Source organism: Amycolatopsis sp. NPDC089917 (genome assembly GCF_040684635.1).
Classification (GTDB): Bacteria; Actinomycetota; Actinomycetes; order Mycobacteriales; family Pseudonocardiaceae; genus Amycolatopsis.
The window spans coordinates 112331-165611 of the sequence record NZ_JBFBGL010000009.1 but is presented as its reverse complement, the minus strand read 5'-3'; the positions used below and the strand labels follow the sequence as shown (position 1 = coordinate 165611).

Annotated in this window: 53 protein-coding genes and 2 riboswitches; of the genes, 28 read left to right on the top strand and 25 right to left on the bottom strand. The window is 69.3% G+C overall.

The features are described from left to right. Positions 1-94 precede the first annotated feature (94 nt). The gene (locus AB0N89_RS09815) at positions 95-1033 is read right to left on the bottom strand and encodes a threonine/serine dehydratase (protein WP_364202407.1); all 939 of its coding nucleotides are present in this window, start codon (positions 1031-1033) and stop codon (positions 95-97) included. A 151-nt stretch (positions 1034-1184) separates the two neighbouring features. On the opposite strand from AB0N89_RS09815, the gene AB0N89_RS09810 reads away from it, so the two are divergent. Beyond that, positions 1185-1907 (top strand): hypothetical protein, encoded by a 723-nt coding sequence (locus tag AB0N89_RS09810; protein WP_364202420.1) that lies wholly within the window; start codon positions 1185-1187, stop codon positions 1905-1907. A gap of 11 nt (positions 1908-1918) precedes the next feature. On the opposite strand, the gene thiE is transcribed toward AB0N89_RS09810, so the two are convergent. Beyond that, a complete protein-coding gene (gene thiE, locus AB0N89_RS09805) occupies positions 1919-2584 on the bottom strand; it encodes a thiamine phosphate synthase (protein WP_364202404.1) in 666 nt (221 codons plus the stop codon). A gap of 30 nt (positions 2585-2614) precedes the next feature. After that, positions 2615-2722, top strand: a riboswitch (TPP riboswitch). Here thiE and thiO point away from each other — a divergent pair. The 4 genes from thiO to AB0N89_RS09785 all read left to right on the top strand — a co-directional run bounded on the left by thiO (position 2717) and on the right by AB0N89_RS09785 (position 5291). Next, a complete protein-coding gene (gene thiO / locus AB0N89_RS09800; RefSeq protein ID WP_364202401.1) occupies positions 2717-3787 on the top strand; it encodes a glycine oxidase ThiO in 1071 nt (356 codons plus the stop codon). Its footprint overlaps the riboswitch before it by 6 nt. Next, positions 3787-3987, top strand: a complete 201-nt coding sequence (gene thiS, locus AB0N89_RS09795; RefSeq protein WP_005160548.1) for a sulfur carrier protein ThiS — start codon at positions 3787-3789, stop codon at positions 3985-3987. The genes thiO and thiS overlap by 1 nt, the downstream gene beginning before the upstream one ends. A gap of 1 nt (position 3988) precedes the next feature. Further along, positions 3989-4747, top strand: a complete 759-nt coding sequence (locus AB0N89_RS09790) for a thiazole synthase (RefSeq protein WP_364202398.1) — start codon at positions 3989-3991, stop codon at positions 4745-4747. A 109-nt stretch (positions 4748-4856) separates the two neighbouring features. Continuing rightward, positions 4857-5291: a MarR family transcriptional regulator gene (locus tag AB0N89_RS09785; RefSeq protein WP_364202395.1), complete on the top strand. Its 435-nt coding sequence runs from the start codon at positions 4857-4859 to the stop codon at positions 5289-5291. On the opposite strand, the gene AB0N89_RS09780 is transcribed toward AB0N89_RS09785, so the two are convergent. Together AB0N89_RS09780 and thiD (AB0N89_RS09775) are read right to left on the bottom strand one after the other, a co-directional pair. Next, entirely contained in the window at positions 5269-6066 is a 798-nt protein-coding gene (locus AB0N89_RS09780) for an ion transporter (RefSeq protein ID WP_364202393.1), read from the bottom strand. The two genes, AB0N89_RS09785 and AB0N89_RS09780, sit on opposite strands and share 23 nt — an antisense overlap. A gap of 26 nt (positions 6067-6092) precedes the next feature. After that, positions 6093-6923, bottom strand: coding sequence for a bifunctional hydroxymethylpyrimidine kinase/phosphomethylpyrimidine kinase (gene thiD, locus AB0N89_RS09775; RefSeq protein ID WP_364202390.1), 831 nt, complete (start codon positions 6921-6923; stop codon positions 6093-6095). Positions 6924-7031: 108 nt separating this feature from the next. On the opposite strand from thiD (AB0N89_RS09775), the gene AB0N89_RS09770 reads away from it, so the two are divergent. Next, positions 7032-8051, top strand: coding sequence for a phosphatidylinositol-specific phospholipase C domain-containing protein (locus tag AB0N89_RS09770; RefSeq protein ID WP_364202387.1), 1020 nt, complete (start codon positions 7032-7034; stop codon positions 8049-8051). A gap of 52 nt (positions 8052-8103) precedes the next feature. Here AB0N89_RS09770 and thiD (AB0N89_RS09765) read toward each other — a convergent pair whose 3' ends face one another. Continuing rightward, positions 8104-8919, bottom strand: a complete 816-nt coding sequence (gene thiD, locus AB0N89_RS09765; protein ID WP_364202384.1) for a bifunctional hydroxymethylpyrimidine kinase/phosphomethylpyrimidine kinase — start codon at positions 8917-8919, stop codon at positions 8104-8106. After that, complete coding sequence (gene thiC, locus AB0N89_RS09760) at positions 8916-10559, bottom strand: phosphomethylpyrimidine synthase ThiC (RefSeq protein WP_364202381.1); 1644 nt, start codon at positions 10557-10559, stop codon at positions 8916-8918. The genes thiD (AB0N89_RS09765) and thiC overlap by 4 nt, the downstream gene beginning before the upstream one ends. After that, a riboswitch (TPP riboswitch) is annotated at positions 10553-10700 on the bottom strand. It overlaps the preceding gene by 7 nt. A 163-nt stretch (positions 10701-10863) precedes the next feature. On the opposite strand from thiC, the gene AB0N89_RS09755 reads away from it, so the two are divergent. Further along, positions 10864-13032, top strand: a complete 2169-nt coding sequence (locus tag AB0N89_RS09755; RefSeq protein ID WP_364202378.1) for a glycoside hydrolase family 15 protein — start codon at positions 10864-10866, stop codon at positions 13030-13032. Between the two features lie 91 nt (positions 13033-13123). Here AB0N89_RS09755 and AB0N89_RS09750 read toward each other — a convergent pair whose 3' ends face one another. Continuing rightward, positions 13124-13696, bottom strand: coding sequence for a peptide deformylase (locus AB0N89_RS09750; protein WP_364202375.1), 573 nt, complete (start codon positions 13694-13696; stop codon positions 13124-13126). Between the two features lie 158 nt (positions 13697-13854). On the opposite strand from AB0N89_RS09750, the gene AB0N89_RS09745 reads away from it, so the two are divergent. Further along, positions 13855-14166: a DUF3263 domain-containing protein gene (locus AB0N89_RS09745; protein ID WP_005160574.1), complete on the top strand. Its 312-nt coding sequence runs from the start codon at positions 13855-13857 to the stop codon at positions 14164-14166. Next, positions 14163-14801, top strand: coding sequence for a LytR C-terminal domain-containing protein (locus tag AB0N89_RS09740; protein WP_364202371.1), 639 nt, complete (start codon positions 14163-14165; stop codon positions 14799-14801). The genes AB0N89_RS09745 and AB0N89_RS09740 overlap by 4 nt, the downstream gene beginning before the upstream one ends. A gap of 58 nt (positions 14802-14859) precedes the next feature. Here AB0N89_RS09740 and AB0N89_RS09735 read toward each other — a convergent pair whose 3' ends face one another. The 3 genes from AB0N89_RS09735 to AB0N89_RS09725 are packed head-to-tail and all read right to left on the bottom strand — an operon-like array spanning position 14860 to position 17766. Continuing rightward, positions 14860-17139, bottom strand: a complete 2280-nt coding sequence (locus tag AB0N89_RS09735) for an AAA family ATPase (RefSeq protein WP_364202368.1) — start codon at positions 17137-17139, stop codon at positions 14860-14862. A gap of 4 nt (positions 17140-17143) precedes the next feature. After that, positions 17144-17395, bottom strand: coding sequence for a nitroreductase family protein (locus AB0N89_RS09730; protein WP_364202365.1), 252 nt, complete (start codon positions 17393-17395; stop codon positions 17144-17146). Continuing rightward, positions 17359-17766 (bottom strand): nitroreductase family protein, encoded by a 408-nt coding sequence (locus AB0N89_RS09725; RefSeq protein WP_364202362.1) that lies wholly within the window; start codon positions 17764-17766, stop codon positions 17359-17361. Before AB0N89_RS09725 ends, AB0N89_RS09730 begins: the two co-directional genes overlap by 37 nt. An 81-nt stretch (positions 17767-17847) precedes the next feature. Between AB0N89_RS09725 and AB0N89_RS09720 the strand changes: the two genes are divergently transcribed. After that, positions 17848-18498 (top strand): TetR/AcrR family transcriptional regulator C-terminal domain-containing protein, encoded by a 651-nt coding sequence (locus AB0N89_RS09720; RefSeq protein WP_364202359.1) that lies wholly within the window; start codon positions 17848-17850, stop codon positions 18496-18498. A gap of 499 nt (positions 18499-18997) precedes the next feature. Here the strand turns inward: AB0N89_RS09720 and pssA are convergent, their stop codons facing one another. From pssA to AB0N89_RS09705, 3 genes are all read right to left on the bottom strand, one after another. Next, on the bottom strand, positions 18998-19966 hold the full coding sequence (pssA, locus tag AB0N89_RS09715; RefSeq protein WP_364202356.1) for a CDP-diacylglycerol--serine O-phosphatidyltransferase: 969 nt from the start codon (positions 19964-19966) through the stop codon (positions 18998-19000). A 3-nt stretch (positions 19967-19969) separates the two neighbouring features. Beyond that, on the bottom strand, positions 19970-20698 hold the full coding sequence (locus tag AB0N89_RS09710; protein ID WP_364202354.1) for a phosphatidylserine decarboxylase: 729 nt from the start codon (positions 20696-20698) through the stop codon (positions 19970-19972). A gap of 477 nt (positions 20699-21175) precedes the next feature. Continuing rightward, positions 21176-21457: a GlsB/YeaQ/YmgE family stress response membrane protein gene (locus tag AB0N89_RS09705; protein ID WP_364202351.1), complete on the bottom strand. Its 282-nt coding sequence runs from the start codon at positions 21455-21457 to the stop codon at positions 21176-21178. Positions 21458-21537: 80 nt separating this feature from the next. Here AB0N89_RS09705 and AB0N89_RS09700 point away from each other — a divergent pair, with 80 nt between their 5' ends. Together AB0N89_RS09700 and AB0N89_RS09695 are read left to right on the top strand one after the other, a co-directional pair. Then, a complete protein-coding gene (locus AB0N89_RS09700; RefSeq protein WP_364202349.1) occupies positions 21538-22101 on the top strand; it encodes a helix-turn-helix domain-containing protein in 564 nt (187 codons plus the stop codon). After that, positions 22098-23342, top strand: a complete 1245-nt coding sequence (locus AB0N89_RS09695; protein WP_364202347.1) for an MFS transporter — start codon at positions 22098-22100, stop codon at positions 23340-23342. The genes AB0N89_RS09700 and AB0N89_RS09695 overlap by 4 nt, the downstream gene beginning before the upstream one ends. 15 nt (positions 23343-23357) lie before the next feature. Here AB0N89_RS09695 and glp read toward each other — a convergent pair whose 3' ends face one another. After that, the gene (glp, locus tag AB0N89_RS09690) at positions 23358-24551 is read right to left on the bottom strand and encodes a gephyrin-like molybdotransferase Glp (protein ID WP_364202345.1); all 1194 of its coding nucleotides are present in this window, start codon (positions 24549-24551) and stop codon (positions 23358-23360) included. Between the two features lie 76 nt (positions 24552-24627). Here glp and AB0N89_RS09685 point away from each other — a divergent pair, with 76 nt between their 5' ends. From AB0N89_RS09685 to groL, 5 genes are all read left to right on the top strand, one after another. After that, positions 24628-25305: a TIGR00266 family protein gene (locus tag AB0N89_RS09685; protein ID WP_364202342.1), complete on the top strand. Its 678-nt coding sequence runs from the start codon at positions 24628-24630 to the stop codon at positions 25303-25305. Between the two features lie 4 nt (positions 25306-25309). Next, positions 25310-25933 carry an AIM24 family protein gene (locus AB0N89_RS09680; RefSeq protein ID WP_005164264.1) on the top strand — a complete coding sequence of 208 codons (624 nt, stop codon included), beginning with the start codon at positions 25310-25312 and terminating at the stop codon, positions 25931-25933. Positions 25934-26046: 113 nt separating this feature from the next. Continuing rightward, positions 26047-26253: a cold-shock protein gene (locus AB0N89_RS09675; RefSeq protein ID WP_005164266.1), complete on the top strand. Its 207-nt coding sequence runs from the start codon at positions 26047-26049 to the stop codon at positions 26251-26253. Between the two features lie 55 nt (positions 26254-26308). Then, complete coding sequence (locus AB0N89_RS09670) at positions 26309-27769, top strand: serine/threonine-protein kinase (protein ID WP_364202339.1); 1461 nt, start codon at positions 26309-26311, stop codon at positions 27767-27769. A gap of 263 nt (positions 27770-28032) precedes the next feature. Next, a complete protein-coding gene (gene groL / locus AB0N89_RS09665) occupies positions 28033-29661 on the top strand; it encodes a chaperonin GroEL (RefSeq protein ID WP_005164277.1) in 1629 nt (542 codons plus the stop codon). A 241-nt stretch (positions 29662-29902) separates the two neighbouring features. Here groL and AB0N89_RS09660 read toward each other — a convergent pair whose 3' ends face one another. Beyond that, the gene (locus AB0N89_RS09660; RefSeq protein ID WP_364202336.1) at positions 29903-31582 is read right to left on the bottom strand and encodes a hypothetical protein; all 1680 of its coding nucleotides are present in this window, start codon (positions 31580-31582) and stop codon (positions 29903-29905) included. A gap of 137 nt (positions 31583-31719) precedes the next feature. After that, positions 31720-31944 carry a PspC domain-containing protein gene (locus AB0N89_RS09655; protein WP_007033414.1) on the bottom strand — a complete coding sequence of 75 codons (225 nt, stop codon included), beginning with the start codon at positions 31942-31944 and terminating at the stop codon, positions 31720-31722. 273 nt (positions 31945-32217) lie between these two features. Here AB0N89_RS09655 and AB0N89_RS09650 point away from each other — a divergent pair, with 273 nt between their 5' ends. The 4 genes from AB0N89_RS09650 to AB0N89_RS09635 all read left to right on the top strand — a co-directional run bounded on the left by AB0N89_RS09650 (position 32218) and on the right by AB0N89_RS09635 (position 35164). Continuing rightward, on the top strand, positions 32218-32628 hold the full coding sequence (locus AB0N89_RS09650; RefSeq protein WP_364202333.1) for a hypothetical protein: 411 nt from the start codon (positions 32218-32220) through the stop codon (positions 32626-32628). Next, positions 32628-33422: a transporter substrate-binding domain-containing protein gene (locus AB0N89_RS09645; protein WP_364202330.1), complete on the top strand. Its 795-nt coding sequence runs from the start codon at positions 32628-32630 to the stop codon at positions 33420-33422. Before AB0N89_RS09650 ends, AB0N89_RS09645 begins: the two co-directional genes overlap by 1 nt. 78 nt (positions 33423-33500) lie before the next feature. Then, positions 33501-34097 carry a hypothetical protein gene (locus AB0N89_RS09640; RefSeq protein WP_364202327.1) on the top strand — a complete coding sequence of 199 codons (597 nt, stop codon included), beginning with the start codon at positions 33501-33503 and terminating at the stop codon, positions 34095-34097. Between the two features lie 158 nt (positions 34098-34255). Next, a complete protein-coding gene (locus tag AB0N89_RS09635) occupies positions 34256-35164 on the top strand; it encodes a M23 family metallopeptidase (protein WP_364202324.1) in 909 nt (302 codons plus the stop codon). A gap of 61 nt (positions 35165-35225) precedes the next feature. On the opposite strand, the gene AB0N89_RS09630 is transcribed toward AB0N89_RS09635, so the two are convergent. Next, positions 35226-36170 carry an o-succinylbenzoate synthase gene (locus AB0N89_RS09630; protein ID WP_364202321.1) on the bottom strand — a complete coding sequence of 315 codons (945 nt, stop codon included), beginning with the start codon at positions 36168-36170 and terminating at the stop codon, positions 35226-35228. A gap of 57 nt (positions 36171-36227) precedes the next feature. Between AB0N89_RS09630 and AB0N89_RS09625 the strand changes: the two genes are divergently transcribed. Further along, positions 36228-39056, top strand: a complete 2829-nt coding sequence (locus tag AB0N89_RS09625) for a BTAD domain-containing putative transcriptional regulator (protein ID WP_364202318.1) — start codon at positions 36228-36230, stop codon at positions 39054-39056. 119 nt (positions 39057-39175) lie between these two features. Here the strand turns inward: AB0N89_RS09625 and AB0N89_RS09620 are convergent, their stop codons facing one another. From AB0N89_RS09620 to AB0N89_RS09600, 5 genes are all read right to left on the bottom strand, one after another. After that, positions 39176-39991: a DUF72 domain-containing protein gene (locus AB0N89_RS09620; RefSeq protein WP_364202315.1), complete on the bottom strand. Its 816-nt coding sequence runs from the start codon at positions 39989-39991 to the stop codon at positions 39176-39178. A 49-nt stretch (positions 39992-40040) separates the two neighbouring features. Beyond that, positions 40041-40796: a DUF4253 domain-containing protein gene (locus AB0N89_RS09615; RefSeq protein WP_364202312.1), complete on the bottom strand. Its 756-nt coding sequence runs from the start codon at positions 40794-40796 to the stop codon at positions 40041-40043. Between the two features lie 397 nt (positions 40797-41193). Continuing rightward, a complete protein-coding gene (locus tag AB0N89_RS09610; protein WP_364202309.1) occupies positions 41194-41697 on the bottom strand; it encodes a DUF3455 domain-containing protein in 504 nt (167 codons plus the stop codon). A 116-nt stretch (positions 41698-41813) separates the two neighbouring features. Beyond that, the gene (locus AB0N89_RS09605; protein WP_364202306.1) at positions 41814-43397 is read right to left on the bottom strand and encodes a sodium:solute symporter; all 1584 of its coding nucleotides are present in this window, start codon (positions 43395-43397) and stop codon (positions 41814-41816) included. A 9-nt stretch (positions 43398-43406) separates the two neighbouring features. After that, on the bottom strand, positions 43407-44615 hold the full coding sequence (locus AB0N89_RS09600; RefSeq protein ID WP_364202303.1) for an anhydro-N-acetylmuramic acid kinase: 1209 nt from the start codon (positions 44613-44615) through the stop codon (positions 43407-43409). Between the two features lie 153 nt (positions 44616-44768). On the opposite strand from AB0N89_RS09600, the gene ftsY reads away from it, so the two are divergent. Both ftsY and AB0N89_RS09590 read left to right on the top strand, forming a co-directional pair. Further along, complete coding sequence (gene ftsY / locus AB0N89_RS09595; RefSeq protein WP_364202301.1) at positions 44769-46085, top strand: signal recognition particle-docking protein FtsY; 1317 nt, start codon at positions 44769-44771, stop codon at positions 46083-46085. 182 nt (positions 46086-46267) lie between these two features. After that, positions 46268-46993, top strand: a complete 726-nt coding sequence (locus tag AB0N89_RS09590; protein WP_364202298.1) for a TetR/AcrR family transcriptional regulator — start codon at positions 46268-46270, stop codon at positions 46991-46993. Here the strand turns inward: AB0N89_RS09590 and AB0N89_RS09585 are convergent. Then, on the bottom strand, positions 46983-47759 hold the full coding sequence (locus AB0N89_RS09585) for an IclR family transcriptional regulator (RefSeq protein ID WP_005154827.1): 777 nt from the start codon (positions 47757-47759) through the stop codon (positions 46983-46985). The genes AB0N89_RS09590 and AB0N89_RS09585 overlap by 11 nt on opposite strands. Before the next feature lie 114 nt (positions 47760-47873). Here AB0N89_RS09585 and aceB point away from each other — a divergent pair, with 114 nt between their 5' ends. After that, on the top strand, positions 47874-49460 hold the full coding sequence (aceB, locus tag AB0N89_RS09580) for a malate synthase A (protein ID WP_364202295.1): 1587 nt from the start codon (positions 47874-47876) through the stop codon (positions 49458-49460). 4 nt (positions 49461-49464) lie between these two features. Further along, positions 49465-50661, top strand: coding sequence for an aldolase/citrate lyase family protein (locus tag AB0N89_RS09575; protein ID WP_364202293.1), 1197 nt, complete (start codon positions 49465-49467; stop codon positions 50659-50661). 64 nt (positions 50662-50725) lie between these two features. Here AB0N89_RS09575 and AB0N89_RS09570 read toward each other — a convergent pair whose 3' ends face one another. After that, entirely contained in the window at positions 50726-51070 is a 345-nt protein-coding gene (locus AB0N89_RS09570) for a hypothetical protein (protein WP_364202290.1), read from the bottom strand. A gap of 373 nt (positions 51071-51443) precedes the next feature. Between AB0N89_RS09570 and AB0N89_RS09565 the strand changes: the two genes are divergently transcribed. Continuing rightward, positions 51444-51689 (top strand): hypothetical protein, encoded by a 246-nt coding sequence (locus tag AB0N89_RS09565; protein WP_364202288.1) that lies wholly within the window; start codon positions 51444-51446, stop codon positions 51687-51689. On the opposite strand, the gene AB0N89_RS09560 is transcribed toward AB0N89_RS09565, so the two are convergent. Next, entirely contained in the window at positions 51665-52423 is a 759-nt protein-coding gene (locus tag AB0N89_RS09560) for an ABC transporter ATP-binding protein (protein WP_364202286.1), read from the bottom strand. The two genes, AB0N89_RS09565 and AB0N89_RS09560, sit on opposite strands and share 25 nt — an antisense overlap. Positions 52424-52497: 74 nt before the next feature. Between AB0N89_RS09560 and AB0N89_RS09555 the strand changes: the two genes are divergently transcribed. Further along, the gene (locus AB0N89_RS09555; protein WP_364202283.1) at positions 52498-53127 is read left to right on the top strand and encodes a TetR/AcrR family transcriptional regulator; all 630 of its coding nucleotides are present in this window, start codon (positions 52498-52500) and stop codon (positions 53125-53127) included. Positions 53128-53281: the final 154 nt, after the last annotated feature.

Here is a 53281-nt window from a genome sequence, read left to right as displayed (position 1 = left end):
ACCCCCTGGTCGCCTTGCTGGTTGTGTGGCTGGTGTGGGCCCGAGTAATCCCCCACCCCCACCCCCCCCCCCCCCACCACCTGCACCGAACGTGTCAGGCCAGCAGGGCGGCCAGTGTCGCCGGGTCCATGTTGCCGCCCGAAACGACCGAGACGACCTTCCCCGGCGGCAGCGCGTCGCGGTGGGAGAGGAACGCGGCGGTCGCGGTGGCCCCGCTCGGCTCGGCGAGCAGGCGGGCGCGGTGCGCCAGCGTGCGGACGGCCTCCCGGATCTCCGCCTCGGACACGGTGACGACGTCGTCGAGCACCGCCTGGAGGTGGGCGAAGGTCAGGTCCGACGGCTGGGCGCGCAGGCCGTCGGCGCTGGTCCGTGCCCGCAGGTCCATCGGCCATTCGATCCGCCTGCCCGCGCGCAGGCCCTCGGCGGTGTCGCCCGCGAGTTCGGGCTCGACGCCGATGACCTTCGCGCCGGGGAGCAGCGCCTTGAGCGCCGCGCCGACGCCCGAGGCCAGCCCGCCGCCGCTGAGCGGGACGAGCACGACACCGGCGTCCGGCAGGTCTTCGGCGATCTCCAGGCCGACGGTGCCCTGCCCGGCGATGACGTCGCGGTGGTCGAACGGCGGGATCATGGTGAGCGACCGCTCATCGGCGACGGCGAGCGCGGAGGACTCCTGGCGGTCGATCGGGACCTCGATGACTTCGGCGCCGAGCGCCTTGGTGGCTTCGACCTTGGCGCGCGGCGCGACGTCCGGGACGATGATCGTCGCGGGGATCCCGAATCGCTTCGCCGAGTAGGCGACCGCTTGTGCGTGGTTGCCGCTGGAAAACGCGCAGACGCCGCGGGCGCGCTGCTCTTCGTCCAATGCGGCGATCGCGTTGTGGGCGCCGCGCACCTTGAAAGCGCCGATCGGCTGAAGGTTTTCCGGTTTGAGCCACAACGGCGCCCACGACTGTTCCAGTAACGGTGTGCGCACCGCGACGCCTTTGACGCGGCTCGCCGCGTCGCGGATTTCCTCGATCGAGACCAGATCCATACGTCCGATTATGTCAAGGAGTCGTAAACCGTGGACAGTCCTTTTTGGACATACGGCGTGGCGCTCCTCACGTGCGGACAACGAAGGGAGCATCTCGCGCGCCTTATTCGTTAGGACCGGGTGAGGACCGACTAGCTTGCAGAACGGGATCATGATCAAGGAGACCTCCGAAAAGGACGCCGAGAAGACCGAAAAGACGGAGAAGCAGGGCAGGATCATCCAGGTGACGGCGGCCGCGATGGCCGCGATCACCGCGGCGCTGCTGGGTTCCACGCTCGGAGTGGCGGGAACCGTCGTCGGCGCCGGGCTGGCGAGTGTGATCACCACACTCGGTGGCGAGTTGTACCTGCGTTCGCTCCAGCGGACGAAGGACGCGGCGCTCAAGGCGGGGATGGTGCTGACCGTTCCCGGACGCCGCAGGGTGCTCGACCCCTCGGAGCAGGAGACCGTCCGGCTCACCCCCGCGGAGGAGGATGAGCCCGCCGGGCGGAAGTTCACACCGCGCTGGGCGGTGATCGCCGGGGTCAGCGTGGTGGCGTTCGTGGTGGCGCTCGTCGCGATCACCGGTTTCGAGGGCGCGACCGGCAAGACCTTCGGCGGCGGGACCGGGACGACCATCGGGAAGATCGTCGGCGGTGGCGACCAGGCTCAGGAGCGGCAGGACAAGCACGACACACCGCCCGCGACGTCCCCCTCGGAGACACGGGACAACCAGCCGGAGACGACGCCGTCGACCACACCGACCCCGTCGACGACGCCCTCGGCGCCCACGACCACCCAGGCGCCTCCGACGACGCCGTCCACGACGCCTTCGACCTCTCAGGCGCCCTCGACGACCCCCTCGGCCCCGGCCTCCGGCACCCCCGCGCCCTGACCCTGCCGGGGTCAGGCGAGGGCGGAGCGAAGCGTGCGAGCGGCCGCTTCGGGGTCTTCGGCTTCGGTGATCGCCCGGACGACGACGATCCGCGACGCCCCCGCGTCCAGCACCTCGGGCAGCCGCTCGGCGTCGATCCCGCCGATCGCGAACCACGGCCGCGACGTGCCGAACGCGGCCGTCGAGCGCACCAGGTCGAGCCCCGGGGCCGAGCGACCCGGCTTCGTCGGCGTCGGCCAGCACGGGCCGGTGCAGAAGTAGTCCACGCCGGGCTCCTCGGCGGCGGCCTTGGCCTGTTCGGCCGAATGGGTGGACCGGCCGATCACCACGTCGTCACCGAGGATCTCCCGCGCCAGCGGCACCGGGATGTCGTCCTGGCCCAGGTGCAGCACGTGCGCGCCCACGGCGAGCGCGACGTCCGCCCGGTCGTTCACCGCCAGCAGTTTGCCGTGCCTCTCGCACGCCTCCGCCAGCACTTCCAGCGCGGCGATCTCGTGTTTGGCCTCGATCGGGGCACCGCCGGTCTTGTCCCGTAGCTGGATGACGTCGACCCCGCCGGCCAGCGCCGCGTCGGCGAACTCGGCGAGGTCGCCGCGGCCGGACCGGGCGTCGGTGCAGAGGTACAGGCGGGCGTTCGCGAGCCGTGCGCGGATCCGCGGATCAGACAGGGTGGGCATGGCGGCGACGGTACCCGCGCGCTACGGTGGGGTGGTCCGCACGGGAGCCCGAGGACGGGCTGAGAGGGAGCCGGAACCGCTCCGACCGTGGAACCTGATCCGGGTCATGCCGGCGCAGGGAGCGTGATTGTCATGAGAGAACTTTCGGTTGTCGGCGGCGGGGTCATCGGCCTCTCGGTCGCTTGGCGCGCGTCCGCGCGCGGCCATCGCGTCACCGTGTACGACCCCGAGCCGGGCCGCGGCGCCTCGTGGCTCGCGGGCGGCATGCTCGCGCCGGTCACCGAGGCCTGGCCCGGCGAGGAGGACGTCCTCACCCTCGGCGAGGCGTCGCTGCGGCGCTGGCCGGATTTCGCCCGTGACCTGGCCGAAGAGGGCGTCGACCCGGGCCTTTCGCCGCACGGCACGCTCGTCGCCGCGCTGGACAGCGCCGACGCGGGCAACCTCGAAATGCTCGCCGCGTACCTCACCGAACTCGGCCGCGAGGTCGAGCAGCTGACCGGCCGCGAGGCCCGCCGCGCCGAGCCGGGCCTTTCCGGATCCGTCCGAAGTGGACTGCTGGTGCCCGGCGATCTGGCCGTGGACAACAGAAGGCTGCTGCGGTCGCTCGAACACGCTTGTGGACGGCACGGCGTCGAGTTCCGCCGCGAGACGGTCACTGACCTGGAGGGACTGGGTGACGTCGTCCTCGCCGCCGGAGCCTGGACCGGGCGCCTGCATCCCGCGCTCGCGGACGCCGTCCGCCCGCTGAAGGGCGAGATCCTCCGCCTGCGGCCGCGCCGGGGCTGCCTGCCGCCGCCGAAGAGGACGGTCCGCGCGATGGTCGAGGGCCGCCCGATCTACCTCGTCCCGCGCGACGACGGCGGCCTCGTGCTCGGCGCGACCCAGTACGAGGCCGGTTTCGACGAGACCGTCACCGTCCGGGGCGTTCGTGAGCTGCTCGAAGGCGCGGAGCGGGTCTTCCCGGGCCTCACCGAGTACGAACTCGTCGAGACCGCCGCCGGGCTTCGCGCGGCGAGTGTCGACACGATGCCCTTCATCGGTGAGCTGGGCGAAGGTGTCTTCGCCGCGACGGGTCACCATCGCAACGGCCTCCTGATGGCCCCGGTCACCGCGGACGCCGCGGTCGCCTGGCTGGAGGGCGGGCCGTTGCCGGACGAGGTCGCGGCGGCGGCGCCGTCGCGGCGAAGCGAGGAGCGGGTGTGATGGAGATCCAGGTCAACGGCCAGTGGCGCGAATTCCCCGACGGGACCACCGTCGAGGGCGTGCTCGAAGCGCTCGGCACGGCGACGAAGGGCGTCGCGGTCGCGGTGGACGGCGTCGTCGTCCGGCGCGGCGAATGGCCGGAAGCCGTGGTGCGCAAGGGCGCCAGCGTCGACATCCTCACCGCTGTCCAAGGAGGCTGAAATGGACGGAGACCACCTCGTCATCGGCGAGCACAAGCTGTCGTCGCGGCTGATCATCGGCACCGGCGGCACGGCGAACCTCGCCGTGCTGGAACGCGCGCTCGTGGCCTCGGGCACGGAACTGACCACCGTCGCGATGCGCAAAGCGGACGCCGAAGGCGGCTCCGGCGTGCTCGAACTGCTCCGGCGGCTCGGCATCCGCCTGCTGCCCAACACCGCCGGCTGCCGGACGGCCGCCGAAGCGGTCCTCACCGCCCGGCTCGCCCGCGAAGCACTCGAAACCGACCTCATCAAGCTGGAGGTCCACGCGGACGACCGCACCCTGCTGCCGGACCCGTTCGAGACCGTCGAAGCGGCCGAAGAGCTCTCCGCGGACGGCTTCACCGTGCTCGCCTACACCAACGACGACCCGGTGCTGGCCCTGCGGCTGGAGGAGGCGGGCTGCGCGGCCGTGATGCCGCTCGGCGCGCCCATCGGCACCGGTCTCGGCATCCGGAACCCGCACAACATCGAGCTGATCGTCTCGCGCGCCGGGGTCCCGGTGATCCTCGACGCCGGGATCGGCACGGCTTCCGACGCGACTCTGGCGATGGAGCTCGGCTGCGACGCCGTCCTGCTCTCGACCGCGGTCACCCGGGCCGCGGATCCGGAGCGGATGGCGTCGGCGATGCGCGCCGCCGTCACCGCCGGACGGCTGGCCGCCGGGGCGGGCCGCATCCCCCAGCGGTTCTGGGCGCACGCTTCGAGTCCGCCTCGATAACCCTTTTGTACGGTTCACGGCCTTAACCGGGAGTACGCAGGGGGAGCCCGTATGGTTGACGGCACTCTCCGGCGGCGCTCCCGCCGCCGTGTACCCAGAGGAGCCAGTGGTGACCACGTCAGCGGTCCAGGATGTTTCGGGCAGGTTGTTCCTGGCGGTGGGCCGATTGTCACGGTCACTGCGGCAGGCGGGTGTGCCCGGGCCGGGCCACGGCGCGATCTCCGCGCTCGCGACGCTCGTGAACTACGGACAGCTCCGTCTGGGTGATCTCGCGGCGAAGGAAGGCGTCGCCGCGGCCACCATGTCGAGGATCGTCGCTTCGCTCGTCGAAGCGGGCTACGTCAGCCGTGAATCGGACCCGATCGACAGGCGTGCCTGGCTCGCGGAGGCCACCGAAGAGGGCGAGAGGCTGGTTTCGGGCGTCCGGTCGACGCGTGTCCGCGAACTGGGTACGCGCCTCGAACGGCTGACCCCGGAGCACCAGGCGGCGCTCGCGGCGGCTCTTCCCGCTCTCGAAGCGCTCATCGCGGACGAAGAGCGCTGACCTCGGCGCGAAGGGCCCGGAGCTCGTCGAGGATCTCCTTGTTCGCCTGAGCCTGGGTTTCGGCCTGCTTCGCCTCTTCCTCGCGGATGTCCTGGCGAAGCTCGTCCTCCATCCCGCTGACCACGACGGCGATGAAGAGGTTCAGCACCGCGAAGCTGGACACGAGGATGTAGACCACGAAGAACACCCAGGCCATGGGTGCTTCCTTCATGATCTCTTTGGCGATGTCCGGCCACGCCTCGCCGGTCATCACCTGGAACAGCGTGAACAGCGACGTGCCGAGGTCCCCGAAGTTCTCCGGCGAGATCGCGCCGAACAGCTTCGTCGCCATCACCCCGGCGACGAAGATGATCAGCGCGAGGAGCGCGGCGATCGACGCCATACCGGGGATCGACGCGAGCAGGCCGGTGACGACCTTCCGCATCGACGGCACCACCGAGATCAGCCGCAGCACCCGCAGGACCCGCAACGCCCGCAGCACCGCGAACGGGCCGGTCGTGGGGATCACCGCGATGCCGACGACGAGCAGGTCGAAGATGTTCCACGGATCGCGGAAGAACTTGCCGCGATAGGCGTAGAACTTCGCGGCGAGTTCGAGCACGAAGATCGAGAGCGCGATGTAGTCGACCGTGTGCAGCAGCCGCCCGTACTCCGCGAGCATCCTCGTCGAGGTCTCCAAGCCGAGCGTGACGGCGTTGAAGACGATCACCGCGATGATGAAATTCTGGAATGCGCGGGCCTCGACGATCTTGGCCACCCGCTCGCGTCCGGACACGGCACAGATCGTAACCGGACGGGTTCTCAGTGCTCCGGCGCAAGCCGCCAAAACGCCGAAACCGGACCGACCTTCGCGCCCATGGGGTAGGCGTTCTCGACCGCCTGTGAGACGAACCACTTGCCGTAGCGGGCGGCCTCCACGACGGACATCCCCTTCGCGAGACCGGCCGTCAGCGCCGACGCCATGGTGTCCCCGGCGCCGTGCGTGTGCTGCGTCGCGAACCGCTCGCCGGGCAGTTCGACGAACGTGGAGCCGTCGAACAGCACGTCCACGCACTCCGGGTCGGAGACGAGGTGCCCGCTCTTCACCAGCACGTACTTCGGCCCGAGCCGGTGCAGGACGACGGCGGCCTGATGCATCTGCTCGCGGGTGGTCACGGTCATCCCGGTCAGCAGACGGACCTCGTCGAGGTTCGGCGTGAGGACGGTCGCGCGCGGGAGGAGCTCGTCGCGCAGCGCCACCAGCCCGGCCTCGTCGAACAGCGGATGCCCGTGCATCGACGCCGCGACCGGGTCGACCACGAACGGCACCTTGGCGTCGCGGCCGATCTCGGCCTTGTCGCAGGCCGCGGCGACGGCGTGGATGATCTCGGCCGAGGCGAGCATGCCGGTCTTGGCCGCGTTGACGCCCATGTCGGCCGCGACCGCCTCGATCTGCCCGGCGACGATATGCGGCGGGATGTCGGTGCGGTCGTGCACGCCGAGGGTGTTCTGGACGGTCACGGCGGTGACCGCGACCAGGCCGTGCACCCCGCAGGTGAGGAACGTGCGCAGGTCCGCCTGGAGGCCGGCGGCGCCACCGGAGTCGGAGCCTGCGATGGTCAGCGCCGACGGCGGGCTCGGGTTCTCGCTCATGAGTTCATTTTCCCGACTGGTCCTTTTGGTTCAACAGGGGTTCGGCCGCACCCGATCACGGTGGCACAGTGTGTGAGCCAGTGCACTCCCGCGTGCGAAAGGGCTCGGATGAAACTCCTCCCCGCGGTATCCCTCGTCGGCGTGATCGTGGCGGCCTCGCTGTCCGGAGCGGTCGCGGACGCCGACGCCGCCAAGGTCTCCCACGTGACCACGGTCGGCGTCCACAACACCTACGAGACCGGCGCCTACGACTACCTGGCGCGTTCGCTGGACGCCGGTACCTCGCTGATCGAACTCGACGTCTGGCCGAACATCATCACGCGCGAATGGAAAGTGAGTCATTCGAACCCCTTGGGGAACAACAACAACTGCGTGGCGGCGAGTACGCCGTCGCAGCTGTACTCCGGTGGGCGGAACAAGAACCTCGAACACTGCCTCGACGACATCCGCGTCTGGCTGGGCGCGCATCCGGACAGCAAACCGGTCACGCTCAAACTGGAGATGAAGACCGGGTTCGCCGACAACCGCGGCCTGGGCCCGGACGAACTCGACGCGTCCATCCGGACGCATCTCGGCGGTGCGGTCTTCCGACCGGCGGACCTGCTCGGCGGGTACGCGACGCTCGACGAAGCGGCCAAAGCGGACAACTGGCCGTCGCTGGACGCGTTGCGGGGCAAGGTGATCATCGAAGTGATCCCCGGCACGGTCGAAGAGGGCAATCCGACGGACACGCTCAAGACCGACGTCGAGTACGGGCGGTATCTGCGGTCGCTCAAGGACGCGGGCCGCGTCGGCGAGGCGCAGATCTTCCCGACCGTGCACGGCGCGGCGCCCGGCGACCCGCGGACGAAGTACGCCGACGCCGGGCTGCGGCCGTGGTTCGTCGTCTTCGACGGCGACGCGAACGCGTTCCTGACGCAGACCGGACCCGGCTGGTACGACGACAACCACTACTACGTGGTGATGACCGACGCGCACAACGTCGCGCCGGCCATCGACTCCCGTGCGCCCTCCGTGGAGCAGGCGGACGCGCGGGCGGCCCTGCTGGCGAAGAACCACGCTTCGGTGCTGACGTCGGACTGGACGGGGCTGACCACCGTGCTGCCACAGGTACTTCCGCGCGGCTAGACCCCGCGTTTCGTCCTCTGAACGCGGAGTCGCGTTCAGAGGACGAAACGCGTCACTTCAGGCGCCAGAAGGGCGAAACCGGCCCCACCCCGGCGCCCAGCGGGTACGACTCCGCCACGCACCGCTCGATGAACCGCTTCCCCTCGGCCACCGCCGTGGGCACGTCGGCCCCCTTCGCCAGCGAAGACGTGATCGCCGAAGCCATCGTGTCCCCGCCGCCGTGGGTGTTCCGCGTGTCGAACCGCGGTCCGCTCAGTTCCACCCAGGAGGTGCCGTCGGACAACAGGTCCACGCAGTCCTGCGCCGCGTCGAGATGCCCGCCCTTCACCAGCACCCACTCCGAACCGAACTCCAGCAGCGCTTCCGCCGCCTCCCGCTGGGTCCCGGGCCCGGTCACCTCGACGCCGGTCAGCAGCCGCACCTCGTCGAGGTTCGGCGTGATCAGCGTGGCGCGCGGGAACAACTCGGTCCGGATCGCCTCCAGCGCCTCCTCGCGCAGCAGCGCGTGCCCGGTCATCGAGGCGGCGACGGGGTCCACGACGAACGGGGTGCCCGACGAGCGTCCGATGTGGACCTCGTCGAGCGTCTTCGCGACGGCGTTGATGATCTCCGCCGTCGCGAGCATCCCGGTCTTCGCCGCGTCGACACCCATGTCCCCGGCGACGGCCTTGATCTGGCCGGTGACGACGTCGACCGGGATCTCGCTGAAACCCCGCACACCCAGCGAGTTCTGCACGGTGACCGCGGTGAGCGCGACCATCCCGTGCACCCCGTTGGCGAAGAACGTCCGCAGATCCGCCTGGATGCCCGCACCGCCACCGGAATCCGATCCGGCGATGGTGAGGGCCGTCCGAGGGGTTTCCGTCACTGATTGACCACCGGCAGGTAGACCTTGTTGCCCTGTTCGGCGAACTCGGTCGACTTCTCCGACATGCCCGCCTCGATCGCTTCCACAGTGGACAGTCCGTGTTCCTCGGCGTACTTGCGGACGTCCTGGGTGATGCGCATCGAGCAGAACTTCGGCCCGCACATCGAGCAGAAGTGCGCCGTCTTCGCCGGTTCCGCGGGCAGGGTCTCGTCGTGGTACGCGCGGGCGGTGTCCGGGTCCAGCGACAGGTTGAACTGGTCGTTCCAGCGGAACTCGAAGCGGGCCTTGGAAAGCTCGTCGTCCCACTCCTGCGCGTACTGGTGCCCCTTGGCGAGGTCGGCGGCGTGCGCGGCGATCTTGTAGGTGATGACGCCGGTCTTGACGTCGTCGCGGTTGGGCAGGCCCAGGTGTTCCTTCGGCGTGACGTAGCAGAGCATCGCCGTGCCGTACCAGCCGATCTGCGCCGCGCCGATGGCCGAGGTGATGTGGTCGTACGCCGGCGCGATGTCGGTCGCGAGCGGGCCGAGGGTGTAGAACGGCGCCTCGCCGGTCAGCTTCTCCTCGAGTTCGACGTTCTCCTTGATCTTGTGCATCGGCACGTGGCCGGGGCCCTCGATCATCACCTGGACGTCGTGCTCGCGGGCGATGTGCGTGAGTTCGCCCAGCGTCTCCAGTTCGGCGAACTGCGCGCGGTCGTTCGCGTCGGCGATCGAGCCGGGACGCAGGCCGTCACCGAGGGAGAACGTGACGTCGTACTCGCGCAGGATCTCGCAGAGTTCGGCGAAATTGGTGTACAGGAACGATTCCTTGTGATGCGCGAGGCACCACGCCGCCATGATCGAGCCGCCGCGCGAGACGATGCCGGTGACCCGGCGCGCGGTCAGCGGGATGTAGCGCAGCAGCACCCCGGCGTGCACGGTGACGTAGTCGACACCCTGTTCGCACTGCTCGATGATGGTGTCGCGGTACACCTCCCACGACAGCTTTTCCGGTTCCCCGTTGACCTTTTCCAGCGCCTGGTAGATCGGCACGGTACCCACCGGGACCGGTGAGTTGCGGATGATCCACTCGCGCGTCTCGTGGATCCGCTTGCCGGTGGACAGGTCCATGATCGTGTCGGCGCCCCAGCGGGTGGCCCACACCATCTTGTCGACCTCTTCCTCCACGGAGGACCAGACGGCCGAGTTGCCCATGTTGGCGTTGATCTTCACCAGGAAGTTCTTGCCGATGATCATCGGCTCGGTCTCCGGGTGCCTGCGGTTGGCGGGGATCACCGCACGGCCGCGCGCGACCTCGTCCCGCACGAATTCCGGCGAGCAGCGCTCGCGTGCCGCGACGTATTCCATCTCGCGGGTGATGACGCCCTGTTTCGCCCAGCCCAGCTGGGTGTTGTGTTCACGACCGTCGGCCCAGCCGGCGCGCAGCCGGTGCAGTCCACTGTGGACGTCGATCTGCGCGTCGTCGTCGGTGTACGGGCCGGAAGTGTCGTAAACGTCGAAATGCTCGCCGTTCGAAAGATCGATCCGCCTCGCGGGGACCCGGAGACCGGATTCCGTGCGGTGGTAGACCTTTCGCGAACCGGTGATCGGTCCGGTGGTGACGGTCGGCGTGATGGCAGACTCGTTCTCAAGAGTCGTCAACGACGTTCACTCCCTACGCCGGCATTACCCGGTCAGGTTCATGCGGTCGGCGGCGCCCAAGCCCTTCAAAGGTCTCAGCCTCTGGAAAGACTCCAGCCGCCCTCTCAGCCCGCCATAGCGCGAGCTCCCGCGGTTGTTTGGTTGTGCCTCGACCATGCCACGCCGGGGCCGGATCAATCAACCCGCCCTCGGGTGGTGACTTGTCGACAGCGTTGGTGGTTCACCGGTTCGGGTCCTGTGCTCGCCGGGGATTCACGACAGAATCCCGGAGGTTCTGCACCGTTACAGAAGTCTGGGGTGGGATATGCGAAAACTCATGCTCCCGGCGTTGGCGGGCGTGTTGATCGCGGGGCTGGTCCCCGCGGTCGCCGTAGCACAGGGTGGTGAGGCGCCCGGTGCGCCAGGCGCCCATCCGAGCTGGCTCCCGGCGGACAAGACCGGCTTCGGCACCGCCCGCGAACGGGCCAGCAACGTCTGGTTCACCCTGCAGGGCGGCCGGATGTCCGAGGTCTACTACCCGGATCTGTCGACGCCGGGCGTCCGGTCGCTCGACCTCGTCGTCACCGACGGGAAGAGCTTCGCCACCGTCGACTCCTCGGCGAAGACGCAGCAGGTGCGTCGCACCGACGGTCTCACCTACGAACAGACGATCACCGACGACCGGCGCCGCTGGAAGCTCCGCAAGACCTACGTCACCGACCCGGCGCGCGCGAGCGTGCTGATCGACGTCGATTTCGTCTCACTGACCGGCCGTCCTTACCAGGTGTACGCGGTCGCGGATCCGGATCTCACCAACGAGGGTTCGGACGATTCCGCGCGCGCCGACGGCGCGAGCGCGGTCTCCTCCGACGCGAAGACCGCGGCCGCGCTGACCGCGGAACCGGCGTTCTCGCGGACTTCCGTGGGGTACTCGGGTTCCTCCGACGGGATCACCCAGCTGACGAAATCCTTCGCGCTCAAGGACTACGTGACCGCGGTCAAGGGCAACGTGCTGCTCACCGGGCAGACCTCCGCCGACGGTGTCCGCTCGCGGGACTTCACGCTTTCGCTCGGCATGGGCGCGAAGGACTCCGACGCGCTCACGAACGCGAAAACCTCGCTGCGACGCGGATTCCCTGACGCCGCCCGGGCGTACGACCGCGGCTGGAAGCAGTACCTCCATCAGGTGAAGGACGCGCCGTCGTCGCTGAAGACCAAGCGGGAACGGGATCTCTACCAGGCGTCCGTGCTCATGCTCGCGGCGAGCGAGGACAAGATCCACCAGGGCGCGCTCATCGCGTCGCCGAGCATGCCGTGGCGGTTCGGGAACAACGACCCGGAGTGGTCGCCTTCGGGCACGTATCACCTGGTGTGGCCGCGTGACCTCTACCAGATCGCGACCGGCCTGCTCGCCGCCGGAGACCGCGACGCCGCCAACCGTTCGGTCGACTACATGTTCGGCACGCAGCAGCTGCCGGACGGGCATCTGCCGCAGAACAGCCACGTCGACGGCACGCCGTACTGGACGTCGATCCAGCTCGACGAGACCGCGCTGCCGATCGTGCTCGCCCAGCAGCTCGGCCGCACCGACGCCAAGACCTGGCAGGGGGTGCGCAAGGCGGCGGAATTCCTGTTGTCCTACAAGGCGGACAACGGGCACGCGTCGCCGTACAGCCAGCAGGAGCGCTGGGAAGAGCAGGACGGCTACTCGCCTTCGACGATCGCCGCCGTGATCGCCGGGCTGGTCTGCGCGGCGGATCTCGCCAAGGCGAACGGGGCGGCCGCCGACGCGAAGCGCTACCTCGACACCGCCGACGCGTTCAAGGCGAAACTCGCCCGGTGGACGGTGACCACGAACGGTCCGCTGTCGAAGGATCCGTACTTCGTCCGGCTGACCAAGGACGGTGACGCGAACAACGGCACGAAGTACAACCTCGGCAATTCCAGTGTGACCATGGACCAGCGTGCCGTGACCGACGCCGGCTTCCTCGAACTGGTGCGGCTGGGCATCTACCGGGCCGACGATCCGGTGATCAGGAACAGCATCAAGGTCACGGATGCCGACATCGCGTTCACCACCCCGACGGGGCAGTTCTGGCACCGCTACACGAAGGACGGGTACGGCGAGAAGGCCGACGGCTCACCGTGGGACTACACGTTCCCCGCCGAAAGCCGGACCACGTTCGGGCGACTGTGGCCGCTGCTCGCGGGTGAACGCGGCGAATACGACCTCGCCGCCGGTGACCGGGGTACGGCCGCGAAGCGCCTTCGCGACCTGGGTCGCGTCAGCAGCTCCGGCGATACCTTGCCGGAGCAGGTCTGGGACGAGAACGCGCCTTCGGGACAGACGGGCTTCCCGGCGGGCACTCCGACGGCGTCCGCCACGCCGCTGGCCTGGACGCACGCGCAGTACCTGCGGCTGGCCTGGTCAGTGGAGGCGGGGAAGGTGGTCGAGCAGCCTCGGGTGGTGCGCTGCCACTTCTTGGGCTGCTGACCCTCGCGTAGATGTCATGAAAGGGTCGTTCAGGACAAAAAACGTCCTGAACGACCCTTTCATGACACGCGTTGGGAGGCGGTGACGCGGGTCAGTCGTCGGCGGGCTCGGGCTGCGCCTCCGGCAGCCACGAGTTGCCCGGAACGCCCCACTGGTTCGCCTTGAGCATCTTCTTCGCCGCGCGAGCGTGCCGCCCGACCAGCCGGTCGAGGTAGATGAAGCCGTCCAGGTGGTCGGTCTCGTGCTGCAGGCAGCGCGCGAGGTAACCGGTTCCTTCGACCTCGATCGGATTACCGTCGACGTCGAAGCCGGTGACCTTCGCCCACGAAGCGCGCCCTGTCGGATACGACTCGCCGGGAGCCGACAGGCAGCCTTCCCAGTCGTCGTCCGGATCCGGCATCGTCTCCGGGATCTCCGATGTCTCGAGCTTCGGGTTCACCACGACGCCCTTGTGGCGCGTGCCCTCGTCGTCGGGGCAGTCGTAGACGAACACGCGCTGGTCGAGGCCGATCTGGTTGGCCGCGAGGCCGACCCCTTCGGCGGCGTACATGGTCTCGAACATGTCGTCGACGAGAGTGCGCAGCTTGGCGTCGAACTCGGTGATCTCCCGAGTCGGGTTGTGCAGCACGGGCTCGCCGGCGATCACGATGGGATGGACGGTCACGCGCGCAGTTTAGTCGGACCCTTCTGGTACACCCTTACCCATGACGCGCCGACGCCGATATCGAGGCCGGGCGCCGCATCCGTGGTCTAATGGCGCCGCGGAATGACAAGCCTGTGGTTTCACGCCCGCCGAGCACTGACCTGATTGCGAGGAGTCGGATGGACGCCGCGGAGTCGATGGCCGAGCCCGACCAGCCGTCCCCGTCGGAGACCGTGAACGGCCTCAGCGAGCGCGAGCTCGACATGCTCGCGTTCGAACGTCAGTGGTGGAAGTACGCCGGCGCGAAAGAACAGGCCATCCGCGAACGCTTCTCGATGTCGTCGACTCGCTACTACCAATTGCTGAACCGGCTCCTCGAGAAGACCGAAGCCATGCAGGCCGATCCGATGCTGGTGAAGCGCCTGCGCAAGACGCGAGCGGCCCGGCAGCGCAACCGCGCGGCCCGGCGACTGGGGATCGATCTCTCATGAGTCTGTTTTCGGGTCTGTCCCGGCCGATGAAAGCCGCCGGACTGGCCTTGGTCGGTGTCGCGGTGGTCGCCGCCGTGATCGGCGGGATCACCCTGACCAGCGGCGGCGGTGACTCGGACACCGCCACGCCGCCCGGTACGACGCCCACGACCTCCGACGGCGCGACCCCGCCGTCATCCGAACCGTCGGGCACGCCTCCGGCCAGCTCGCCGCCCGCTTCGTCGGCGCCTCCTTCGAGTGCGCCCGCGAGCTCCGCGCCCCCGGCGAGCCAGCCGGGCCAGACAGGCAAGCCCGGTCCGGGCCAGCCGGGTGGCGACCAGCAGGCGGCGCACAAATGGGTGACAGTGCGCGTCTACAACAACAGCATGATCCAGGGCCTCGCCGAGCGGGCCGCGAACGACTTCCGCGCCTCCGGCTGGAACGTCACCGAGGTCGGCCCGTACCAGGGCAAGCTCCCGAAGTCCGCGGCCTACTTCCGGCCGGGCACCGACGAGGAGGCCGCGGCGAAGGCGCTGGCGCTGGAGTTCGGTATCGAGGCCCTGCCGAGGTTCGAGGGAATTCAAAACGCCGCGCAAGGCCTGATCGTGATCCTCACCAAGGAGTACGACACCAACGACAAGAACGGCGGCTCTTAGCAGTACATGAAGGCCCCCTTCCTTGCGCCAGACGCAAGGAAGGGGGCCTTCATGTACTTCAGACCTGGGTCTGCGCGTAGGCCTCCAGGGCCGCCAGCTGGGCCGGGTCGAGCGACGGCCGTACTGTCTCCGCCGCCCTCGTCAGATGCGCGGCGGTGACCTCCTTGGCCTCCAGTGACTCCCGCATCGCGGTCAGCGCGGCCTCCCGGATCAGCGCCGCGCAGTCCGCCGCCGAGTAACCGTCCAAAGTGGCCGCGTACGCCGCGAGGTCCACATCGGACGCGAGCGGCGTGTTCTTGGCGCTGGCGGCCAGGATCGCCTCACGCGCGTGCGCGTCCGGCGGCGGGACGTAGACGCGGCGCTCCAGCCGTCCCGGCCGCAGCAGCGCCGGGTCGACCAGCTCCGGCCGGTTCGTCGCGCCGAGCACCACCACCTCGCGCATCGGCTCGACCCCGTCCAGCTCGGTGAGCAGGGCCGCGACGACCCGGTCCGACACGCCGGAGTCCGAGGACTGGCCGCGGCGCGGGGCGAGCGCGTCGATCTCGTCGAGGAAGATCAGCGACGGCGCGGCCTCGGCGGCGCGGCGGAACAGCTCCCGCACCGCGCGCTCGGACTCGCCGACCCATTTGTCCATCAGCTCGGCGCCCTTGACCGCGAAGACGTTCAGCGCGCCGGTGCCCGCGAGGGCGCGGACCAGGAACGTCTTGCCGCCGCCGGGCGGACCGTACAGCAGCACGCCGCGCGGCGGATCGACGCCGAGGCGGGCGAACGAGTCCGGGTAGCGCAGCGGCCACAGCACCGCTTCGGTGAGCGACTGCTTGACGTCGGTCATGTTGCCGACGTCGTCGAGGGTCAGCCCGCCGGTGGCCAGATTGTCCGAAGTGGACATCGAGATGGGGCGGACGGTGGTCAGCGCGTCGAGCAGGTCCTGCTGGGAGATGCGCGGCTCGTCCACCTCACGCTGCCGCAGCGCGGCGCGGAGGGCGGCGTCGCGGCGGAGCGCGATGAGGTCTGCGGCCACGAAGCCGGGGGTGCGTTCGGCGATCGGCCCGACGTCGACGCCTGCCTCCAGCGGCGCTTCGCGGAGCAGCACACGCAGCAGCTCCGTGCGGGTCTTCGCGTCCGGGAGCGGCAGGCCGAGCTCGCGGTCGAGCAGGTCGGCGGCGCGCAGCCGCGGATCGGCCGATTCGGCCCGCCCGGTGGTCGCGACGACGGCGAAGCCCTTGTTGCGCAAGGCCTTGCGCAGGTCGTCGAGGACGACCGTCGCGAGCGGCGGCGGCTGGGACGCGGGCAGCAGCGCGTCGATGTCGGTGATCATCAGGACGGCGGGATCTTCGTCGCGGGTGGCCTTCTCGATCGCCTCGCGCAGCCGCGCGGCGGCCACGTTCGGGTCGAGGACGGCGATGTTCGGCGCCGCGAGCGTCACCACCCGCACCTTCTCGGCCTGCGCCACGGCGCGGACCAGCGTCGCCTTGCCGACGCCTTCCGGACCGGACAGCAGGACGCCGAGATGCGCCGACGTCCCGAGTTTGGCCAGCAGTTCCGGGCGGTGGAAGGCCAGGTCGAACCATTCGGCGAGCTTGCGCGCGGCCGATTCGGAGCCGGCGAGATCCGACAGCGGCGGCGCGGACTCCTCGGCGACCTCTTCGATCTGCTCGTCTTCGACGATCTCGGCGTCGATGAAATCCTCGTGCGGGGTGGCGGGCGTGCTGCGGACCAGCGTGGTCCCGGCGCGGGCCGGAGCGGCGGCGGGCTCGGCCTCGCCGGTCCGGGCGCCGCCGCGCCAGCTGACCACAGTGGACGGTCCGACGGCGACCGGACCCGACGGCTCGGTGGCGGTGACGGTGAGCAGCTCGTTCGTCCACGTCATGCCGATGGCGCGGGAAAGCTGGCCGCGGACGGCGGGGACGTCGGAGCCCGGTGGCGGCGCGAGGTCCTGGGGGAGCAGGGAAACCGCGTCGCCGACGGTCAGCACCTTGCCGATCAGGGCGAGCCGCAGGGTGTGCGGGGAGAGCGACACGCTCGCGATCCGTGAGCCCGCCACGGTGACCGTCTTCGCGGCCGACACCTCCGCCGGCGCGACGACCACCTCCGAACCCTCGGTCACGCCGAGGTTCGACATCGTGACGTCGTCGAGGAGGATCACGCCCGGCACCCCCTCCGCGTCGGACGGGGCGGCCAGCGCGGAGCTGACCCGCGCGCCGGTGACGCGGACCGCGTCCCAGGCCATCAGGCCGAGCGCGTCGAGGACTTCGGGATGCAGCCGGACGACGCCGCGGCGGGAGTCCAAGACGGACGGAGTGTGCCGGACGGTCAGCGTGATCTGGGGTGCGCTCACCCCGTCACCCTATCCACGCGGACCGGTCCCAGCGGTCGAAGGACAGGATCTCCCGGGCAGGTCGGCGGGTGGCCGGGGAGAAGTCGCGCTGGGTCGTGTACGCGACGGCGAGCAGGCTGATCTGCGCGACGTCGTCGGGGATCCCGAGCAGCTCCGCGACTTCGGCTTCGCGCGCGGGCAGGTGGTACGCGCACATCGAGCTGCCGAGCCCCTTCGACCTCAGCGCGAGCTGGAAGCTCCAGATGCCCGGGTACACCGAGCCGTAGTACCGTTCTGGATGACGGGGTCTTCCGGCGGGCGGCCGATCATGCAGGGGATCGCGAGGGCGGGGACGCGCCCGAGGTTGTCGACGAGGTGGCGGGCCGATCGCATGACGGCTTCGCTCGCGAGGTGGCCGTACTCGGCCATGGTCGGGATCGCCTCGGCGCGGACGATCTTCGCGATCTCCGTGCGCAGCTCCGGGTCGCGGACGATCACCCAGCGCTGGGCGTCGAGCAGCATCCCCGCGGCAGGCGCCTGCTGCGCGACGCGGACGCAGTCTTCGAGCAGTCCTTCTTCGACCGGCCGGTCGAGGTCGAGCTTGCGGCGGACCGAGCGGGTGGTGGTGAGCAAGGTTTCGGTGTCCATGACGTCCCTCCAGGTGACTTACGACGTAAGCATACGATGTAAGTACTTACGGCGTAAGGGGGTGGCGGTATTCTGGGACGCATGGCGCTGAGCAGGGAGAAGGTGCTCGACGCCGCGTTGCGGCTGGCGGGCGAGCACGGACTGGCCGGACTGTCGATGCGGAAGCTGGCCGCCGACGTCGGCGTGGAGGCGATGTCGCTCTACAACCACGTCGCGAACAAGGGCGATGTGCTCGACGGACTGACCGCGCGGGTCTTCGAGAGTGTGCCGCTGCCTGGGCCCGGGCCCTGGGACGAGCGGCTCCGGGCGCTGACCCATGGCCTGTACACGGCTTTTTCGCGGCATCCTGTGGTGGTGCGGGCGCTGGCGACCGACGCGGCGAACCCGCGTTCGGCAGGGGCGCTGAAGTTCATCGACGCGATGTTCGCCGCGTTGCTGGACGCCGGACTGGACGAGCGTGGCGCCGCGCGGGGCTACCGGTCGCTGATCGGGCTGGTGTTCGGAGCCGTGCTGACCGAGACGGTGGGGCTCTCCGGCGTTCCGGATGCTTCGGATGCTTCGGATGTGGAGCGGGCCGAGCCGGTGGTGGCGTGGTTCCAGCGGTCGGTGACGTCGGACGGGCTGCCGTCGCTGCACCGGGTGCTGCCTTCACTGCTGGAAGGCGACTGTCTGCGGGACTTCGAATTCCAGTTGGACCTGGTGATCGGCGGCCTGCGCGCTTCGGTGCGCTGAACTTTCGGGTGTCGCGCCTGGGTTGCTTCTGGCGATGTCGCGAAAGCCACTTTCGCGACATCTGACGTCCCGAAAGTGGCTTTCGCGACATCCGGGACCCGGCGGGCGGGTGAGCGATATTCGCGTTTGTCCCCAAGTTGTCCACAGGGCCACCCGCTTGTGGACAACTCCCGCCCCGCACCCCAGTTTCCCCAGGTCCCGTCCGGGGGTCCCGATACGCTGGGCGCGGGGCCGTCCCCCAGGGACGGGCGGGGGGTGCGAGGGATGCTTTTGAGGCGATTGAATGTCCGATTGATTTCGCTATGCACGGTTCTGCTCGGGGTCGTGCAAAGTGCTCAAGTCGGACACTTCGAGGTCGCGGCCGGGCTCCCTGTGGTCCAATCCAGGCCGCGCGGTGAAGGCCCACTGTGAAGGTCTCGCTGTGAAGCCGATGGAGAGGGCCCGCTCGACAGCGGACCCGGCCCCACCATGCCTCGACAACCGTGAATCGGCTGAGGGATCAGCGCTTTCGGAGGCCGATTCGGCGCCATGAGCGGCGTCGCGGGCCCCGGGTGTTGTCCCGGTCCTTATCGGTGATGGTGCGCGGAGCGCGGGCGACATGCTGTTCGCCTCGTTGCAGCCGGACGCGCTGAGCGGCGCCGGCCACCACGCGCCGCAGCGGCGGGCGCAGGCCCAGCCGGCGGCGGCTCGACGAACGACGGATCGCGCGCCGTTCCCGCGGCGGCGCCATCCACGCCTCCGGGTGGTTGGCGAGCCAGCGTTGCCGGTACACCGAGTACGGGATGTGCGCCAGGTACAGCACCAGCGCGATCGCCAGCGCCACCAGCGGGAACTGGATGATCGCGGCGGCCAGCAGGCCCACCCCGACCAGCAGCGGCGCGATCGCCTTCGGCGGCGCCTTCACCGTCTTCAGCGAAAGCGTCGGGATCCGGCTGATCAGCAGCGCGGCCACGGCGATCGTCCACACCCACACCGTGTACTGATGCGACCACCAGCCCTGCCCGAACTGCAGCTCCAGGATCAGCGGCAACATCGCCAGCAGGCCACCGGCGGGCGCGGGCACGCCCACGAAGAACTCACCCGCGTACGGCGGCTGCTCGGTGTCCTCGATCAGCGTGTTGAACCGCGCCAGCCGCAGGATCATGCAGACCGCGAAGATCAGCGACGCCACCCAGCCGATCCGCTCGCCCTCCGCGTGCCAGACGTACAGCACCAGCGCGGGCGCGACACCGAACGAGATGCCGTCGGACAGCGAGTCGAGCTCCTGCCCCATCTTCGACGTCGCGTCCAGCAGTCGCGCGATCCGGCCGTCCAGGCTGTCGAGCACCGCGGCGATCCCGATCGACGCGATCGCCATCGGATAGTTGCCGATCAGCGCGAACTGCACCGACGACAGACCGGCGCACAGAGCGAGCACCGTGATGGCGTTCGGCAGCAGCCGCACGCCGGGAGTGGTCACGCGGACCATGGATCAGCCTTCCGGGTGCGGCGCCGTGGGCAGCTCGGCGATCGGCGTCTCGCCGCCGATCGTGCGCTGGCCCTTCGAGACGAGAACCTTGCTGCCCGGAGGCAGGTACAGGTCGACTCGCGAGCCGAAGCGGATGATGCCGTACGTCGCGCCGACGCCGACTTTGTCGCCCTCGCGGATTTCGCAGAGGATGCGCCGCGCCACCAGCCCGGCGATCTGCACCACGACGAGCTCGTGACCGTCTTCGGTGCGCATGAGCACGGAGTTGCGCTCGTTGTCCTCGCTCGCCTTGTCCAGGTCCGCGGACAGGAACTTCCCTGGCCGGTACGCGACCCGTTCGATCACACCCGACGCCGGGATCCGCTGGACGTGCACGTCGAACACCGACAGGAACACGCTCACGCGCATCCGCGGTTCGGCGGGCAGTCCCAGCTCGGGCGGCGGCACGGCCTCCTCGATCAACGAGACCAGGCCGTCCGCCGACGCGACCGCGAGGCCGGACTGGGCGGGCGGGACACGCTTGGGCTCACGGAAGAACGCGGCCGTGGCGGCCGTCGCGAGCGCGCCGACGACGCCGAGGCGCTTGGAGAACCTCCGCAGCACCAGCGTCGCGGCGAGACCGCCGAACACGAACGGCCTGCCGGCCGGGTGCATCGGCGGAACGGTCTCGCGGGCCAGCTTCACGGCGTGCGCGAGGGGATTACCAGTGGCTTCCGGCCGGTTGCCGCTCATTGGTCGGGTTCACCGCAGTTCGTGTCGGGGGGTCGGGACAGGAAGAGCCACCACGCTACCGCCCTGTCCGGGGCCGGGCCGTGGCCTCCCCCGGAAGGGTTTCCCCGGCCCGGGTGGGAGGCACCACATCCCGGTAACGGATGGTGGAAATAAGCGATAACTCTAGGTAATTGACGCCGATAGCCGACTTTGAGGACCCGCGAATGCTCCCCAGCCCGGACCCCGCAGGCGAGCGACTCGCCGAGCTGTTCCGAGCCTGGAAGAGGGACATTTCGGCGGTGCCCATGCCGACGCTCGTCGACCCCGTCCGCGCCGTCTCGCTCATCGCCGAGGCGCGAGCGTCCGGATGCATATGCCCCCCGACGGCACATGCACCCGGACGCGGCCGCTGGAACTGAGCGAACGTCCCACTCTAGTGCGCCGAACGCTGATGATCACTGGTCGCGAGTAAACCGTTACCAACGGTTACTCCGCTGGTCACCGGCGAGAGGAATCGTTCCTGCCGGAGCCGCGCACCAGCCGCAGCAGGGCGAGCAGCACGATCGAGCCGAGAATGGCGACGCCGAAGCTGGGGAAGTCGAACTCGAAAGACCGTTCGGTGCCCGTCGCGAGCCGGTAGAGGAAACCGCCCAGCGCCGCGCCCAGCACGCCGATCAGGATGCTGAACAGGCAGCCGCCCCGGCGGTCCGGGCCGCCCACCACGATGTTGGCCAGCCATCCGGCGATCGCGCCGAACACGATCCAAGAGAAGAAACCCATGCCCCGAGGTTACCGACCCGGATGGAGTAGCGCACAAGAAGACTTGTACAAGGGCTCTTGTGCAACTATCGTTGTGTGTCATGGCCGACCGAGATGTGCACGAAGTCCACGATTCGAAGGTGCTCGCCGCGATGTCGCACCCGCTGCGGCGCCGTCTGCTCGACGTCCTCCGCCTCGACGGCCCGTGCACGGCGTCCGTGCTCGCCGAGCGGACCGGGCAGGCGGTGGGGAACGTCAGTCACCACCTGAAGGTGCTGGCCGCCAGTGACCTGGTCGAAGAGGCGCCCGAGCTCGCCCGGGACCGGCGCGAGCGCTGGTGGCGCCGCGTGGGCTACGCGGTTTCCTGGTCGCCGTCGGACTTCCCCGACGACCCGGTCGCGGCCGCCGCCGAATCCCTCGCCCTCGAACGCCAGGTTTCCATGGCGCGCCAATGGTTCGCGGAACGCGAGAGCTATCCCGAGGAGTGGCATCGGGCCGCGTTCGCCACCGACAGCTGGGCGAAGATGTCCGTCGCCGAGCTGGCCGAGCTCGAACAGAAGGTCCACGAGCTGATCAAGTCCTACAGCGGCCGTGAGATCCCCGACGACGGCCAGGAACGCCGTCCCGTCTTCATCGCCACCCGAGCCGTCCCGGCCCGGCCGTGAGCGTCCGCGAACGCGGCGGGCTGCTGCGTTCCCGGGACTTCCGCCTGCTGTGGACCGGCGAGACGACCAGCGTGCTCGGCAGTTCCATCGCCGTCGTCGCGTTGCCGCTCGTCGCGGTGGTCACCCTGCAGGCGAGCACGTTCGCGGTCGGCCTGCTGACCGCGGCCGCCTGGCTGCCGTGGCTGCTGATCGGCCTGCCCGCCGGGGCCTGGGTCGACCGGTGGCCGAAACGGCCGATCATGCTGGCGTGCAACACCTTCTCGATGCTGGTGTTCCTGAGTGTCCCGATCGCCGCGTGGTCCGGCCTGCTCACGATGACCCAGCTGCTCGTCGTCGCGTTGGCGGGTGGCGTCGCGAAGGTCTTCTTCAACGTCGCCTACCGCGCGTACCTGCCTTCGCTGGTCGCCAAGGATCAGTTGCAGGAAGCCAACGAAAAGCTCCAGGGCAGCGAATCCGCGGCACAGATCGGCGGACCCGGCCTGGCCGGTCTCCTGGCGCAGGGTTTCGGCGCGGTCAGCGGAGTGCTCGCCGACGCCGTCAGTTTCGGGATTTCGGTGCTGTGCCTGCGATCCATCCGGCACCGCGAGCCCGAACGCCCGGCGAAGGCGCGTTCGCGGCTGCGGGACGAGATCCGCGACGGCCTCGCGTTCGTCGTCCACGACCCGTACTTGCGTGTCCTCGCGATCTTCGGCGCCGTCTCGAACGTCGCGCTCATGGGCTACCAGTCGATCGAGGTCGTGTTCCTCGTCCGCGATCTCGGCGTGGGAGAGGGAACCGCCGGACTCGTGCTCGCGCTCGTCGGCGCGGGCGGCATCTTCGGCGCCGCGTTGTCGGGCAAGCTCGCCGCGCGGATCGGCACCGCCCGCGCCTTCGTGCTCTGCGAGGGTTCCGGATCGCTGTTGATGGTGCTGGGCCCGCTGGCGAACGGCGGCTGGGGACTCGCGTTCTTCGTCGTCGCCGGATTCTCGATCAGCGCCGGGGTCGTTGGCTCGAACGTCCTCAACGCCACCTTCAAACAGCGCTACGTCCCGGCGGAGATGTTCGGCCGGGTCACCGCGAGCATGTCCATGCTGAGCCTCGGCGCGATCGCGCTCGGCGGCCTGCTCGGCGGGTTCCTCGGGGAGATCGCCGGCGTGCGGCAGACCCTGGCCCTGATGGCCGGGCTCGAGGTCGTCGCCGTCTTCGCCCTGCTGTTCACGCCGATCGGCCGCTGCCGCGACTTCCCGGCAGATCGCATTTAGCCCGCTAAACGCAGGTCAGAGCAGGAGAACGTCGACCTCGTCGCCTTGCTCGACCGAATCGACGTCCTCCGGCAGCACGATCAGGCAGTTCGCCTGCGTGAACGACGCCAGCAGATGCGATCCCGGCCCGCCGCGCGGTCCGACGATCCCGGTGACCTCCCCCTCGGAAGGCGTGTAGAAGCCCCGCCGGAACTGACGCCGTCCGGCGGGGGACTTCATCGCCTCGGTCAGCCGGGCCCGCACCTTCTGCCGGTCGACGCCCGTATGCCCCATCGCCGCGAGCAACGCCGGCCGCAGGAACGCTTCGAACGAGACGAGCACGCTCACCGGGTTGCCCGGCAGCGTCACCACCGGCACGCCGTTCCACCGCCCGCAGCCCTGCGGTCCGCCCGGCTGCATCGCGATCTTCCGGAACTCCACGCCCTGCCCGGTCAGCGCGTCCTTCACCACCTCGTACGCGCCCGCGCTGACCCCGCCCGAAGTCACCAGCAGGTCGACGTCCGCCAGCCGCGGCTCGATCACCGCGCGGAACTCGTCCACGTCGTCCACCACGCTGCGCACGACCTCGGCCTCGCCGCCGAGCGAGCGGATCGCGGACGCCAGCATGATGCTGTTCGACTCGTAGATCTGCCCGTGCCGCAAGGGTTCCGGCGCGTCGACGAGTTCGGTGCCGGTGGATACGACGAGCACCTTCAACGGCCTGAACACGGGGACCTCGGCGAGCCCGACGGCCGCCGCGAGCCCCAGCTGCGCCGGGCCCAGCACCGTCCCCGCCGAGAGCGCCACCGTGCCCTCGACGACGTCCTCGCCCCGGCGCCGGATGTGCGCGCCCAGGACGGCCGTCCTGAGAATCCGGACGTCCGTCACGCCGCCGTCCGTGTGCTCCACCATCACCACCGCGTCGGCGCCGGGCGGCAACGGGGCGCCGGTCATGATCCGGTGAGCGGTACCCGGCTCCAGCTTCGCGATCTCGACCCGGCCCGCGGGGATGTCGTCGGCGACCGGCAGCGTCACCGGCGTTTCCGCCACGTCTTCGGCGCGGACGGCGTACCCGTCCATCGCGGAGTTGTCGAACGGCGGCAGCGAAACCCCCGCGAGGACGTCCTCGGCCAGGACGAGCCCGGCGGCGGAAGCGAGCGGGAGGCGGAGGACAGGGGCGTTTCCGAGCAGGCCGGTGACGGTCTCACGGTGGGCGTCGACGGAGATCACGCGGACCATCCTCCCGCCTCGGGCCCCGCGTGCAACACTCTGCGCGTCACAACGAACCACCCGGGGAGAAGAAGACATGCAGGTTCAGATTCGTCACCAGCCGTCGTTCGCGGTGGCGAGGCTCATGCTCGCGCCCGGCGAACCGGCTCAGGTCGAGTCCGGCGCGATGATGGCGACGAGCTACGGCGTGCAGGTCCAATCCCAGGCGCAGGGCGGCATCATGAAGGGGCTCGGCCGCGCCTTCCTCTCCGGCGAGTCCTTCTTCATCTCCACCTACACCGCCCCGCAGAACGGCGGCTGGGTCGACGTCGCCGCGAACCTGCCGGGCGACATGCAGGTCATCAACCTTGACGGCCGCACCGGCTGGTGCGTCACCCGCGGCTCGTGGCTGGCCTCCTCCCACAGCGTGCAGACCGAGACAAAATGGGGCGGGCTCAAGAACCTCGTCGGCGGCGAGGGCGGCTTCCTGACCCACGCGACGGGACAGGGCCCGCTGGTCGTGGCCTGCTACGGCGCGCTGGAGACGGTCACCCTTCAGCAGGGCGAGGTGATCACCATCGACACCGGGCACGTCGTCGCGTTCGCCGACACCGTGCAGTACCAGATCCGCAAGGTCGCCACCGGCGTCATCCAGTCGATGAAGAGCGGCGAAGGACTCGTCTTCGACTTCGCCGGTCCGGGCCAGCTGCTCACCCAGACCCGCGACCCGTCGGCGCTGTCCGCCTGGGTGATCGCCCAGGTCCCCTCCCGCTGAGCGCATGCGCGTCCAGACGAGGCACACCCCGAACTTCGGGGTCGCACGCGTGCTGCTGTCCCCCGGCGAAGCCGTCCAGGCCGCCGGGGACACCATGCTGGCCAGCAGTTTCGGCATCACCGAAACCGTGCCCGCACGCGGCGGTTCCCGGGCGGGCAAGGCCGCCCCGTCGGTGTTCAACGCGCCGGAGGGCGGCGGCTGGATCGACTTCGCGCCGCTGACCGCCGGAGACGTCTACCCGCTGGAGTTCACCGGCGGTGCGGGCTGGTGCGTGAGCCGGGACGCGATCCTCGCCCGGCCCGCGACCATCCGGCAGGACCCCGGCTGGGCACCGCTGCAGAAGCTCTTCGGCGCCGACTCCGGTTTCCTGGAGCACTACAGCGGGAGCGGCCCGCTCGTGCTGGCCGCGCAAGGCCCGGTCGACGCCTTCGAGCTCACCGCGGGCGAACTCGTCACCGTGCGGCCGGATTTCCTGCTGGCGTATCCGGACACCGTGCAGTGCCGTCTCCGCGCTGTCGACCAGTCCGGTCCGCAGTCGGTCCGCACCGGCGAAGGGCTCGCGCTCGACTTCGCGGGCCCAGGACGCGTCCTCGTGCAAGCGCGCAATAGGCGGCTTTCTCGCGGGTGACCTTGGGACGAATTGAGCATTGCCGCCGCCGGTAATTCGGGTAGCGTGAGCTGCACTTCAAACGCCGTCCGGGGCAGACGAGGGCGGCGGGTCCCGTGCTGAGGGAGGGCGCCGTGGCAGTCGGCACCGTCAAGTGGTTCAACTCGGAAAAGGGCTACGGATTCATCGAATCCACCGAAGGGCCCGACGTCTTCGTCCACTACTCGGCCATTCAGGCCGACGGATTCCGGACGCTCGACGAGGGTGACCGCGTGGAATTCGAAGTCCAGTCCGGCCGTGACGGGCGGAGTCAGGCGGCGGACGTACGCAAGGTCTCGTAGAGAACTTCGGACGACCCCCGGCGGCCTCGGGAACTGGCGCGTTAGGCTGCGCTGCGTGACAGGCGATGAGTCGGGGGACCTGACCGGTCGCCGGCTGGGCAACTACCGCATCGACGGTGTGCTCGGCAAGGGCGGCATGAGCGTGACCTACAAGGCCACGGACGTGCGGCTCGGACGCAAGGTGGCACTGAAGGTCATCGGTGATCACCTCGGGGCCGACGCCGAGTTCCGCGAACGCTTCGTCGACGAGGCGCGGAACACGTCCGCGATCGACCATGCCAACGTCGTGCCCTTGTACGACTTCGGCGAGCTCGAAGGCATGCTCTACATCGCTATGCGGATGGTCGACGGCGGTGACCTCGCCGGGCTGATCTCCGGTGGGCCGATCGCGCCCTCTCGCGCCTTGAACATGCTCGACCAGGTCGCCGACGCGCTCGACACCCTGCACAACCGGGGTCTCGTGCACCTCGACGTCAAACCGGCGAACGTCCTGGTCACCAGCAAGGAGACCTCGCGCGAGCACGTCTACGTCGCCGACTTCGGCCTGACCCGGCGCGGCGCCACCGGGCACCGCACCCGCGGCGGCGACTTCCTCGGCTCGCCGACGTACGCGGCCCCCGAGCACCTGCGTGGCGAGCCGCTCGACGGCCGCACCGACCAGTACGCGCTCACCTGCGTCCTCTATGCCTGCCTGACCGGCAGCCCGCCCTTCAAGGGCGACGTGCAGACCGTCATCAAGGGGCACCTGAACGGCGAACCCCCGGCCATCTCGCGGATCGTCGGCCTCCCCGCCGGGATCGACGAGGTCGTCCGGAAGGGAATGGCGAAGAATCCCGCCGATCGCTACCCGAACTGTGTTGAGATGATCGCGGCCGCCAGGCGTGCCCTGGGACCGCTCGCGACTTCGAACGAGCCCCCGGGCCCGCCCGGACAGGCGGCGGCCGCGACCGTCCAGCAGGCGGTACCGCAGCAAGCGCCACGGCAGAACACGCCGCCACAGGGAGAGGGGGGCCCCGTGCACCCGTACGGAGGACAGCCCGGCTACGGCCAGCAGGGACCGGGACCGCAGGGTCCCCCGCCGCAAGGGCCGCCCCCGCAGGGTCCGCCGCCCGGTTACGGCCCCCCGCCGCAGCAGGGCGGGTTCCAGCAGGGTGGCTTCCAGCAAGGCCCGCCCCCGGGTTACGGCCCGCCGCCGCAGCAAGGCGGCTTCCAGCAGCAGGGCGGGTTCCAGCAGGGCCCGCCGCCCGGCTATGGCCCGCCGCCGCAGCAGGGCGGTTTCCAGCAGCAGCCCAAGAAGGGCGGCGGCGCCAAGTGGATCTGGATCATCGTCGGCGTCCTCGTGGTCGCGGGCGCGATCGTCGCGGCGATCTTCATCTTCGGTGACTCCAGCAGCGGAAACGGCCCGCAGACCACCGCGCCGAACATCCCGGTCGGCCCCGGCAACTCGGAGTCCCAGGCCCCGGGGTCGTCGGTGAAGCCTCCGCCCACGTCGATCTCGATCAAACCGAGCAACTGACCCGCCGGCCCGCTGACCTGGAGTTCTTGCACTCGACCCTGGAGAGTGCTAAACACGACATTGGCACTCGACGCCGTCGAGTGCCAGGCGGAGCGGTCACCGACCGCACGCCTGAAGGTCGGGACGGTGAGGCCGCACCCTGAGAAGGGTGGGTCGTCCGTCGCGGGCACCGAGCCTGGCCGAGGAAGAGTCCTGCCGCCGCGCTTCTGTGACATTCAAGACAGGGCGTGCGGCGGCGCCCAATACCGGAGGACCACACCGCAATGGCCAAACTGATCGCGTTCGACGAGGACGCCCGCCGCGGTCTTGAGCGCGGCTTGAACACCCTCGCCGAAGCCGTCAAGGTGACCCTCGGCCCGCGGGGCCGGAACGTCGTGCTCGAAAAGAAGTGGGGCGCGCCGACGATCACCAACGACGGTGTCTCCATCGCCAAGGAGATCGAGCTCGAGGACCCGTGGGAGAAGATCGGGGCCGAGCTCGTCAAGGAAGTTGCCAAGAAGACCGACGACGTCGCGGGTGACGGCACCACCACCGCCACCGTGCTCGCCCAGGCTCTCGTCCGCGAGGGTCTGCGCAACGTCGCCGCCGGGGCCGACCCCATCAGCCTGAAGCGCGGCATCGAGGCGGCCGTCGAGGCCATCACCGAGCAGCTGCACAAGGCCGCCGTCCAGATCGAGACCAAGGAGCAGATCGCCGCCACCGCGTCGATCTCCGCCGCGGACCGCACCATCGGCGAGCTCATCGCCGAGGCGCTGGACAAGGTCGGCAAGGAAGGCGTCGTCACCGTCGAGGAGAGCAACACCTTCGGGCTCGAGCTGGAGCTCACCGAGGGCATGCGCTTCGACAAGGGCTACATCTCCGGTTACTTCGTGACCGACCCGGAGCGTCAGGAAGCCGAGCTCGAGGACCCGTACGTCCTCCTCTTCGGTTCCAAGATCTCCACCGTCAAGGACGTCCTGCCGCTGCTGGAGAAGGTCATCCAGTCCGGCAAGCCGCTGCTGATCATCGCCGAGGACGTCGAGGGCGAGGCTCTGGCCACCCTGATCGTCAACAAGATGCGCGGCACCTTCAAGTCCGTCGCCGTCAAGGCCCCGGGCTTCGGTGACCGCCGCAAGGCGATCCTGCAGGACATCGCGATCCTGACCGGTGGCCAGGTCATCTCCGAGGACGTCGGCCTCAAGCTGGAGAACGCCGACCTTTCCCTGCTGGGCAAGGCGCGCAAGGCCGTCATCACCAAGGACGAGACCACCATCGTCGAGGGTGCGGGCGACGCCGACCAGATCCAGGGTCGCGTCAACCAGATCCGCGCCGAGATCGACAACTCGGACTCGGACTACGACCGCGAGAAGCTCCAGGAGCGTCTGGCGAAGCTGGCCGGCGGCGTGGCCGTCATCAAGGCCGGTGCCGCCACCGAGGTCGAGCTGAAGGAGCGCAAGCACCGCATCGAGGACGCGGTGCGCAACGCCAAGGCCGCCGTCGAAGAGGGCATCGTCGCCGGTGGTGGCGTCGCTCTCATCCAGGCCGCCGAGGCCGCCTTCGCCGGTCTGAAGCTCGAGGGCGACGAGGCCACTGGTGCCAACATCGTCAAGGTCGCCGTCGAGGCGCCGCTCAAGCAGATCGCGATCAACGCCGGCCTCGAAGGCGGCGTCGTGGCGGAGAAGGTCAAGTCCCTCCCGCAGGGCCACGGCCTCAACGCCGCCACCGGTGTCTACGAGGACCTGCTCGCCGCCGGCGTGCCGGACCCCACGAAGGTCACCCGCTCCGCGCTGCAGAACGCCGCTTCCATCGCGGCGCTGTTCCTGACCACCGAAGCCGTCGTGGCGGACAAGCCGGAGAAGGCCTCGGCCGCTCCCGCCGACCCGTCCGGTGGCATGGGCGGCATGGACTTCTGAGTTCGAGCCTGTAACACCGGAAAGCCCGGACGCGCCTCGCGCGTCCGGGCTTTTCCTATGTCGTGGGTGTTTCGGGACGTGTTCGGTGCCCGCTGCGACGCGCGCGTGTCGTCCCTTCAGTCACGCGAGTCGTCCATCGGCTGTGCCGTCCAGCCGGTCACACGAAACGGCCTGCCGCGCTGGGGTCGTGAGTGATAAGTGTCGTTAGAACGACCCAAAACACTCACGACCCCCGCCGGGCCTAGCCGTCTATCCGGTACTCGTCGCCGTCCTTCTGCCGGTCCTTCTCGTACGGATTGAGGGAGTTCGGCTCTTCGGGCTTCCGCGGTTCGAGGCCTCGCCGGTCGGTGCCCGCGGCCTCCTTGCCCGGGTCTTCCCGTTCCGTGGTCTCCGGGTTGGGGTCGATCCTGCCCCGGTTCTTGGCGATCCCCTCGTCCTTCCAGTCCTTGAGGAGTTCTTGGAGGATCGCCTTCTTTTCGGCGTCGGTGTTCGCGTAGGCCTCGGCGGCCTTCATGACCTGCTCGCCCGCCAGCAGGAACCGTGCGCAGGCGGTCCGCATGAACTGTTCGAGGGCGTCGCGGATCTCCAGTGTCGTGTCGTCACCCGTGCACGTCGCCCAGTCGCGGCCGGAGAGGTGCCGGTCGGCCGCGTCCGCCGTCATGAGTGTCCGCAGTTGCCCTGAATAGGATTCGGCCGCGTCGAAGCAGGCTTTCGCGATGTCCATGACGAACTTGAGATCGACCTCGAACCTTCGTTTTTCGGGCCTGCCCGTCGCGGAGTTCGCGGTGAGGTCGTAGAGCTCCAGGTTGAAGCTGTGCACCTCGGCGATCGCCCGCTGCAACTGGGTCACGTCCGCGGTGAAGTCCTGTTCGAGGGTGTCCAGCGCGACGTGCTGCTCGTGGAGCGAGGTGTCCAGCCCCTGCAAGATCTCCTGGAGGCTCATGGCGTTGCGTGTCTCGGTCATCTCCTGGGCGATGCCGCCGAGGTAGCCGAGCAGGCCGAGGGCGGTGCCGATCGGCGACATGACCTTGCCGACCTCTTTCGAAAGGCTCGTCACCACCCCGAGGGTCGATCGCACGCGATCGAGGGTGTCCATCTTGTCGCCCAGCTCGAAGGTCTTGACGGTGATCTTCTCGTCGAGTTTCGGGGTGGCCCAGTTCAGGCAGCGGATGATGTTGCGGCGGGTCGCCTCGATCGTCGCGGCACGGGTGGAGTACAGGGTCGACAGGCTGGCCAGGATGAGGGACTGGTTCTGCAGGGTCGGTGCCACGGAGGCGAAGAACCCGGCTTTGAAGGTCGCGGCGGCCAGCCCGGTCCACCCGGTGAACCACAGCTGTTCCTCACCGGTCCGGCCCGCCAGGTACTGGACGTTGTCGACGACCTCGCGTTTCCCGAGCAGGGCGGTCACGTTCTCTTTCGTGTCCTTGAAACCCAGGTTGCCCGCGATCTTGAGGTAGGTGTCGTGGGCGGCTTCGAGCTTCGCGAGGTCGGGGCCCTCCAACTGCGGGACGAACTTGGCGACTTCCTGCCGCCGGTTCCAGGCCAGCCGCTCGATCTGCGCCAGGTTCAGTTCGACATGGCACTCGATGTCGTTCCCGGTCTGCGGGTTGTGACCGTCGCAGTGGACCTCCCTGAAGCTGCCGTTCATGCCGTCCTCGACCCACGTGAGGAACCCGCAGAAGTCTTCGGAGCCCGACAGGTGTCCGTACGCCTCGGGGGGCCACTGCCATGCCCAGGACTCCGCCGAGCACGGAACGGCGGTCGAGAGCTTGGTCATGGCGTCGACGGCGTCTTCCATCCAGCGCTTGGTGAGTGCCTTGTGGAAGTCGTCCAGCGCTTCTTCCAGCATCCGCTTGTACTCGCTGAGGCTGAGGTACTTGGCCATGAAGGCCCCCGCTTCCACTCCCTGTGACAAAGTCACGGGAAGTGTAACGGCAGCGAGACGGTTCCGCGCCCGAAAAGCGAAAGGCCCGGACATCCCCCTGTCCGGGCCTTTCGTCCATCCCCCTGCCCCCTTGAGCGGACGCCGCGTCCCCTGCGCGCGGCGTCCGCCCTCGATCAGGATTCGCCCGGCTGTTCCGGAGTCAGGAGCCAAGCGGCGGCGTAGAGCGGGATCGCGAATCCGGCGGTGAAGAAGACGCCCGCCACGAGGGCGATGCGCAGGATCGCGGCGTCGACGCCGAGGTAGGCGGCCCAGCCGCCGGCGACGCCCGCGAGCATCTTGTCGGTCCGGCTGCGGTAGAGCTTCTTGGTGGCCTGAGGGGTGTACACGCTGTTCGTCATGGCTCAATGTTCGCCCGGGAGCGACCCTTGGCACATCGGGGAACGGCCCTGGGACGACCCTGGAATCCGACCCTGAGAGACCCGAAAACCGGATGACCGTCCGGTGTCGGATCCTGCGCTGCCAGGACGACCGGGACGAACTCGGCATCTGCGTCGAGCCGTCCAGCCACGTGATCGGCCTGAAGCGGTTCGAGCAGTGCATCTTCCGCACGCGGCCCGAAGGCGTCCGGTCCCGGCGACCTCGGCCTGACCGTCTACCTGCTGTCGTTGTTCGTGCCGGAGACCGAAATCGTGGCGATCGACGAGCTCGGCGCCGAACTGCGTGAGAACGCGCACCGGATCGTCGCGGGCCTGCGGGGCAAGGCAGGCAGGCCGGAGCTGATCGAGAAGTACGGCTTCGACACGAAGTTCGCCATGCACATGGTGCGCCTCGGCGTGCAGGGTGTGGAGCTGCTGGAGACCGGGCGGATCACGCTGCCGGTCCCCGAGCCGTGGCTGGGCCGGCTTCGTGACCTGCGGCAGGGCAAGAAGTCCCGCGACGAAGCGCTGGAGGCGGCCGAGTCCCTCGAACACCGGCTCGACGAGCTGGTGCGCGGAGCGTCGCCGCTGCCGGACGAGCCGGAAACCGGCTGGGTCGACGCTTGGCTCGTGCAGGCCTACCTCAGGGCGTGGAAGATGCCTTGATGACGATCAAGGCGAAAGCGGTCATCTTCGGGGTCGCGGTGCTGACCGTGCTGGGAATCGGTACGGCCAGTGCCGCGCCCGAAGGGCATGACGCGCGGAGCAGGCTCGACGTCGTCCAGGCGCGCGGCGAGATCCGCGTGTGCTCGACGGGGGACTACCGTCCGTTCACCCATCGCGACGCCGACGGCGTGTGGAGCGGGATCGACATCGAGCTCGCGGGCGATCTCGCCGGACGGCTCGGCGTCCGGCTCCAGCTGGTCCAGACCACCTGGAAGACGATCGCCGACGATGTCGGGCGGAAATGCGATCTGGCCATGGGTGGCGTGTCGGTGACCCTGGACCGGGCGAAGAAGGGTTTCTACACCACCCCCTATCTCCGGGACGGCAAGACGCCGATCACGTTGTGCGAGAACGAAAAACGATTCCAGACCCTGGAGCAGATCGATCAGCCGGGTGTCCGGGCGATCGTGAATCCGGGCGGTACCAACGAACAGTTCGCCGACGCCAACCTCAAGCGGGCGACCATCGTGCGGCATCCGGACAACACCACGATCTTCGCCGAGATCCTGGCGGGCCGCGCGGACCTGATGATCACCGACGCGACCGAAACCCGTTGGCAGGCAAAGCAGAACCCGCGGTTGTGCGCGGTGCATCCCGATCGGCCCTTCACTTTCTCGGAGAAGGCGTACCTGCTGCCGCGCGACGTCGTGTTCAAGGAATGGATCGACCAGTGGCTGCACCTCGCGCTGAACGACGGCACCTACGCGCGGATCGCGAAGCCGTGGCTCGGCTGAAATCGGTTTGAACCACTTTCGTTATCCGGCCGTATCTCCGGATGTGGGTGAGGAGGAACCAGACCGGAGGAACCACGGATGATGAACAGCGCCGGGAAACACCGCAAGCGGGCGACGATCGGCATCGCGTCCGTCCTCGGGGTGGCCGCGATCGCCGCGGCGATGTTCGCGATCAGCACTCCGGACGGGCAGGCCGCGGAAAGCTGCCAGGGACTGGACACCGCCCTCCGGAACAACCTCGATTTCATCGCGGGCCAGCAGGCGAAACCGGACGCTCTGTCCGAAGCGCGGATCGCGAACCGGCAGGCCGTCGTCGACCTCATCCAGCAGCGCCGCCAGACCGCCGGTTGCACCGAGGAAGTGCGGGCCGACGACGGGAAGAAGCAGCCCGCCGTCGTGACCGGGCAGCAGGCCGACGGCGGCAATGGCGAGGTCGTCTGCCAGGGCTCCACGGTGACGCTGTCCGGTGAGGGCGGCGCGCCCGCCGCGTCCAGCGGAGAGTTCCCCGCGGGCACCAAGCTGAAGGTGACGAACCTGGACAACGACAAGTCCACGACCGTCGAGGTCACCGGCACTTCCGGAAGCTGCGCGCTGCTGAACGACGCGGCCTTCGAACAGGTCCGCGAACCGGGGAAGTTCCTGATCCGCCGGGCCACCATCGAGCGGGTCGGCTGAGACACCCGCACCGGAACGGGGAAGGCGCGGACGGATCCGGTGCGGCGGCGACACGAGTCCTCCCGGTCCCCTCGGCCGGGAGGGCTCGTGGTCGTTTGTATCTCGCTTGTACGCCCTTTCGGGACGCTTCTCGCGAAACGCCGAGAAAGGACATTCCGATGAGACTCAGACGAGTGGTCACCGCGGCCGCCACCGCCTTGCTGGGCATGGCCGGGCTGGCGATCACCGCGACGTCGGCCGAAGCCGCCGTCGGGCCGCGTCCCAACTTCCAGCTTCCGTTCCCCTGCAACCAGGTGTGGAACGGCGACAACGACAACAGCAGCGCGCACAGGGCTTACGAAATCGACTTCAACCGCGGCAGCTCCGCGGGGGCGGACCTGGGCGACACCGTCGTCGCGGCGGCCGCCGGCAAGGTGGTCACCTCGGCGCATCAGGGGTCGGATAACGGCTTCGGCAACCTGGTGAAGATCGACCACGGTGGGGGATGGTCGACCTACTACGCGCATCTGAAGGTGCGTTCGGTCGCGGCCGGTGCGCAGGTCGCGCAGGGGCAGAAGATCGGCGAGGTCGGCAACACCTCCAAGCCGGGCAACAACATCAGCCCGCACCTGCACTACGAGGTCCGCACCAACGACTCCTCGTGGCCGAGCAACATCAAGCCCGTGTACTTCAACGGCGTGAAGTTCGGCTACCCCAACGCCAACGTGACCTCCAAGAACACCTGTGGCGGCAACGGGAATCCCAACCCGTACGACGCCGTCGAGGTGTGCGGCGACGGCTACAAGGTGATCGACTCGCAGGCGCTCGGCAGCGCCGCGACCACGTACCTGCTGTACAACAGCACGAACAAGAACAACTGCGTCACGACCATCAAGGCGACTTCGGTCGGTTCGGCCAGCGCGGTTTCGGCCTTCCTCGAAGTGGAAGGTTCAGCGAGGAAGACCGACTCCGGCAGCTTCGAGTACTACGCGGGCCCGGTGAGCGCGGCCGCCGGCGCGAAGTGCGTCAAGTGGGGCGGCTCGGCGGGATCCTCCAGCTACGAATCCCCGCTGGAGCACTGCGGCTGATCCGCTCTCGCGCGTGTCATGAGGGGTCCCCTTAGGACAAAAAGTGTCCTAAGGGGACCCCTCATGACATCCGGAGGTGGGCGCGCACGCGGGTGAAGCGGTCTTCCCAAGCGGTCCGGACGTCTGGAGCGGCGACGTGAGCGGCGAACAGGTCGGGCTCGGGGGCCTGCGGCGGAACCGGCAGTCGTCCGTCCACAGGGGACAGTGATTCGGTGCAGACATCCGCTGTCAGCAGAGACATCGTGCCCAGGCCGCACGCGAAGTCCAAAGTGGGCAGTGCGCCCGCGAGTGCCAGCCCGGCGGCGAGACCGACGCTCGTCTCGACGGCGGAGGAAACCACGCACGGCAGGCCGCAGGCTTCGGCGACTTCCAGCGCGCGCCGGACCCCGCCCAGCGGCGCGACCTTCAGCACGGCGATGTCGGCCGCGCCCGCCACGGCCACCTTGAGCGGGTCTTCGGCCCGGCGGATCGATTCGTCCGCGGCGATCCGCACGCCGACCCGGCGCCGGACGTCGGCCAGTTCCTCGATCGACGGGCACGGCTGCTCGACGTATTCGAGCCCGCCCGCCGCGAGGTCCAGTTCGCCGATGGCCTTGATCGCGGTGTCCACGTCCCAGGCCGTGTTCGCGTCGACCCGGACCGCGCCGCCGGGGCCGAGCGCCGCCCGCACCGCCTCCACCCGCGCGCAGTCGTCGGCGAGGCTGACCCGGGGGTCGGCGACCTTGACCTTCGCCGTCCGGCAGCCCGACGCGGCAACGAGCTCGTACGCCTTCTCCGGGGACACGACCGGGACGGTCGCGTTCACTTCGACGCTGTCCCGCACCGGCGACGGCCACCCGCGTTCGCTCGCCTCCAGCGCGGACGCGAGCCACGGCGCGCTTTCGGCGTCCGAGTAGTCGGAGAACGGGCAGAATTCGCCCCAGCCCGCTTCGCCGCGGATCAGCAGTCCCTCACGGACCGTGATGCCGCGGAACCGCGTGCGCAGGGGGATCGAGTAGACGTCCATCGACACCGATCATGCCACCGGCGGAATCACGTGCCGTTTCGCCCGATTGCGGACAGAATGAGCGGCGTGGCACTCGACTTTCGCGTGCTGGGACCCACCGAGGTCACGGCGGACGGGCTGCCGGTGCCCTTGGGCGGCAGCAGGCCGCTCATCGTGCTGGCCGGTCTGCTGCTGCGCGCGAACAAGGTCGTGTCGGTCGAGGAGCTGGGCCGCTGGCTGTGGCCGGATGACCGGCGTCGTTCCAAGGGCGCCCTGCAGACCTACGTCCTGCGGGTCCGCCGCGCGCTCGGCGACGAGGTCGCCCTCCGCACCGAACGCGGCGGTTACCTGCTCGAACTCGACGAGAGCCTGCTCGACCTCGCCCGTTTCCGCGCGCTCGCCGCGGCGGGGGTGGAGGCCGCGGCGGACGGCGACCTGCGCCAGGCGGCCGGCCGGTTCGCCGCCGCGCTGGCCGAATGGCGTGGCCCGGCACTGCAGAACGTCCATTCCGAGGCGCTGCTTCGGGACGAAGCCGACCAGCTCGGCGAAGAGCGCCTACGCGTCCGCGAACAGTGGGCGGACGCGCTCATCGCCCTCGGCGACCACGCCACCGTCATCCCCGAGCTGACCAGGCTGTGCCGCGAGAACCCGCTTCGGGAGCGGCTGCACGAGCAGCTCATGCTCGCGCTCTATAGATCCGGCAGGCAGGCCGAGGCGTTGACCGTCTACCGCCGGATCGGCGCGGTGCTGGCCGAAGAACTCGGCCTGGACCCCGGAGCCTCGTTGCAGCGGGCGCACCAGGCGATCCTGACCGGCGAGGAATCCGTCGAGACCACATTGGACTCCGAGCTGACGCGGTACCGGCTCGGCACCGAACCGCTGATCCCGCGTCAGCTTCCCGCCGACCTCCGGGTGTTCTCCGGCCGTCAGCGCGACCTCAAGGCATTGCACGGGCTCGTCCCGGAAGCGCTGGACACTGAGCGGTCGACGTCCATCGCGTCGATCGAGGGCATGGGCGGCATCGGCAAGACGACCCTCGCCGTCCATTTCGCGCACGAGGTCGGCGAACGCTTCCCCGGCGGGCAGGTGTACCTCAACCTGCGCGGATACGGTCCGGGCGAACCTGTCGAAGCCGCCGCCGCGCTCGAGACCATGCTCGTTTCCGTCGGCGTCCCCGCCGACCGGATCCCCGACGACGTCGACGGGCGCGCGGCCACCTGGCGCAGCCACAGCGCCGGCCGCCGGATGCTGATCCTGCTCGACAACGCCGCGAGCACGGAGCAGATCCGGCCGCTGCTGCCCGGCCCCGGCTGTCTGGTGCTGGTGACCAGCCGGTGGCAGCTCCAGGCGCTCGTGGCGACCCACGGCGCGCGGCGGGTGGCGCTGGAGGAGCTGCCGGAAGAGGACGCGATCGCGCTCGTCGCTTCGACGATCGGGCTGGACCGGGTCACCGAGGATCCCGAGGCCACCGAGCGGTTCGTCCGGTACTGCGGCGGGCTGCCGCTGGCCATCCGGATCCTCGCGGTGCGGGCGGCGCAGTTCCCGGACCTCTCGCTGCGGGAGTTCGTCCGGCTACTGGAAGCCGAACAGGACAGGCTGGATTCGTTCGACCTCGCCGACGGCGACGAGACGAACATCCGAGCCGTCTTCTCGTACTCGTACCGGGCGCTCGACGACCGGGCCGCGCGGATGCTGCGGCTGCTCGGGTTGCCCACCGGCGGCGACTTCAGCGTGCCCGCGGCCGCGGCGGTGGCCGGGGTCGACATCGCCGAAGCACATGCGGACCTGGCGAAACTGGCCTCCGCGCATCTGATCGCGCGGTCCAGGCCGGGCCGGTACCAGTTCCACGACCTCATCCGCGCGTACGCGGCGGAACTCTCGGCGAAGGTCGACGGGCCCGAGGAACGGACGGCGGTGCTGGACAGGCTGCTCCACGCGTCGCTCGCGTCCGCGCTGAACGCGTCGAGGCTCTTGCGTTCGGACCGGCACTACCGGCTCGTCGAGCCGGAGCGGTTCGACGGCGCGGGACTGAAGTTCGGGCACTACGAACAGGCCTTGGACTGGTTCGACGAGGAGGCGGGAAACCTCATCGCCGCGGTGAACGCCGCCTACCGGGAGCGGCGGTACCGGGAGTGCTGGCAGCTGGCGTGGCTGCTCCAGTCGTACTTCATCGTGCGGGCCCGGTTGGAGGACTGGCGTTCGGTGTTCGGCGTCGCGCTCCGCGCGGCTCGCGACCTGGGGGACCGCCCGGGCGAGGCCGCCATCCTCAGCGGGCTCGGGGTGGCCTGCGGGGTCGCCCGCCAGTACGCGGACAGCATCGTCTACCTCGAGCAGGTCGTCGAACTGCAGCGGCAGGTCGGGGACCGGCAGGGCGAGGCGCGGGCGCTCTACAACCTCACCCTGGCCAGCCAGGATCCCGACACGGGCTGGGAGTACGGGACGCGCGCGCTGCAGCTCATCCGGGAGTCGAACGTCGGCGCGGGCATGGAGGCCAGCGCGTTGCAGGCCCTCGGCGACATCTGCACCCAGGCCGGCCGCTTCGAGCAGGCGCTCGACTTCGCCGACCAGGCGCTGGCGCTGGAGGCGCACGCGCTCCCCGACGAAGCCCGCTTCACCTTGCACACCAAGGGGACCGCGCTGGTCGGCCTCGGCCGTCACGACGAGGGCATCGCCTGCTTGAAGCGGGCCGTCGAGATGTTCTTCGCCCACGGCGAGCTCTACGAGGCGGCCGACGTGCTGGCCCAGCTAGGTGGACTCCATCTGCGGTTCGGCGATCCCTCGTCGGCGCGGGACTGCTGGCTGCGTTCGGTGCGGGTGCTGACCGAGCTCGCGCATCCGGACGCCGAGGACGTCCGGACGAAGCTCGCCTCGCTCGTCGGCGAAACGGTCAAAGCCGATCAGGGGTGAGGGAGGCACGGGCGCCCGGCGTGCCGACCCCCAGTCGCAGCACGCGAGTACGCCCGTGACCTCGCGCGCTACTTAACAGGACACCGCTCACTGTGCGCTGACTGCGCAGCTCGCGCGGCTCACGCCAGGAGTTTCGCGAGCGCGATCGCGTTCTTCGGGGCCTCGCCCTCGACGTCGTTGTCGAAGTAGACGTACGTGTCGCGATGCCAGCCTTCGATCTTGCGGGCCCACCGTTCGAGCGCCTTGTCGCTGTATCCGCTGACGTACAGCTCCTCCGCGCCGTGCAGGCGGACGTAGGCGAAGTCTTCGCTCGTCATCTCGTCGACGAACGGGAACTTCCCGGCGGTGTCGGCGACCACGAGCGCGATGTCGTGCTCGCGGAACAGCGCGAGGCTTTCGGGTTCGGCGAAGCTCGGATGCCGTACTTCGACGGCGTGCCGGAGCTTCCGGCGAGGCTTCGGGTCGGTGTGCGGTTCGGCCTTCAGCTTGTCGTCGTGCCCGCCCGCGAGCTCGGCGGCGGCGTGCCTGGTGCGCCGAAGAAGCTCGAAGAACGCCTCGACGCGCTCGGCGTCGAACGCGAGCCGCGGCGGCAGCTGCCAGAGGATCGGCCCCAGTTTCCGGCCGAGCGCCAGCACTCCGGAGGCGAAGAAGTTCGCCAGCGGCGTCCCGACGTCGCGCAGTCGTTTCTGATGCGTGATGAAACGGCCGCCCTTGACGGCGAAGACGAAGTCGTCCGGTGTCTCTTCGGCCCACGCCCGGTATCGCCCGGGCCGCTGCAGGGAGTAGAACGAGCCGTTGAGCTCGGCCGAGTTCATCCGGCCCGCCAGGTACTCCAGCTCACGGCGCCGCACCAGCCCGCGGGGATAGAAGTCCCCGCGCCAGGACGGGTAGCGCCAGCCCGAAGTGCCGATCCTCAGCTCCGCGACGTCGATCACCGCCTTCCGCCGGCCTGATTCCCCCTCTCTTCCCGGCGCAAACGCCCGCTCACGCCCACGAGAACCGCCACCGGCGGGTCTGGACCAGGCTGGAGGCGAACTCGCGCAGATTGCCCGGCTGACCGGCGAACGACGGCAGGCAGAACGAACGGTGCTCGGCGGCGACGGTGAGCGCCCGGCCCTGGGTGCGCGGCGGCGCGGCCACCGACAGCTCCATCGAGTCGAAGCCCAGCACCGTGAGCGTGGCGCCGAAGCGGTCTTCCCAGCTGCGCAGGACCGCGGACAGCTCGTGGACCTGATCGGTCGCCTTGATCATGCCGGTCCAGCCGAGGATCGCCGGGATGTCCGCGGGCCGCTCGGTCTGCACCAGCGCGAGCCGGTGCTGTCCGCGCGCGGCCAGGATCGACCCGGTGTTGCCCGCCTCGGCCAGCGGATCCGCCCGGCGCGACGGACGCCGTGCGAGACCGGGGAATTTCGCGCCGAACGGGCGCAGGCAGGCGCCGTCGCAGCACGACGTGTCCCACCAGCGGGCCAGCACCTCGCCCGGGTCCACCGAGGAGATCCGGTGGTCGGCGGGGGCGAGCCTGCCGCGGTCGTCGATCCAGTCCTCGCCGTTGGCCGCGAACCGCTGGTCGTGCGGGATCAGCACCGGCCACAGCCCGGACCGGTCGAACTCGGCGACGCAGCCGGTGTAGCGCTCCGGCCTGGCCAGAGGCAGGTCGGAAACCCAGATCCGGCCGTGCCAGCGGCCGGGCGGCAAGGTCTGGACGGGCGGCGTACCCGGTCGGAACGGTGCGATCGTCATCGGCTTCCCCTCGAACTGGTGTTCGGTCAACTCTACCCGAACACTAGTTCGAAGCACCGACAGTTTTCGATACCCCGTTTGCGGGATCTCGAAGCGGTCGCCCCACTCGCCCCTGGTGTCACACTGGCCCCGGCAGCACCGTCCACAGTGGATGAACGGTGGTGTGAAGGGGACTTTCCCCTCATCGCACGAGCGGAAAGTCCCCTTCACCGCGGGCCTCGTGGTTCCTCGGGTGTCGGAGGCGCCGACACGTCGCGAAAGCCACTTTCGCGACGTCAGACGTCCCGAAAGTGGCTTTCGCGGCACGATCGCCGGGGGCCGCACAGGTCGAGTGGGTCGTGAGTGGCGATTCGGGTTAGAACCCGAATCGCCACTCACGACCACCTGTACCGACCGCTTACTTCGCGACCCAGAACGTGTAGTCGGCCGAGTACCGGACGGCCGTCTGCGTGCCTGCCGCGCAGGCGCCCGCCGGGGCGAGCCCGCCACGCGTACCGAGTCGCTGGACGTAGGTGACCTTGCCGAAAACGCCGTCTCCGGCGTTTAGATTCGCCTTCAGCAGCAGTTCCGGCACCGCGTCCGGCCGGGGGACGGAGGCGCCGGGCACCGCCGCCGCCCCGACCGTGCTGCCGTCCACAGTGGACGCCCACACCGGACCCTTGCCGTGCAGCGCGATCGTCCGCCCGTGATGGCTCAGCGTCGCGGCGGGCTGGATCAGCGTCCACGCGCCGCCGGCGCAGCCGTAGATCTGCACTCCCTCGCCCCGGTACGTGGCGAGACGCTTGTTCCCGTCAGGCACCTTGATCGCGTCCGGCACGCCGGTGCCGGTCGCGGCGTACGCGGTCGTGCCACCGCCGATCAGCACCGCGCCGACGGCGATGGCCACGCTCGTTCGCTTCATGATTTCGCCTCTCCTCATCCCGCCGTGTGCCGGCGAGTCCCGCAACCGACACGGAGATGACCAGAGGCTTGTTCATGACTGTGACACGGGTCACAATGGGTGAGAAATCGTTGTGTTCAAACGGATTCCGGTTCTTTGCTCACCTCTTCGGTGAGCGGATCCGGACTGCTGTGCCGCAGCGACAGCAACCCGCCCACCACGAGCGTGATGATCACGCCGCACAACGTGTACCAGGGCCAGGCCAGCGCCACCGTGTTCCCCGAGGCCTTGCCGAAGTCGACGCCGATCAGGCTGCCGTCAGGCTTGTTGAACTTGACGCCGAGGATGATGAACGCCATCACGACCACCGTCGCCACGAACGCCACGATCGCGTCCGCCTGCCTGGCCCGCTTGATCAGCAGCCCCAGGAGGAACGCGCCGAGCAGCGCGCCGTAGGTGTACCCGGTGATGCCGAGCGCCTGCACCACGATCGGATCGGCCGAGGTCTTGTTGGAGGAGGCGAAGAAACCCGCGCACAGGATCAGCGCGCCCGCCCAGACGATCGTCCAGATCCGGCCGTGCTTCAGCCGTTCGGCTTCCGGCAGCTCCCGGCCGATCACCCGTTCGTAGACGTCGGTCACCGTGGACGAGGCCAGCGCGCCGAGCGACGAACTCAGTGCGGCGGCGAGGATCCCGGCGATCACGAAGCCCGAAAGGCCGCTCGGCAGGTCGTTCACGATGAAGTTCGCGAACAGCTCGTCCTTGTTGGCCAGCCCCAGGCCTTCCGGCTTCGGCTTGGTCGGGGCCAGGCCGTTGTACAGCGCCCACAGCAGCACGCCGATGAACAGGAACAGCGCGAACTGGATGAACACCACGAAACCGCTGGCGATCAAGGCCTTCCGCGCGGCACGCAGGTCGTTGGTGGCCTGCAGGCGCTGCACGATCAGCTGGTCCGAGCCGTGCGACGCCATCGAGAGCACCGCGCCGCCGATCACCGCGGTGAGGAGCGCGTACTGGCCGGTGAGCATGTTCGAGGAGAGGTCGAGGATCTGGAACTTGTTGGCGTCGAAGGCTTTCCCGAACCAGCCGTCCGGAAGCCTGCCGGCGATCACCCAGATCACCACGACCGCGCCGAGGATGTACCAGAGCATCTGGATCGCGTCGACCCAGACGACCGCGCGCACCCCGCCGAAGAAGCTGTAGAGCACCATCGCGATGCCGAGTCCGACCACGATGGTCCAGTACGAGACGTTCAGGCCGTAGGCCGCCATCACCACCTTGATCGGGATCGCGGTGGCGAACAGCCGGATGCCGTCGGCCAGCGTCCGGGTGAGCAGGAAGGTCACCGACGCGGTGCCCTGCAATCCGCTGCCGAACCGTTTGCCAAGGAAGGCGTACGCGGTGACCAGGTTGCCCGCCACATAACGCGGCAACAGCACCATCGACACCACGATCCGGCCGACGATGTAGCCGATCGCCAAGGCCAGGTAGGTCATCCCGCCGTCGCCGGGGGTGGCGATGTAGGCCACCGTCGGCACGGAAAGCACGGTGAGGGTGGACGTCTCCGCGGAAACCACCGAAAGGCAGGCCACCCACCAGGAGATCTTGCCTTCGCCGACGAAGTAGTCGGAACCGGATTTCTGTTTGCCGCCGATCCACACGCCCAACAAAGGCATGCCGACCAGAAAAAGCCCGATGATCGCGAGGTCAAGTGCGCGCATCCGTATCTCCTATCGCTCGCCGGTCGTCGCCGCCACCCGTAGCCGGGTCACGGTTGAGCCATGTGGGGCGGGGAGCCGCAGGGGACCCGCGCCCGGGGTGATGCTGCCGAGCAACCGGTCGCCCCGGGCCCCGGTCGCCGACGGGAGGTTTCCCGGGACGCCGGACCAGGTCAGCCAGCCGAGCAGAATGGTCAGGTATGCCTCTTTGCCCGCGCGTGGCAGTCCGTGGTCGTCGCTGGTCTTCACCGCCGCGCCGGGCAGGTTCCGGGCGAGCGCGGCCATCAGCGCCGGGTTGTCGGCGCCGCCGCCGGAGACGATCACCGCGGCGATGTCGTGGCGACGGCATTCCGCGGCGATCGTGACCGCGGTCAGTTCGGTCAGGGTCGCCAGCAGGTCTTCGGCTCCGACCGTCGGGAGTCCGTCGAGCGCCGCGTCCAGGTACGCGCCGTGGAACAGTTCCTTGCCGGTCGACTTCGGCGGCGCGGCCGCGTAGTACGGATCGAGCAGCAGCTTCTCCAGCAGGTCGGCCCGGACGGTGCCGCGCAGGGCGAGCGCGCCGTCGATGTCGGCGCGACGGCCGGTGGCGCGGTGCGCGGCGATGTCCATCAGGGCGTTGCCGGGTCCGGTGTCGTAGGCGAGCACGCTTCCGCCGGCGGGGACGACGGTGACGTTCGCGATACCGCCGATGTTGAGCGCCGCGACCGGCCCGAGGGCCGCCATTTCCCGTAGCCACAAGGCGTCCAGCGTGCCGGCGAGCGGTGCGCCGTGCCCGCCGGCGGCGACGTCGCGCACCCGGAGGTCGGCCACGACGGGCACTCCGGTGCGCTCGGCGATCCACGCCGGATTGCCCAGTTGCAACGTGCCGCGGGCGGTTCCGTCCTCGACCCAATGGAACACCGTCTGGCCCAGCGAAGCGACGACGTCCGCGTCACCACCGGCCAGTTCCTCGATGCCCCTCGCGGCCGCTTCGCCGAAGGCCTGGCCCACCAGGGTGTCGAGCTTCGTGAGCTGTTCGGCGCTGCACGGATTCGGCGGCAGTGCTTCGAGCAAGGCCTCGCGGAGCGCTTCGGGATACGGGACTTCGAGTTCGCCGAGCGGGGACAGCACCACCGTGTCCCCGTCGGCGCGCAGTTCGGCGGCCGCCACGTCGATCCCGTCGATCGACGTGCCGGAGATGAGCCCGATCAGCCGGACACCGGCGCCGGTGAAAACCGTCATTCGGAGTGGTCTAGCCGTCTTTCCGGAGACCGCGCAAGCGACACCGTTTCTTCTTGTCCGAAATGAGTCCTATCCAGTGGGCGCCTGACAAGATCGGCTTCCTTCCCGTGGGGCGTCTACGACGTGCCGTGCGCGGATGCGAGGATTGACGCCGTGTCGAGCACCCCCTGGTTCTGGATCGTTGTCGTTGCCGTCGTCGTCCTGGTCGCCGTTCTGGTGGCCGGGCTGCTCATCGCGCGCCGCCGCCGGATCAGCCTGGACGAGTCCAAGGCTGCCGACGTCGTCGAGAAGCCGAAGGGCGGCGGCTATACCGCGACAGGCGGGATCGCGCTCGCTCCGGGCGGCGAGAAGACCGAAGAGGCCGAAGAGGCCGAAGAAGCCGGGCATCCGGTCGAGGACCGCCCGGAGACCGACGGCCAGCCCGCGGTCGGGGACGACGCGGCGGTGCCGAGGGATTCCGCGCAACGCGCGGTGCGTGACGTCGAACTTCCCGAACCCGCCGAGGAAACGGCCCCCGCTCCCGCCGAGGAGATCGCCCCGGCCAGCGGACGCCTGGAGCGGCTGCGCGGCAGGCTCGGCAAGTCCCGTTCGGTGTTCGGGCAGAGCCTGCTCGGCCTGCTGGGCGCCGGCGACCTGGACGAGGACTCCTGGCAGGACGTCGAAGACACGCTGCTCATGGCGGACCTCGGCGCCGCGACGACCACCGAGATCGTCGATCGCCTTCGTGAAGAGCTGAAGCGCCGCGCCGTGCGGACGTCCGAAGACGCTCGCGCGGTCTTGCAGGAGGTGCTGACCTCCGCCCTGTCGACCGACGCGGTCCGTGCCGTCCGTGCCTTGCCGCACACCGTCGACGGCGTGAAGCAGCCCGCGGTCGTGCTGGTCGCCGGGGTCAACGGCACCGGCAAGACGACCACCACCGGCAAGCTCGCCCGGGTGCTCGTCGCGCAGGGGAGCACCGTCGTGCTCGGCGCGGCCGACACCTTCCGCGCCGCCGCGGCGGACCAGCTGCAGACCTGGGCCGAGCGGGTCGGCGCGGAGGTCGTGCGCGGCAAGGAAGGCGCGGACCCGGCGGCGGTCGCGTTCGACGCCGTCAAACGCGGCACCGAGGCGGGCGTGGACGCGGTCCTGGTCGACACCGCCGGCCGTCTGCACACCAAGACCGGCCTGATGGACGAGCTCGGCAAGGTCAAGCGAGTCGTCGAGAAGCAGGCGAAGGTCGACGAGGTGCTGCTGGTGCTCGACGCCACCACCGGGCAGAACGGGCTGATGCAGGCCCGCGTGTTCTCGGAGGTCATCGACGTCACCGGCATCGTCCTGACCAAGCTGGACGGCACCGCGAAGGGCGGCATCGTCTTCCAGGTGCAGCGTGAACTCGGCGTGCCGGTCAAGCTGGTCGGCCTCGGAGAGGGGCCGGACGACCTGGCGCCGTTCGAGCCGGGTGCCTTCGTGGAAGCGCTGCTGAGCAACTAGCGGATGTCATGAAAGGGTCGTTCAGGACGAAAAATGTCCTGAACGACCCTTTCATGACACAACTCAAGCCGCGACAGCGATACCCCCAGAAGTGCCTGCGTACGTTGTTCGTTGCTGCGCACACTGTACGCAAAAGGAAACGCCGTTCGCAAGAGGGCACGTCGTGCGCTAGGGTGGGCGGCATGGCGACCGAGGAACGAGCGATCCAGTCGGTGTGGACCAGGCCCCGGCGTACGCGGGATCAGCCCGCGTTGAGCCAGGCGCAGATCGTCGCCGAGGCCGTCCGGATCCTGGACGCCGAAGGGGTCGACGCGCTGAGCATGCGCAGGCTCGGCACCGCGCTGAACGCCGGCGCGACCTCGCTCTACCGGCACGTGGCCAACCGCGACGAGCTGATCGAGCTGGTCGTCGACGAGGTCTACGGCGAGATCGCCGTGCCGGACGACGATGATCCGGCCGGATGGCGCGAAGCGGCCGCCGTCGGAGCGCAGAGCGTCCGCGCGATGATCCTGCGGCACCCCTGGATCGCTTCACTGCTCGGCTCGGTCGGCCTGTCGTACCTCGGGCCGAACGTCATGCGGCTCAACGAGCGGCTGCTGGCCGTCTTCGTGACCGCGGGTTTCCCCGGCGACGAGGCCGAGCAGGCGATCAGCTCGGTCACCGCCTATGTCATCGGCATGGGGACGAGCGAGGCGGCCTGGCTCACCACGGTCGCGAAGAGCGGCCGGAGCGAACGCGAGTGGACGGAGCAGCTGCGTCCCGCCGTCGTGGAGGCGACGCGGGAGCATCCCCACCAGCGAGAGCGGATCGCGCAGGACGATGCCGACCCGGAGCGGCTTCGCGACGAGAAGTTCCGCTACGGGCTGGAGAGGATGCTCGACGGTTTGGAGACCAGGCTCAAACGGTGACCCCGTCACGCGAAAGGGTGGAGCCGAGCGAGTTCGCGATCCGCTGGACGACGGGCGCGATCCGCTCCACGGCCTCCACGGTCAGCCGTCCCGAGGGGCCGGACACCGAGACGGCCGCCGGCACCGGCGCGCCCGGGACCGCGACGGCCACGCAGCGGACGCCCAGTTCCTGCTCGGCTTCGTCGAGCGCGTAACCCTGCTCGGCGATCTTCGCCAGCTCGCGCAGGAGCGCGTCCTGGTCGGTGAAGGTGTGCTCGGTGTACGAAGGCATGCCGGTCCTGGCGAGCAGCGCCGTGACGTCGTCAGAGGGCAGATGCGCGAGCATCGCCTTCCCCACGCCGGTGCCGTGCGGCAGGAGACGGCGGCCGACCTCGGTGAACATCCGCATCGAGTGCTTCGACGGCACCTGGGCCACGTAGACGACCTCGTCCCGCTCCAGGACGGCGAGGTTCGCGGTCTCGCCGACCTCGTCGACCAGCTCGGCGAGCAGCGGCCGGGCCCACGAGCCGAACTGCATGCTGGCGTTCTCGCCCAGCCGGATGAGCCGGGCGCCCAGCGCGTACCGGCGGTTGGTGTTCTGCCGGACGTAACCCAGGTCCACCAGCGTCCTGATCAGCCGGTGGATGGTCGGCATCGGCAGTCCGGACAGCGTCGCCAGCTCCGAAAGACTGGCCTCCCCGCCGGTGTCCGCGAGATGTTCGAGGAGCTCGAAGGCCCGCTGAAGGGACTGGACGCCGCCATCGCGCCCGTTCTTCTCCGCTGCCACCGTGGTACTCCTAACGTCGGCGTTGATGTTCCGCTATGCAGAAACTATAGTCCGTCATGTAAAACCGTAGGGACGTTATCTATAGCCGATCATTTCCGACGCGGGGTGTTTCACATGTCTGACCAGATCTCAGCCCAGGTGCTCGGTGCGCCCGTCGAGCGTGGAGGTGAGATTCTCACGCCGGAGGCGCTCGCCTTCGTGGCCGGCCTGCACGAGGCCTTCGCCGCCCGTCGCGACGAGCTGCTGCAGGCCAGGGGCAAGCGCCGCGAAGAGGCCAGGGCCACCGGCAAACTCGACTTCCTGCCCGGGACCAAGGAGGTCCGCGAGGGCGACTGGAAGGTGGCCGAAGCCCCGCCCGCGCTGCGCGACCGCCGTGTCGAGATCACCGGCCCGACCGACCGCAAGATGACCATCAACGCGCTGAACTCCGGCGCCAAGGTCTGGCTCGCCGACCTCGAGGACGCGAACACGCCGCACTGGGCGAACGTCGTCTCCGGCCAGGTCAACCTGTACGACGCCGTCCGCGAGGACATCACGCTGGAAAGCGGCGGCAAGAGCTACGCGCTGAAGGACGACGTCGAGCACGCGACCATCGTCGTCCGCCCGCGCGGCTGGCACCTCGACGAACGAGGCCTGTCGTTCGGCGGGCGCCAGGCCGTCGGCGCGCTGGTCGACTTCGGCCTCTACTTCTTCCACAACGCGCAGGAGCTGCTCAACCGCGGCAAGGGCCCGTACTTCTACCTGCCGAAGATGGAGAGCCACCTCGAAGCCCGGCTCTGGAACGACGTCTTCACCCACTCGGAGAAGACGCTCGGCATCGACCACGGCACCGTCCGCGCGACCGTGCTGATCGAGACCATCCCGGCCGCGTTCGAGATGGACGAGATCCTCTACGAACTGCGCGAGCACGCTTCCGGCCTCAACGCCGGCCGCTGGGACTACCTGTTCAGCGTCATCAAGTACTTCCGCGACGCGGGCGAGAAGTTCGTGCTGCCGGACCGCAACTCGGTCACCATGACCGCGCCGTTCATGCGCGCGTACACCGAACTGCTGGTGCGCACCTGCCACAAGCGCGGCGCGTTCGCGATCGGCGGCATGGCCGCGTTCATCCCGAACCGCAAGGACCCGGAAGTCACCGCCGCCGCGCTCGACAAGGTCCGCGCCGACAAGAGCCGCGAGGCAGGCGACGGTTTCGACGGTTCCTGGGTCGCGCACCCGGGCATGGTGGACATCTGCCGCGAGGAGTTCGACAAGGTCCTCGGTGACAAGCCGAACCAGCTCGACCGGACCCGCGACGAGGTCTCCGTCACCGCCGACCAGCTGCTCGACGCGGCTTCGACGCCGGGTGCGGCGACCGCTGCCGGCCTCCGTGCCGCTGTCGACGTCGGCATCCGCTACCTCGCCTCCTGGCTGGGCGGGAACGGCGCGGCCGCCATCCACAACCTGATGGAGGACGCGGCCACCGCGGAGATCTCGCGGTCGCAGGTGTGGCAGTGGGTGCGCAACGGCACGCAGCTCGACACCGGCGACAAGGTGACCGGGGAGCTCGTGCGCGGCGTGCTCGCCGAAGTCCGCGGCGAACTCGCCGCCGAGATCAAGCCGGAGCTGCTGGAGCCCGCCGTCGAGCTGTTCGAGCAGGTCGCGCTCGCCGACGAGTTCCCGGACTTCCTGACCCTGCCCGCCTACGAACGGATCAAGTAGACAGATGGGGAACGGGCGGCTCACCGAGGACGTCTACACCGCTGCCGACGCGCGCCTCGCCGAGGCGGACGCGCGTGTCGTGGCGAACTATCCCGGCGAGCCGCCCGGCCGCCGGCCCGTGCACACCGTGTACGTGCCCGCGTCGCAGTACAAGACGCGGCTCGTCGCGGACTGGGGCAAGCAGGCCCTGCGGGTCTTCGGCGAGCACGCCGATCAGCTGCGCCTGGACGCGGACATCGCGGACCGGGTCAGGACCAAACTCCTGACCGAGCCCATCGAGGATCTGCGGATCGACTTCGAGGACGGCCTCGGCAGGCCGAGCGACGAAGAGGAGGACGCCACCGCGCTCGCCGCGGGGCGGACCCTCGCCGTCACCGGCGGGACGCCGTTCGTCGGCATCCGGTTCAAGAGCTTCGAGCAGGCGACCCGGCGCCGCGGCATCCGCACCCTCGATCTCTTCCTGGCGGGTTTGCTGGAAGGCGGGCCGCTGCCGGATGGTTTCGTCGTCACGTTGCCGAAGGTGACCGCCGTCGAACAGGTCGAAGTCGCGGCGGATGTCCTGGAGCGCCTCGAATCCGCTTACGGCCTGCCCGATGGGTCCTTGTGCTTCGAGGTCCAGATCGAGACGGCTCAGTCCATTGTGGACATCGATGGGACGGCGGCGGTGCCGCGGATCATCCAGGCCGCGCGCGGCCGGTGTTCGGGACTGCACTATGGGACGTACGACTACAGCGCCGGGCTCGGGATCAGCGCCGAGTACCAGAGCATGGAGCATCCGGCCGCCGACTTCGCCAAGCAGTTCATGCAGGTCGCGGCCGCTGGGACCGGTGTCCGGCTTTCGGACGGGTCCACGAACAAACTGCCCGTCGGCGACGCGATCCTCCCGGCCTGGCGCGAACACCTGCGACTGGTGCGGCGTTCCTTGGAGCGCGGCTTCTACCAGGGCTGGGATCTGCATCCGCATCAGCTGCCGACCCGGTTCGCGGCGACGTACGCGTTCTTCCGCGAGGGATTCCCAGCGGCGCTGGGGCGGTTGCGGGACTACGCGGACCAGACCGGGCGCGGGGTGCTGGACGAGCCCGCGACGGCTCAGGCCTTGGCGAGTTTCTTGCTGCGGGGCTTGGATTGCGGGGCCGTGGACACGGGGGAGCTGTCGTTCTCCCGGGCCGAATTGGACGGCTACGCGCGACGGACCGTATGAGCAGCGGCTGAGGGAGCGCCTTTCGTGGCAGGCGTTCCCTCAGCCGCTGCTCTCCCGAACGGCGTCAAACGGATGAGCCGCGGCCGGGTGTCTCCTTCGGATGCGCGGACTTCGCGACGAGCACCAGCATGGCGAGCTGGCCTGCGATCGTTCCCGCCGTCGCCCACGCCGGAAAGGTGGCCGGAACCACCTGCAAGGTGAGCGCCGGGCCGAGTACGGCTCCGAGCACCAACAACGTGTTCAGGATCGTCGCGAAGAGCCGAGAGGTTTCAGCGGCGGGCACCGTCGCTTCGGCCTTCAGCTCGGTTGTTTCGATCCTGACCCTGGCGAGCGGGGTCGGTGTCTCGTCCCAGCTCGGTACTGCTTCCACGGGCGCGGTCTCTCCCGAGCCCTCGATTTCGGCAGCCATGCGCATGCCCTTTCCGACCCAGTCAGGCGAGCCGGGGTTGGCACGTCAAGCTGGGGACCACTTTGTGCGGAGGCAAGTCCCGACCTTGCCTCCGTTTCCCCCAGATGTGCGGCCGCGAGCCCATCCCCCGTCGTCGGAGCTCGCACGCCGCGTTTCTTCCAGACCGACGAAGTGAGTGGTCGCACTTGCCGTCCGTCGCATGGGACGGATGCCGGTCTGGCTCGGCCCCGGAGGGCCGAAACCCACTGTAGGGCTCGGGTGGGGGAGGTCGCAACCCTTCTCACACATTTTCAGTGTGGAAAATGTGGTTAGTTGGCACCATTGTGTGTCACCATGACAGGGCGACCATCTGGTCGCAGGGGAAGGGAGCGCTATGCCATCGGTCGAGGAGACCACGACCGGCCGTCCCGCCGTGGTCGATCGCGTCAACGTCGCGCTGATCGCCGAGGCGGTCGACGCGCTAGGAAAACTGCAGGGGCGCACCGGGTTGAAGAAAGTCGACCTGGTCAATCGCGCGTTGCTGATCTACGAGTTCGTCGACGCGGAACTCCGTGCGGGCAAACAGGTCGTGCTGCGGGATCCGGACGGACAGGATCAGCTGGTCAAGATCTTCCTTTGAGAACCGTGATAATCGGCGAGCACCTCGTCCAGTGAGCCGCCGGCGCGGATCCGGCCTTCGTCCATCCACAGTGCGGTGGTGCACAGCTCCCGCAGCAGCTCGTCGGAGTGTGACGCGAAAACCAGCACGCCCGAGCGGCGGGCGAGGTCGACCAGCCGCTCCCGGGCCTTGGCGAGGAACGCGGCGTCGATCGCGCCGAGTCCCTCGTCGAGGATGAGGATCTCGGGGTCGATCGTGGTCACCACGCCGAGCGCGAGCCGCACCCGCATGCCGGCGGAGTAGGTGCGCAAGGGCAGGTGAAGGTAGTCGCCGAGTTCGGTGAACTCCGCGATGTCGTCGACCCGTTTCGTCATCTGCTTGCGGGACATGCCGAGGAACAGGCCCCGGATCAGGATGTTCTCGTGCCCCGAGACCTCGGGGTCCAGGCCGACGCCGAGGTCGAACACCGGCGCGATCCTGCCGATGACCCGCGCGGTGCCCCGGGTCGGTTCGTAGATGCCGGACAGCAGCCGCAGGAGCGTGGACTTCCCGGCGCCGTTGTGCCCGATCAGGCCGACGCGGTCGCCGTCGCTCAACGACAGGGAGATGTCCCGCAGTGCCTCGATGATCGGGACTTTCGCGTCGGTGCCGATCTTGCCGCCGACCTTGCCGAGCACCTGTTTCTTGAGCGACCGCGTCTTGGCGTCGAAGATCGGGAAATCGACGTAGGCGCTCTCTACCTCGATGCTCACCATGGCGCGGTCCTCCTCGTCTCGAAAAATGCGAACGGAAGTTACCATTCACATCTGGGTGCGGTAACGTGCGGCCGGTGAGCCAGCCATCCGCCGATCAGGGCTTCCGTCCGCCGCAGCAGGCCCGCAGCCGGGAGTCCTTGCAGAAGGTGCTGGCCGCGGCCGAGCACGTCCTGGCTGTTCAGGGCATCGAGGAGTTCACCGTCGGCGTGGTCGCCGAGCAGGCGGGGATGTCGGTGGGGGCGATCTATCGCCGGTTCTCCGGCAAGAACCAGCTGCTGTACGCCGTGAAAGATCAGTTGCTCGGACAACTGGAGACCGGCGTCGGCGAAGCGCTGCGCGCCGCTTCGCCCGGGTTGGCGGGGATCGTCGGCGCGTTCGTCCAGGCGCTGGCGGACACTTTCGCCCGCCACGACCGGATCTTCCCCGAGTTGCTCGACAATCAGCGCGCCGAGGGGCGCGATCGTGGCCTCCAGGCGCTGGCCACGATCCAGGGTGATTTCGTGGACTCCGCCAGGCTTTGCGTCGGGGCGGGCCAGGAGCAGGCCGTCAGCATGGTGGCTCGGACCATCATCGGTTCCTGCGTGCACCGGGCCGCCAGCGGCCGGTTCTGGCCGGACGGCCTGACCTGGGATGAGTGGGCCACTGAAACGACCGGGATGGCGCTGGCTTACCTGGCTTCGCCTGGGGGCGGGCCGCGCCTTTAGCCCTCTGAACGCGGACAGGCGGGTGGTCGTGAGTGGTAAGTGGTGTTCTCACGGACTCGTATGTGCTTACCCACTGGTACGACTGGCGGTCGTGTGGGGAGGATTCGGGATGTTCAACGTCTTGATCCTTCACGCTCGGCTTGTCTCGGTGCCG

Coding starts and splice junctions, on each gene's coding strand:
- AB0N89_RS09815 (WP_364202407.1), bottom strand. CDS start 1,033: ATGGATCTGGTCTCGATCGAGGAAATCCGCGACGCGGCGAGCCGCGTC.
- AB0N89_RS09810 (WP_364202420.1), top strand. CDS start 1,185: ATGATCAAGGAGACCTCCGAAAAGGACGCCGAGAAGACCGAAAAGACG.
- thiE (WP_364202404.1), bottom strand. CDS start 2,584: ATGCCCACCCTGTCTGATCCGCGGATCCGCGCACGGCTCGCGAACGCC.
- thiO (WP_364202401.1), top strand. CDS start 2,717: ATGAGAGAACTTTCGGTTGTCGGCGGCGGGGTCATCGGCCTCTCGGTC.
- thiS (WP_005160548.1), top strand. CDS start 3,787: ATGGAGATCCAGGTCAACGGCCAGTGGCGCGAATTCCCCGACGGGACC.
- AB0N89_RS09790 (WP_364202398.1), top strand. CDS start 3,989: ATGGACGGAGACCACCTCGTCATCGGCGAGCACAAGCTGTCGTCGCGG.
- thiD (WP_364202390.1), bottom strand. CDS start 6,923: ATGAGCGAGAACCCGAGCCCGCCGTCGGCGCTGACCATCGCAGGCTCC.
- AB0N89_RS09770 (WP_364202387.1), top strand. CDS start 7,032: ATGAAACTCCTCCCCGCGGTATCCCTCGTCGGCGTGATCGTGGCGGCC.
- AB0N89_RS09755 (WP_364202378.1), top strand. CDS start 10,864: ATGCGAAAACTCATGCTCCCGGCGTTGGCGGGCGTGTTGATCGCGGGG.
- AB0N89_RS09745 (WP_005160574.1), top strand. CDS start 13,855: ATGGACGCCGCGGAGTCGATGGCCGAGCCCGACCAGCCGTCCCCGTCG.
- AB0N89_RS09740 (WP_364202371.1), top strand. CDS start 14,163: ATGAGTCTGTTTTCGGGTCTGTCCCGGCCGATGAAAGCCGCCGGACTG.
- AB0N89_RS09725 (WP_364202362.1), bottom strand. CDS start 17,766: ATGGACACCGAAACCTTGCTCACCACCACCCGCTCGGTCCGCCGCAAG.
- AB0N89_RS09720 (WP_364202359.1), top strand. CDS start 17,848: ATGGCGCTGAGCAGGGAGAAGGTGCTCGACGCCGCGTTGCGGCTGGCG.
- pssA (WP_364202356.1), bottom strand. CDS start 19,966: ATGGTCCGCGTGACCACTCCCGGCGTGCGGCTGCTGCCGAACGCCATC.
- AB0N89_RS09710 (WP_364202354.1), bottom strand. CDS start 20,698: ATGAGCGGCAACCGGCCGGAAGCCACTGGTAATCCCCTCGCGCACGCC.
- AB0N89_RS09705 (WP_364202351.1), bottom strand. CDS start 21,457: ATGGGTTTCTTCTCTTGGATCGTGTTCGGCGCGATCGCCGGATGGCTG.
- AB0N89_RS09700 (WP_364202349.1), top strand. CDS start 21,538: ATGGCCGACCGAGATGTGCACGAAGTCCACGATTCGAAGGTGCTCGCC.
- AB0N89_RS09685 (WP_364202342.1), top strand. CDS start 24,628: ATGCAGGTTCAGATTCGTCACCAGCCGTCGTTCGCGGTGGCGAGGCTC.
- AB0N89_RS09680 (WP_005164264.1), top strand. CDS start 25,310: ATGCGCGTCCAGACGAGGCACACCCCGAACTTCGGGGTCGCACGCGTG.
- groL (WP_005164277.1), top strand. CDS start 28,033: ATGGCCAAACTGATCGCGTTCGACGAGGACGCCCGCCGCGGTCTTGAG.
- AB0N89_RS09655 (WP_007033414.1), bottom strand. CDS start 31,944: ATGACGAACAGCGTGTACACCCCTCAGGCCACCAAGAAGCTCTACCGC.
- AB0N89_RS09645 (WP_364202330.1), top strand. CDS start 32,628: ATGACGATCAAGGCGAAAGCGGTCATCTTCGGGGTCGCGGTGCTGACC.
- AB0N89_RS09640 (WP_364202327.1), top strand. CDS start 33,501: ATGATGAACAGCGCCGGGAAACACCGCAAGCGGGCGACGATCGGCATC.
- AB0N89_RS09635 (WP_364202324.1), top strand. CDS start 34,256: ATGAGACTCAGACGAGTGGTCACCGCGGCCGCCACCGCCTTGCTGGGC.
- AB0N89_RS09630 (WP_364202321.1), bottom strand. CDS start 36,170: ATGGACGTCTACTCGATCCCCCTGCGCACGCGGTTCCGCGGCATCACG.
- AB0N89_RS09625 (WP_364202318.1), top strand. CDS start 36,228: ATGAGCGGCGTGGCACTCGACTTTCGCGTGCTGGGACCCACCGAGGTC.
- AB0N89_RS09615 (WP_364202312.1), bottom strand. CDS start 40,796: ATGACGATCGCACCGTTCCGACCGGGTACGCCGCCCGTCCAGACCTTG.
- AB0N89_RS09610 (WP_364202309.1), bottom strand. CDS start 41,697: ATGAAGCGAACGAGCGTGGCCATCGCCGTCGGCGCGGTGCTGATCGGC.
- AB0N89_RS09605 (WP_364202306.1), bottom strand. CDS start 43,397: ATGCGCGCACTTGACCTCGCGATCATCGGGCTTTTTCTGGTCGGCATG.
- AB0N89_RS09600 (WP_364202303.1), bottom strand. CDS start 44,615: ATGACGGTTTTCACCGGCGCCGGTGTCCGGCTGATCGGGCTCATCTCC.
- AB0N89_RS09590 (WP_364202298.1), top strand. CDS start 46,268: ATGGCGACCGAGGAACGAGCGATCCAGTCGGTGTGGACCAGGCCCCGG.
- aceB (WP_364202295.1), top strand. CDS start 47,874: ATGTCTGACCAGATCTCAGCCCAGGTGCTCGGTGCGCCCGTCGAGCGT.
- AB0N89_RS09575 (WP_364202293.1), top strand. CDS start 49,465: ATGGGGAACGGGCGGCTCACCGAGGACGTCTACACCGCTGCCGACGCG.
- AB0N89_RS09570 (WP_364202290.1), bottom strand. CDS start 51,070: ATGGCTGCCGAAATCGAGGGCTCGGGAGAGACCGCGCCCGTGGAAGCA.
- AB0N89_RS09565 (WP_364202288.1), top strand. CDS start 51,444: ATGCCATCGGTCGAGGAGACCACGACCGGCCGTCCCGCCGTGGTCGAT.
- AB0N89_RS09560 (WP_364202286.1), bottom strand. CDS start 52,423: ATGGTGAGCATCGAGGTAGAGAGCGCCTACGTCGATTTCCCGATCTTC.